This is a genomic window from Elusimicrobiota bacterium (assembly GCA_026388095.1).
Lineage (GTDB): Bacteria > Elusimicrobiota > Elusimicrobia > UBA1565 > UBA9628 > UBA9628.
Genome location: JAPLKL010000044.1, coordinates 168,929 through 215,647, shown reverse-complemented (window position 1 = coordinate 215,647; position 46,719 = coordinate 168,929). Strand labels below are relative to the sequence as shown.

The window sequence follows — 46,719 nt, the reverse complement described above, 5'->3', positions numbered from 1 at the left end:
GGTCACCTTCAACTCGCTGACCGGGAACTACAGCTCCAGCAACGCCAGCGCCATCAACGACTTGCTGCCGCAGTAGGCGAAGGCGGACGTCGGTCGCAGTCGGCGACGGAATCGCCAGGGGACACGGCTCCCCTGGCGATTCCATTGGTGCTGCAGTCAGGCAAGCCTAGGGGACCAGGCCGGTCAGGCGGACTTGCCGCCGAGCGCCGCCAGCGCCTGCTCGGCCGTCGCAGCGATGCGGAAGAGGGCCGTGAACCCGCTGACGTCCAGGACCTCCTTGACGTTCGGCTTCAGGCCGCACAGGGCCAGAGCCCCGGACTTCTGCTGCAAGCCTTTGTCGGCCATCAGCAGGACCCGCAGCCCAGCGCTGCTGATGTAGTCCAGTTCCGTCAAGTCCAGGATCAGCTTCTTGCCGGAGCCGCGCAGGAAGTCGGCCACCACCTGCTCGGCCTGCGCGGCGGAACTGGCATCCAGCCTGCCCCGGATCGCGAGGCTCACGACTTCCGCGGTCTCCTTCCTGATCAGTTCCATGGGTATTCCCCCCTCGCAAGATTCTCCATCTTTTTACCCGGCGCGTCAAACGGGTCCGATCCAGCGGATCAGCGCCATGACTCCTCCGCCCACCAGCGCGGCCGCGGGCATGGTGACGAACCAGGCGACCGCCATCCGGCCGCCGACTTCCCAGTGGACCGCCGAGAAGCGTTTGGCCGAGCCGACGCCCAGGACCGAGGCGGAGATGACCTGCGTCGTGCTGATCGGCGCCCCGGCCCAGGACGCGCTCAGGATCACCGCCGTGGTGGCCGTCTGCGCGGCGAAGCCGTGGACGGGCTCCAGCTTGAAGATCTTCTGGCCCATGGTCTTGATGATCTTCCAGCCGCCCGACATGGTCCCGGCGCTGATGGCCGCCGCGCAGGCGATCTTCACCCAGAAGGGCACCACGAGCGCCGGGATCTGATGGAAGATGACCAGCGCCAGGGTGATGACCCCCATGGTCTTCTGAGCATCGTTGAGGCCGTGGCTCAGCGCCATGAATCCGGCGGTGAGTATCTGCAGCCGCTTGAACAAGGTGTTGGTGGGGCGGTACCGGAACGGCCGCGCGGCGTGCGCCACGGCCCCCATCAAGACATAGCCGGCGAGGAAGCCGCTCAAGGGCGAGAGGAAGAGGGGCAGGACCACTTTCCTGAGGATCATGCCGACTTGCAGGCACTGCCAGCCGCTGCTGACGACGGCAGCCCCGGCCAGGCCGCCGACCAGCGCGTGCGAGGATGACGAAGGCAGCCCCAGCCACCAGGTCAGGGCGTTCCACATGATGGCCCCCAGCAGGGCCGCCAACAGCAAGGAGCGGCAGCCGGCGATCATCTCGATGTTGACGATGCCTTTGCCCATGGTCTCCGCCACGCTGGTGCCCAGGAAAGCACCGAGGAAGTTCAGGGCCACAGCCAGGAGCACGGCGGCTTTCGGGGAGAGCACGCGCGTCGAGATGACCGTGGCGATGGCATTGGCCGCGTCGTGGGCGCCGTTGGTGAAGTCGAACACCAGCGCGACCAGGACGGTGACGACGAGGAGCAGCGGCAGGTCAGACATACTTCACACTGATCCTCTCGATGACCTTGGCCAGGGCCTCGGCTTTCTCCAGCGCCTGCTCCAGGCGGTCGATGATCTGCGTCGACTTGACGATTCCCAGGACCGCCTCGGGGCTGGACACCGGCTGATCGTAGAGCTCCCCCACCGCCACCAGCAGGAACGCCGAGGAGCGCGCGCCGGCCTGGCGCATCGCCTGCAGGACCGCTTCCACCTGCCCAGGCCGGTCCAACACCGGCAACGCGGCGCCGAGGCTGGCCAGTTGGGAGCCCAGGTCGCGCGCCAGCTCCCGGGCGCTGGCCGGGGCGTGCTCGAAGGAATAGACCCCGACCCGGGTCGAGGCCAGGCGGATGGCGTTGATGACATCTTCCTGGGCCAGCACCAGCCCGTGGATGTCCTCGCGGTCCAAAGGGGTGATGAAGGCGCGGGACATCTGCAGGAAGATATCCCGCAGGAGGGCGTTGGCCTCCTCTTCCAGCCGGTTGATCTCGCGGCAGGCGCCGACGGCTTCCTCCCGCGGGCCGAAGACGGCCTCCAATCGCTTGGCCGCCTGCAGGATCAGCCCGTGCTGCTTCTGGAACAGCTCGAAGAACTTGACTTCCCTGGGAAACAGACTGAATGCCATGGGTGCCTACTCCCTGACGTCGCGGTATCCACGCGGCCTCGCCGTCACGCCGGGTATGATAGCATTCGGGCCCTGCGGAGGCAGCCTCAACGGGCTTTGAGCTCATCCAACCGGCGCTTGAGCTCCGCATCCTGCGGCAGCCGCGCGACGGCCATATCCCCGTAGCGCAAGGCCAGGTCCCTTTTGCCCTCGATAGCATAACCGTAGAATAGGTTGCGATAGCCCAATCCCAGCTCCGGATCGACCTCCACGGCCTTCTTGAGGAGCTTCAAGCCCTCATCGACTTTCCCTTTTTTGAAGAGCAAAGTGCCGCGGTTGTTGTAGAGCATCGCGGAGCCTGGGTGCACGGCGATCCCCACCTCGTAAAGCTCCAGGCTCTTGTCGATCTCCCCAAGCCGCTCCAGGGCAGAGGCGGCCCCGATGAACGCGGCCGTCTCGATGCTCGCCGGGTCCAGCTGAGACGCGCGCTGGAAGGCTTCGACGGCGAGCCGGGGCTCCTTGAGGTCGACGTAGATGGTCGCCAGCTGGCCCCATCCCTTGGCCTCGGCGGACCGCAGATCCGGCAGGGGAGTCGTCAAGCACAGGAAGACCAGGGGCGAGGCCGCGAGGCACGCCTTCCAGACGGGACGCCAGTCCTTTTGCCCGAGAGCCGCGGCCAGGCGCACAAGGGCCGCGGCCGCCAAGGGAATCAGAAAGACCAGGTCGGGAAGACGATAGCGGTCGCTCATCCAGAAAGGAAGGATCGACGCCAGGTAGCTCCAGAACAACAGGGCCAGCAACCCGGAGGGTTCCTCCAACCTCGAGAGAAAGAGCCCGACGGCGCCCAGGCTCCCTATCAGCGCAAAGGACGCGAGCGGCCATTTCAAGAGAGTGGAGAAGTGCTCCTGGATGAATTGCAGGTCGTAATTATCCGGGTTCTCATACCGGTTCCAGAAGAAGCGGAATTTGGTCCAGGTCAGCCGCAGCCACCGCCCGGGATTCCCCGCGATGAAATCCAAACCCTTCCGGAACCAGAATGAGGAGACCTCGGAAGGCTTCAAGGCCCGTCCGACGGTCTTCTCCGCGAGCCGGGTCGACTGGGCTTCCTCCAAGAGCGGATCCGAGTCGATCCCCAGCGGGTAATGCCCTAGCCCCGTGGCCTCGGGGTTGTTCCCGATGAAAAAAGTGAACCCCCCGGTGTAATTGACGAGCACCCAGTCGCGGCTGGCCATGAGATTATGGGCCGTGGCGGGAAGGATGGGAAGCATCAAACCGAAAAGAAAACCCAGGGCATTCCTAGCCCGGGGCGGCCGGCGTCGGCGCAGCCAAAGCCAAAGCAGCGCGGCGGGGACGAGCAGAAGGACGTTCGCGCGGGAGAGGACGGTCCAACCCAGCGCGGCTCCGCATAAGAAATAGTCTCGCCTGCGATCGCTGGCGTCGGCCCGGAGCAGCATGAGGGCGAAGAGCGCCAGGCCCAGCACGACGAAGGTCTCTTTCGTCATCAGGCCCGTGCTGAAGATCAAAGGCCGGTAGAAGGCGGCGAAGAGCCCCCCCACGATCCCCGCGCCCGCCCCGAGGCAAAGCTCCGAGAGGCTCATGATGACGACGCAGGAGCTCGCGTCCACGGCAGCTTGCAGCCAGAGCATGGCATGGGGACGGATGCCGAAAAGCTTGTAGCCCGCGGCCAACAGGTAGGGATAGAAGGGGGATTGGTAGAACGCCCGCTCTCGGATCAGCCGCCCATGCAGGATCTCAAGGGCCCAGTCGTGGTGCACCTGGGCGTCCACCCGGGGAGCATCGATGTAGGGCAGGCGCGACCACTGCGCGAGAAAAACGGCCCGCACCGCGAAGGCCAGAAGAAACAAGGCCAGAGCCCGCCGCCAGGAGAATCTCGCGGCCGATGGGTCCTTCCGCATCTTGGTCTATTTCTTCGCGGCTGGGCCAGCCGGAGGAGAGGGGGTCTGGCCGGAAGTCCCCGGCTGATACCAGATCCCGGAAGGACCCTGCTGGGGCCCCACCTTGATGGCGCCCTGCTGGACCCCTTGGTTCTTTATCATGAGTCCTCCGGATTCCCAGCAGGGCGATCCTGGCGCGGCCAGTTTCCAATCACAAGGGGCCGGGATCATTCTCGCAGGGTAGTTCGGGACCGCCGTCACAGCTCTCTGTCGCGTGGGGACGGCCTTCTCGAAGATTGAGTTGCGGAAACGGATGGGCCCCTGGGACTTCACGGGCAAGGCGGCCCGGACGACTACGGCCTGGGCCGGCGCCAGGGCGGCGGGCGCGACCCGCACGGCCGGCGCTCCTAGCTCCGAAGCATTGCCGTAGGGCACGAGTTCGTCGGCCGCGGCGACGCCGCCTTCTTCCCGGGCGGAGAACAAGGGCAAGGCCTCGACCGGCCGTCCTGCCGCGGGCACCGCTGCCGCTTGGGCCGCCGGCATGGGAGGCGGCGTGAAGGCCGGTACGGGAGGCAGCGCAGGGCTGGCTACGACCACGGAGCGGGGAGCCAGTCCCAGGTTGGAAAGCAGGCTTTGCCGGACCGCTTTGTCTGCCATGACCGTGGCCAGGCCAGCCAGGAAAAGTCCGACTGCCGCGACCTGTACCCACCGAACAGCGGTCTTGCCGAGAGCGGGAGCCTGCGCGGCCGGGGCGGGAGCGCGCCTCAGCGCGGGTATGGGCTGCGGATCCGGCCGCGATTCTTCGGGCTGGGGCTGGGCTTGCGGCACGGGACTATTATATCACTGCTAGTTGCCGGCTCCGGCCTGGCGCCGCATGCCCAAACCCGAGATCCCGCCGAAATTCAAGGTGAAATTATCGGTCTTGACTTTGCTCTTGATCGTCGTGGTCTCCCGGGGCCTCAGGTAGACCGACCAAGACTCGCCCCGGCTGCTCACGACCCGCATCAAGGTCTTGTTGGACAAATTGGTCACCTGAAAGAGGAACTGGCCGCCGCATTCACCGAGATAGCGCAGGAAAGGGGCTCTCGTATGGGCCCGCCCGGGCTGGTAAAGACCCATTTGCGAGGTCATGGCCCGGCCGTCGCAATTCGGGCAGGCCTGCGGCGCGACCGCGTTGGGCGCAGGCGCCGGCGTGGAAGCCTGGGCTTTCGCCGCCGCCTGCTGCAAAGCCTCCAGAGGCATGAGTCCGCCATCGTCGCGCGCGCCGGCCAAGCCGACCGTTTCCTCGCTGGCCGCCCCGCCTTCTCTGTAGAAAGGCAGAGGGCTCGCCTCCGCAGAGACGGGTTGGGCGGGCGGGATGGCGCGCACGGCAGGGGCCGGCGCTGGCGCTGGCTGGACAGCGGCCGTCTTGGGAGGCCCCGGCGCGATGGAAGCCGGGGCATGCCGCGCCCGCAGCATACCGACCGATGCCAGGCCGACGCAGAAGATGAGTACCGCCGCGGTCTTAAGAGGAGCGCCCGAGTCCTGCTGCGTCTGCGGCGGCGAGGACCGCGCCGGCACCGGCGCCAAGTCGGTCGGCTGGGGGCTCGGCTGAAAGACCGGACGGGGAGCCTCGGGCTCTATGCCGCTCATCGTGAGTGCCTGACGGTCTGTATTCTACCATAGCTGTCCCATCCAGACACTTGCCAAGGGCATCCTATCCGAGCATACTATGAAGGTTCCATGGTCCCAGAGCAGCAGCCAGGCGCCCCCCGACCTGAACCAAAGCCTGCCGGGCGGGCCCCCATCCCCCTCCCCGCCGGTCCGGACGAGGGGCCGCACGCCTCCGGACCGGACCACCGCCGCACCACGCTGGCGGCGCTGGCCCTGTTCGCCGCCGGCTTGGCCGCCGCCGCGGCTTTCAAGGGAACCTTCAGCCGCGCGCCGCAGGCCTCCGCCAACCCTCCGCCGACACCCATCGCAGCGCTGCAACCGCCGGCTGCCCCGCCGGTCCTCGTCAACGTCATGCCCGCGGTCCACAACGAGATACCCACGCCGGCCTCGATCCCCCTGCCTTTCCTTGCGGACGAGAACCCCGGCCGCGATGATGCCGCCGATGCCGCGGACGCGTCGCGGCTTGACCCGCAGGCAGGGCTCGACGAGCTCGTGCCCTACGAACCTCAGAAGCCCCAGCTCCACGCGGACGCGGCAGCGGCGCCATCCGGGCCCTGCCCCGGCTGCGCCTCGGCAGTCGCGCCCAAGGCGGAGATGGCCCCATCCGCCACCCCGGCGGACAAGGACCTGACCAGCCGCTACATCGGACCCTGCGAGGGTGGTTACCTCTACCAGATCGCCAATCTCTCCGACCGGACCTTCCATCGGCTGGAGAACAAGTACGGCGAGATATATGTCATCGACCTTCCTCCAGGGGCCGTGCGGTATCTGAAGACCGCACATGCGCCAAGCCGTCGTTGATGCCGGCACGATAAGCCGGCTATTGCAAAATCCGTATTATCCAAGCATACTATTGCCGAAACTATGGCCCCGGATCCGCAGAAGAAGAGCCCCCAGCCGAAGCCGCAGGCCGCGCCGGACGCGGTCCCCAAGGCGCCGGCCCGGCCGGCCAGCCCCTCCGCCTCAGGCTCCCCGCGCGGCCGCGGTCCCGGCTCGCGCACCCCGGGAGAAGCCTACACGCCCATGCCGGACTTCTCCGAGCCCAGGTCCGGCGGCTGGAGGTATCTGGCGGCCGCCGCGCTCCTGGCCTTGGCTTTGACCATAGGCTACCTCAAGTTGCACCCGCAGGCCCCGGCCTCCCCGCCCGCGGCGTCCCAGACCGTCACAGCGGGGGCCGTGAAATGATCTCCTCCGCGGGCGTGCACCCCATCTTCATGCTCATGGCGGTCATCGGGATCGTCACGGGGCTTTACACTCTCTACCTCAGCATCCCGATGCTCATGCCCTTCCTTTTCGTGGGCAGCGTGGTGGGGCTGCTGGCGCGGCTGGCGCAGTTGGCGCGGGAAGGCAAGCGCGAGGAGCATGCCGACGCGGTGATCCAATTCGAGGAGCTGCGCCGCATGGACATCGCCCGCTACGCGGACTGGCTCAAGGAGAATGTGCGCGGCCACGACGCGGCCGTGGACCGCGTGGTGGCCAAGCTGCAGCAGGGCCTGGCCGTGGCGGCCCCGCACCGGACCTTGGGCGCCTTCCTCTTGGTCGGGCCCACGGGCACGGGCAAGACCTTTTTGGGGGAGCTCGTGGCGCGGGCCCTGTATCCGGACAACGAGCCGGTCATCCTGCGCATGAACCAGTACAAGGACCACCAGGACGTCTTCACCTTGATCGGCCCGCCGCCCGGCTACCAGGGCTACGAGGTCGGCGGCGCCCTGACCCGGCCTTTGCTCGAAAACCCTTATCGCGTCGTGATCCTCGACGAGTTCGAGAAGTCTCATCCCGACGTGCGGCACTGCTTCTACGATATCCTGGACCGGGCCCAATGCAAGGAGAAAAGCTCGGGCAAGACCGTCCATTACGGCGCGGCCGCCTTCTTCGCCACCTGCAACTCCGGCGTCGAGCCCCTGCGCGCCATCTGGAGAGAATCCGAGGACCCCATCATCCGGACCGGCCGCGCGCGCGAAGTCCTGGCCCGCGAGGGATTCGAGAGGCCGCTGTTGGCCCGCTTCGACGAGATACTCCTGATGGACCAGCTCCGGTCGTTCGAGATCGCGGAGGTCGCCTGCCTGCAGATCGCCAAGCACTGGCGCCAGTACGGCATCGAGGTGGCCTACACCTCGCCGGAGGTCCTGGTCGAGGCGATCCGGCGCAACGTCGAATTCCAGGATTACGGGGTGCGCCAGTTGGCGCACCTGATCCAGGAGCTGACCACCCCATCGATAGAGACGGCGCGGCGCGACGGGGCGGTCCGCGTGCGCCTGGACCTCGACCGGATGACGGGAAAACTGACGGTGACCCGATGAGCCAGCCCTCGGCCTCCGAAGACGTCTGGATGCAGCTCTTCGCCCTTTTGGCCATCGTCTCCGGGATACTCTGCGCGCATCACTACTGGCAGCGCTCGCTGCCGGGCCCGGCGGCGCTGGCCGCGACGCCGCTGGTCGTGACCGCGGCGCCGTCCGAAGCCGCGGCCCCGTCCGCCCCGCCGCCCGCGGCGCCGGCCTCCGTGCCCCGGACCGCCGGGCGCTGGGTGGTGGACCCCAAGATGGGCGCCGACGCGGACTGCTCTTCCTTGGGCGCGGCCGTGGCGGGAGCCCGTGAAGGCGACGTCATCGTGCTCAAGCCCGGGACCTACAACGAGGGCGTCCAGATCTCGAAATCGCTCACGCTCTCCGGCGACGGGGTCTCTCCGGACCAGGTGGTGCTCACGCACTCCGGGCCGCAGACGATGGCCGTGAGCAACGGCCGCGTCACCTTGGACAACCTCTCCCTGACCAACACCGGCCTCAAGAGCTATTGGGTCATATCTTTGGCCATGGGACGCCTGACCCTGCGCAACGTCAGGTTCCGTTCGGCCGGCCAGGGGCTGCTCGTAGTCGACGGGACTCTGGACGCCTCGGATTGCGATTTCGACGGCCGCACCGCGCTCTCCGTCTCCGGCAAGTCGAAGGTCAGGCTCGTCCATGCCACGCTCACCGGCGAGGAGTCGGCGGTCTCGGCCGACGGCGGCGGGGTGGACCTCAGGATCGAGAGCTCCCGCATCCAGGACAGCCGGGGCACCGGCCTGGAGGCAAGCCGCTTCGCCTTGGTCCGGATGAACGACGTGACCCTCTCCGGCAACGTGTCCGCAGCCGTGGCCATCCGTTCCGGGGCCGAGGTGCGCATCACCCAGGCCAAGATCGTGGACAACAGGGACTGCGGGGTCCGCATCGAGGGCGGCGGCAAGGTGGTCTTGGAGCAGGTCCAACTCTCGCGCGACCGCTGCGGGGTGGGCTTCACCGGCCTGGGCTCGCTGGAAGCCCGCAACAGCCAGTTCTCGGAGCTGGCCCTGGGGGCCGTCGCGGTCAAGCCGGGCCTGGAGAAGAGCGTCACCATCCGTGGCTCCGGCAACGTCGGGCTCAAGATACCCGGCGAGCGCGGGAAATCCGAAGATTGACAGGAGACGACATGTCCGACCTCGACAAGATGACCGATTGGGACAAACTGCGCGGGCTGGTCGAAGACTCCAAGCTCGACAGCAAGAGCCACAGCGTGGACGAGGGCAAGCTGCTCAGCCATCTCCTGAGCCGCATCAAGGGCCAGGACGAGATCATGCGCGACGTGGCCCGGGTCATCCGGCTGAGCTGGGAGAAGCACGAGCGCACGCGCCCCATCTGCAGCCTCCTGCTGCTGGGCCCCACCGGCACGGGCAAGACCGAACTGGCCAAGGTCCTCACCGAGTTCCTCTACGGCAGCGAGAAGGATATGCTCCGGTTCGACTGCTCCGAGCTTTCCAGCCCGGACATGGCCAAGAGCCGGCTGACCGGGAGCTCGGTCGGCTTCGTGGGCTCCGAATCCGGCGGCCAGCTGACCCGCCCCATGATGGCCAATCCCCGCCGCCTAGTGCTCTTCGACGAGATCGAGAAGGCCCATTCCTTGGTCTTCGACCTCCTGCTGCAGGTGATGGGCGACGGCCGCCTGACCGAGCAGAGCACGGGCAAGACCGCGGACTTCACCCAGTCCATCATCGTCCTGACCAGCAACGCCATCGCCGACGAGGTGGCCAAGGCCACGCAGGGCATGACCGATTACCACGAGATCCTCAACGCCATCAAGCTGCTGCTCTCCGAGTCCAAGGTCTTCCGGCCGGAGATCCTCGGCCGCCTCGACAAGGTCTACCTGTTCAAGCCCCTGCAGGGCATCGTGGTGGCCGAGATCGCTCTGCTCAAGATCGCGCGCCTGGCCAAGGACTACGGCATGAGCGTGGAGTTCGTGGCGCCGGAGCTGCTGATGAAGGCCTTGGAGGCCAACCTCAAGGTCAGCAAGTTCGGCATCCGGGAGCTCGAACGCATCCTCTTCGACTTCTTCGCCCCGTCCTTGGTGGACATGCGGGACAAGAAGGTCAGGACGGTCGCCTTCGAGACCGGTCCGGACGGCAAGATCCTGTGCAAGGACCGCACGCCCAAGCCGCCATCGGCCCAGACCAAGGGCCAGGCGCAGGGCGGGGTCTGAATCCTCCCGGCCCAGGTGCCCGGCTCGTCCATCTTGTCTAGGCGTCCTGGATGGCTTCCCGCAGCCGCTCGAGGATGCCGACCACCCGCGTGCACGAAGCCACGTCGATGAGAGGACCTCTCTCATCGTGGCGCCGCAGCAGCCGCAGGCTCGTCCCGTCGCCGGCCAGCTCGACGAAGGTGGGGATCCTGGAGGCCTCGCGCAAGGAGTCGAGGAACGACGTCCGCTGCGCCAGACGAGCGAAGGCCGCGGGATCGGAGCTGCTGAACCGCAGGATCTCGTCCAGCTCCTTCTCCCCCGACTGAAGGTCCTGCACCAACTTGAGGCGCGAACCCAGGTTCGTCAGCCAATCCGCCCGCCCCGCGCGGAAAGAGATGGAGGACGGCGCCGCCACGCTGAGCTCGACGAGGTAGCCGTACATGCGGTAGCGGCTGTGGCCCCGCCGGTGCTTTGGGCCCTCGAGCCACAGCAGGAGCTCGCGGCCGCCGCGCATCCCGCCCATGACGCGCCGGTTCACCGCCATGGAGAAGAAGGCCGGGCCGCGATACTCCACCGTCCCCCGATCGAAGAGCCCGGCCAGAGGTTCGAGGTCCGCGTCGGCTTTCCGGTCTTGGAACGCGCGGAGCACGGACATGGCGATCAGGAACAACACCGCGATCGGCGCGAACATCCACAAGAACAGCTGCCCCATCGTCAGCTCCATCGGACCCCCGCGAGTCGCAGGAGGCCTCGCGCTTCTGTTTCCATCCCGGCTACTTGGCGAACTTCGCCGGGTTCTTCTTGAAGGAGGGCGCGCAGCTCGGGCAGCAGAAGTAGTACACCTTGCCCTTGTACTTCACGGCCTTGGTCTCGGCCGAGACCTTGAACTCCTCTCCTGTGACCGGGCACTTCGCCGCCTTGCCGTACTCGGAGGCCGCCGGAGTGTGATCCTCGACCACGGCTTTGCCCTTCTTATCCTTCTTGACGCTCTTGTCCGCCTTCTTGGCTGCCGGCGCCTTGGCCCCGTCCATCGTCGTCTCCGGCGCCTGCGCCGTCTTGTCGGCCTGCTGGGCCCGGACCACGAAAGCCGCCAGAGTCACGACCGCCACCGCCAGGAACAATCTCTTCATATCAATCCCTCCTCGTTCTACATCCCGACCAAGATCAGGTCCGGATCCGACAGATGGCGCATGACATCGTTCAAGAAATGCTGGGCATGCCCGCCGTCGACCAGGCGGTGGTCGAAGGTCAAGGACAAAGGCAGGACCTTCTTGATGCGGATGGCGCCCTGCTCGGCCACGGGCTTCTCCACCATCCGTCCCACTCCCAGTATTCCCGCCTCCGGGTAGTTGATGATGGGGGTGCCGAAGAGCCCGCCGATGGAGCCGTAGTTCGTGATGGTGAAGCACCCCCCCTTGAGATCCTTCACGTCCAGAGTCCGGCGCCGGGCCTTCTGCGCCAGGTCCTCCAGCTCGCGGGCGATCTGCAGGATGCTCTTGCGGTCCGCGTCCTTCAAGTTGGGCACGATCAGCCCGTCCTGCGTGTCCACCGCCACCCCGATGTGGTAGTAAGCCTTGAACACGATCTCGCCCTTGGCCTCGTCCAAGGTCGTGTTCATCTCCGGGACGCGCCTCAAAGCTCCCACCACCGCCTTGACCAAAAAGGGCAGCAAGGTCAGGTGCACGCCCTGCGCCTGGGCCTGAGCCTTCATCTTCTCGCGGATGCGCCAGAGCTCGTCGACGTCCGCCTCGTCGCTGGTCGTCACCTGGGCGGTCTTGGCCAAGGACTCGGTCATGGCCTGGGAGATGCGGCGGCGCAGCCCCCGCAAGGGCACGCGCTCCACCGGCCCGAAGCCGTCGGCGGCTTTGACCCCCTCGCAGACGTGCGCGCCTTTCTCGGGCGCGCCGAACTCCGCGGCTTTGCGGATGTCCTCTTCGCTGACCCGGCCCTTGGGGCCCGTGCCGTGGATCAGCTCGATGTCCACGCCCAGGCGCTTGGCCAGGTCCCGGTCCTTGGGCAGGGCTTCGACGCGCGGCCGGGTGATGGGCGGCGGAGCCTTGGGCTCGGGCGGCGACGGCGCGTCCTCCGGGGCCTCTTCCAGCGAGCCCACCACGCCCACGGACGGTCCCTGCACGGTGTAGGGCTCCGGCGGAGGGGCGACTGGTCTGGGCGGAGGAGGCGGCTCAGGCGCGGGTTTGGCGGCGGGCGGCTCTGAGACCCGGGCGGCCTTCGACTCCGCCTCGGTGCCGATGACCGCGATCACGTCACCCACCTTGATGATGTCGCCGGGCCCGCCCTTGAGGCTCAGGATGAAGCCCGCCTCCGGAGACGGGATCTCGACTACGGCCTTGTCCGTCTCCACTTCCAGGATGACCTGGTGGCTCTCAACCTTGTCCCCCGCCTTCACTTTCCACTGCACGACCTCGCCTTCGATGAGGCCTTCGCCCACGTCCGGGAACTTGAATTCAAAAGCCATCACACCCCCTAAGCGGCCAGAACCTTGCGCGCGCCGGCCAGCACGCGGCGATGGTCCGGCAGATAGTAGTCTTCCAATTGCGAGAGCGGCATCACCGTGTCGAAGCCCGTGACCCTCTCGATGGGCGCCAGCAGGCTGGTCAAGGCTTCTTCGCCCACCCGCGCCGCGATCTCCGCGCCCAGGCCCAAGGTCCGCGGCGCCTCGTGCGCGATGACCAGCCGGCCCGTCTTGCGCACGGACTCCACCACGGTCTCGGAGTCCATGGGCGAGAGCGTGCGCAGGTCTATGACCTCCGCGGAGGCTCCTTGGGCCTGCAACTCTTCCGCGGCCTCGAGGGCCTCGCGCATCATGGCGCCCCAGGCCACGATGGTCAAGTCCTTGCCCTGGCGCGCGACCGCGGCCTTGCCGATGGGCACCGTGTAGTCCCCCTCCGGCACTTCGGCCTTGATGGCCCGGTAGATGCGCTTGGGCTCGCAGAAGACCACGGGCTCGCCCAGGCGCAGGGCCGCGAGCAGCAGGCCCTTGGCGTCGGCAGGGTTCGAGGGCTGGACCACGGTCAGTCCCGGGGTGTGCGCGAGCAAGGCCTCGGGCGAGTCCGAGTGGTGCTCAGGCGCGTGGATGCCGCCGCCCCAGGGCACCCGGATGACCAGGCTCAGGCCGTAGCGGCCGCGGCTGCGGTTGCGGTAGCGGCCGATCTGGTTGCAGAGCTGGTCCATGGCCACGTGGATGAAGCCCTCGAACTGGATCTCGGCTACGGGCAGCATGCCCCCCGCGGCCAGGCCCAAAGCCGCGCCCAAGATGGCGGACTCGGCCAGCGGCGTGTCCACCACGCGCGCCGCTCCATACTTCTTCTGCAGCCCGTCGGTGACGCGGAACACCCCGCCTTCGCGGCCCACGTCCTCTCCCAGGATGAGCATGCGGTCGTTGCGCGCCATCTCCTGGTCCAGGGCCATATTGAGGGCTGAGACGAGATTGAGCTTAGCCATGGTGCGCCTCCACCGCCGCCTGCTCCTTGAGGAAGGCCCGCAGGTCTTCCTGCTGACGCTTGAGATAGGGCGGCAGCGTGCGGTAGGTATAGGCGAAGATGTCGTCCGGGACGGCCGGCGCGATGGCCTTGGCTTTCTTGGCCGCGTCTTCCACCTCGGCCTGGCCGCGCTGGACCAGATCCTTCTCCGCCGTTTCATCCCAGAGCTTCCGGCTCTCCAGATAGCGGCGCAGGCGCAGGAGCGGGTCGAAGGGCTTGTACTTCTCGATCTCCCCGCTGGCGCGGTACTTGGTGGGGTCGTCGGCCGTGGTGTGCGGCCCCAGCCGGTAGGTGAGCATCTCGATGAGGCGCGGGCCCTTGCCCGCGCGGACGTCGGCCAGGGCCTCGGTCATGGCCGCGGCCACGGCGAAGATATCGTTGCCGTCGATCAGCAGGCCCGGGAAGCCGTAGCTCGAGGCCCGCTGGGCGATGGTCGCGGCCGCGGTCTGCTGCTTGCGCGGCAAAGAGATGGCGAACTGGTTGTTCTGGCACAGGAAGACCGTGGGGGTCTGGAACACGCCCGCGAAATTCATGGCCTCGTGCACGTCGCCCTGCGAGCTGGCCCCGTCGCCGAAATAGGCCACGGCCGCGGCCTTCTCGCCTTTGAGCTTCATGGCCCAGGACAGGCCCACGGCGTGCAGGGGCTGGGAGCCGACCACGATGGCGATGGGCAATATGCGCAGCCCCTCGGGCATGAGCATGCCGCGCTCGTCGCCCATCCAATAGCGGTAGAGGTTGGCCAGGGGCACGCCGCGCAGGAAGAGCGCGCCGGTCTCGCGGTAGGAAGGGACCATCCAGTCCGCCGGCTGGAGGAAGGCGGCCGAAGCCTGAGCGGCCTCCTGGCCGTAGAAGGGCGCATAGGTGCCCATCCCCCCCTCGCGCTGCAGGCTCATGGCCATTTGGTCGGCCAGGCGCATGACGGACATGCGCTCGTAGAGTTGCTTGACGCGAGAGTCGGGCAGGTCGGGCCGCAGATCCTCTTGGACCTTGCCCATGGGGTCGAGGATCTGCAGGCATTGCCCCTGCAGCGGGTCGAATCGCTCGAAATACATGTCTCCTCCGGCCGGGCCTTAGCTTTGCCCCCGGCTGCCGCCGCCGGACAACAGGCGGCGGACGATGCGGGTCTGCAGGCTCCGGACGCGCTCCGGATCGGCCAGGTGCGCCCGCGAGAGCCGGGCCGCGTCGCCGATGAGCTCCAGCTGGCTGCGGTAGCGGCGGCAGTGGGCGCACCAAGCCAGGTGCGCGCGCGCCAGCCAGGCGGAGAGCCACGAAGCGTCCTCCGCCTCGCCGCGGCTGAGCCACAGACACACGCCATGGCAGTTGACCGGCAGGCTCATCTCTTACCCCAGCGCGCTTCCAAGCAGTCGCGCAGCTTGTTGCGGGCCCGGAACAACAGCACCCGCAGATGAGTGTCCTTCACCTCCAGGGCGTTACGGACGGACTCGCTGGGCTCGCGCTCCACCTCCTTGAGGAGGAAGGCGGCCCTTTCCAGGGGGCGCAGGCCCTTGAGGCAGGCTTCGATGAGCTCCCCCACCTCGTGCGCCAAGGTCTCCTCCTCGGGGCCGCGGGGAGGCTGGCTCCAGTGCCCGACGAGGTTGAAGCGCTGGTCGAAGGCCTCGTCGATGGGGTCGAAGGCCTGCTCGCGCGCGGACTTGCGGCCCCGCTCCATGGCCTTGCGGTAGAGGATGCCGAAGAGATAGGTCTTGACGGAAGAGCGGCCCTGGAAGCGAGGCGCGGCGTCGAGGAAGGCCGCGAAGGTCTCGGCCACCAACTCCTCGGCCGCGTTCTCGCGCAGCCCGAGGGCCAGGGCGCCGTTGAGGAGGTCCGCCGAGTGCCGGCGCACCACGTGCTCCACCGCGGCGGGATCGCGGCGGTGCAGGCGGTCCAGATATCCCGGTTCGAATCCCAGCTCCACGCACGCTGATTCTATCAAAGAAGCGCGTCCGCGTAGCGTGTAACGCGCGCCCTCCGGGAGTCACTCATATGCGAGAGGGATATGGACAGTCCGCGAGTCTGGTCCTGCGTTCTAGCCGCGGCCATCCTCTGCGCGTCTGCGGGAGCCTGGCCCGAAGGAGGTCCCATGCCCGGACCCAAGAAGCCGTCCTCCGATGAACTGCGTCGGAGATTGACCCCCGAGCAATACCGCGTGACCCAGGAGTGCGGCACGGAGCCCCCCTTCGCCAACGCCTATTGGGACAACCACGCCCCCGGCATCTACGTGGACGTGACCACGGGCGAGCCGCTTTTCTCATCCACGGACAAGTTCGACTCCGGCACGGGCTGGCCCAGCTTCACCAAGCCGATCGCCGATGCGGCGGTGTCCTCCAAGAGCGACCGCTCATCGGGGCTGGAGCGCATGGAGGTGCGCTCCAAGCAAAGCGACAGCCACCTCGGGCATGTGTTCCCGGACGGGCCGGGCCCGAAGGGCCTGCGCTACTGCATCAACTCCGCGGCCCTGCGTTTCATCCCGGCCGACCGGCTGGAGGCCGAGGGCTATGGGCCGTACCGGCGGCTCTTCCCGGCCGCCAAGCCCAAGACCAAGACCGCCATGTTCTCGGGAGGCTGTTTCTGGCACGTGGAAGAAGCCTTCAGCCAGCTGCCCGGGGTGCTGAGCACGGAGGTGGGCTTCGCGGGCGGGACGGCCAAGGACCCGACCTACAAGCTGGTCTGCACCGGGACCACCGGCCACGCCGAGACCCTGCGCCTGGAATACGACCCGTCCCGGATCAGCTACGACCAGCTCCTCAAGACCTTCTGGAGCATCCATGACCCGACCACCCTCGACCGCCAGGGACCGGACGTCGGAGACCAGTACCGCTCCGTGATCTTCTACGCGGACGAGGAGCAGAGGCAGGCGGCCCTGGCGTCCAAGGCGCTCCTGGAAGCCTCGCACCGCTATCACGGCCGCGTGGTCACTCAGATCGCGCCCGCCGGAGAGTTCTACCGGGCGGAGGAGTACCACCAACACTACTACGCCAAGCAGGGCGGCGGCTCCTGCGGCGTGAAGCGCTGAACCGGAGGCTTGCATACGGCAGCCGCTGGTCTTTAAGCCCAGCGGCCGCTGGGCCTTTGGGCACTGAAGCGGCGGCGGTTTCCCGACTATACTTTTGGCATGAGGAGATTGCGCGTCGCCGCCCTCGCGCTGCTCGCCTTAATCTGCGCATTCGGCCCAGCGGTCGCCGCAGGCTTGGGCCGGCCGCTCTTTGAGAAAGCGCCCGCGGCCTGGGTGGAGTCCTTCAAACCCTTCCAGGATTGGCTGCGCACCTCCGAAGGCCGCCAACTGACTGTCAGCCTGGCGCCGAAGCTCAGCTACCTGCAGACCATCAATCTGGCCCAGCCCTCCGGAGCCTCGGCCTTGGCCCCGCTGGCCGCCCATCTCCCCGAGAACGTCCAGGCCCTGCTCGCCGCCCCGGCCGGCCTCGGCGCCGAACAGCGCGCCGAGCTGTTCAGCGTGCTGGCGCACGCGCGCAGCGCCGCCGCCCCCGAGGTCGAGGCCAGGACCGCGCAGGCTTTCGCCGAGCTGACCGCGGCCGGTGACGATGCCTCTCCCGAAGAAGCCCTGGCGCTGCAGGAGCAGCTCAAAGGATTGGCCCTTTACGGCGCGTCGGTCGGCCAGCGCTACAAGGCGGTCCGCCGGATGGCCGCCGAGCGCGCGATGAGAAACGCCGATGCCGCGGCCGCCCGCCTGCTCAGCGATTGGCGCCCGCCCCAGCCCTTGGACTCGGCCGGCCCCGCCACCGCGCCCGACTGGACGGCCCCGCAAGACCCGCGCAAGATCCGGCTACCGCTGGCTCTGCCCCCCTCCCCCTTCTACGACAGCCGCAACTGGTCCCAGGCTCTGGTCCCCGATCGCGGCTACGCCGAGCGGCTGGATGCCGCCGCCCAGATCTTCTCCTCCGCGGACCAGGCCCCGTCGCCCCAGTCGGGCGCCGCGATGAACGCCAAGGACGAGCTCCTGGCCACGCTGAAGGCCAAGGACCCGAAGACCCACTCCCACATGATGCGCGTCGGGCTGCTGGCGGGCCTGATCGCCTGGAAGATGGGCCTGCCCATGGAGTTCGCGGTCAAGACCTCCTGGGGCGCGCGCCTGCACGACATGGGCAAGCGCGAGGAGGCGGTCCTGACGGTCATCAAGAAGGAGGGCCAGCTGACGGCCGAGGAGCGCGTGGTCATGGAGCGCCACACCTCGCTGGGCGCCGGGATCATCGCCGCCGCCCGGGGTCTGGACAGCGTCAGCCGCCGCGTCGGCCGCAAGGTCGCCTTGACCCACCATGAGACCGTCGACGGAAAGGGCTATCCCCAGGCCCTCTCCGCCCACGAGATCCCGCTCGAGTCGCGGATCACGAACCTCGCCGACTATTACGACGCCCTCATGGAGAACCGGCCCTACCGGGCGGGGATGACATCAACGGAAGCCTTGAAGATCATGGAAGTCCAGAAAGCGAAGTTCGACCCGGCGGCTTGGAAGGCCTTCCGCGCGATCCTCGACTAGGGCCTGGCCGGACCCGGCCGATGAGCGTGAGCCGCTTGCTGGGACCGCGGCCAGAATGTTAGCTTCTACCCTAGTCGGATCCAGGAAGGAGGCCCACTCATGATCTTATTCGGCGGATTGCTCTTGGCCACGGCCGTTTCCGCGGCCCCGGCCAAAGCGCCGGCCGTGCTCGCCACGGTCAACGGCGTCGCGATCAGGCGGACCGAGATGATGGATCGGGCTTGGCGGGAATACGGAAGAGCCGTTCTCAATGAGAGGGTGGATGAGATATTGACCACCCAAGCCGCCGCCGGCCTGGGGGTCAAGCCGGATGCCCAGGAAGTGGAGGCGCGGCTCAAGCGCATCCAGAGCCAGTTCCCGGATGAAGCCGCCTTCAGCGCGCGTTTGGCCGCCGACGGGACGAATCTCCAGGGTCTGCGTTCTCAGATCGAGACCCAGAACCTGCGGGAGAATCTGGTGGCCAAGGCCAAGAACATCCAAGTGACGGACGCCGAGGTCAAGGGATTCTTCGATGCCAACAAGGAGAGATTGGCCAGTCCGGAGGCCGTGCATCTTCGGAATGTCCAGGTGAACACGGAAAAAGAAGCCAACGACTTCCTGGCCGCCATCAAGACCGGAGCGGATTTCGCCAAGCTGGCCTCCCAGGTCTCTCTAGACAACACCACCAAGGGGCGCGGCGGCGACGTGGGCTTCGTGCCCCGGGGCACTCTTCTTCCGGAGATCGAGAAAGCCGCTTTTGCGCTCAAGCCCGGCGAAGTGGCCGGCCCCGTGAAGACGAAGTTCGGCTATCATGTGCTCAAAGCCGAGGAATCCAGGCCGGCCAAGCCCGCCGTCTTCGAAGAGATCAAGGTCGACTTGCGCAGGACGATGACGGCCGACAAGATCACCAAGGCTTGGCCTGACTACCTCCAAGAGCTGAGAGCCAAGGCGACGATCGTCCTAGGGAAATAGACGCAGGCGCCCGGACCAGGGCGCTAATTCCTGTGTTCAGGGCCGTCCGGCTGGGCGGGCAAGCCGGCGGCGGGAGTGGCCGGGTTGAACCGGGCGATGGACCGCAAAGGCACGGCACGGCGGGGATTGAGCGCCGGCCTCTCGGGAGCGCTTGCGGGCGGAGGCTGGGCCGCGGCCGGCGCGCTGGGAGGCGCGGCTTTAGCCTGGCTGACGATCTGGTCGGCGATGGCGGGCAGGCCCTGGGCCCGCACGACCAGGCCGTGAATCTCCGCGAACAAGTAGCCCATATCAGATTTGTACTCGGCCCCGCGGAGGTGCTGGCTCGCCAGTTGGCCCTGGTCCTCCAGAGCCAGCATGTTGTCGTGGATCTGCTGGGAGAGCTGGCTTATGGCCTGGGCCGGCGCCCCGGCGCCTGGATCGAGCCGGGCTGACTGAGCGACGCCTGCCAGAGCGTTCGGCAGCACGCCCAGCTCAGTGCCGAAATTGCGGATATCCAGCCGGAATTCCTTCAGGTCGCGGGCGAACATGGAATCGGGGACCGAAGTCCCGTTCTTGAGAGCGCGGGCGATGCGCTGGGCGCGGAAGACCAAGTCCTCGAGCTTGCGCGAGAGAGCGCGGCCGTGCTCCGAGGCGCGGGACAGGGCGTCTTGCGCTTCCTTGATGGGCATTGGGTTTCCGGCTGCGGGCTTTGACCATGATACCAAACACGGAGCTGGGGCGCGACCCCTGAAAAGCTATCATAACCGCAGCGATGCGCGACATCCTCGCCTGGCTCGACCCGGAAGGCAAGGCCTTCTGGCGCCTGCGCTTCGGCCCGCTGCAGCTGGCCGCGCTCGGCGCCGCCGCCGCCGCGCTCTACTCGGCGCGGGAGCCCCTGGGCCGCGCCCTTTTCATCATGACCTGGTTCGACCTCGTCGTCCATGAGGCCGGCCATCCGGTCTTCGGCCTCCTGGGCAGCCGCTGGCTGGGCTTTGCGGGCGGGACCTTGCTGCAACTGCTCATGCCCCTGCTGTTCTACTTCTCCTTCCTGCGCCAGCGGCAGCCCAAGTCGGCGGATTTCTGCATCTTCTGGTTCGCCACCAACTTCCTCGGCATCGGGCCCTATATGGCGGACGCGCGCGCGCAAGTCCTGCCCCTGATCGGCGGAGGCGAGCACGACTGGACCTATCTGCTCGGCTCGCTGGGTCTGCTGCGCTGCGACGCTCGACTCGGGGCGGCCGCGGTCTTCGTGGGCTGCCTGTGCTTCGCGCTCAGCGGCTACAGTCTCTACGACCACATCCGGGACAGCCGCGCCCGGGACGAGGGATTGTAGATGCCGGGCTGGCTGCAGAAAGCCGTCGTCTTCCTATTGGGGCTGGCCGCCGCCGCGCTCCTGCTGGAAGCCGGATTCTGGGCCGCGGGCGCTCTGCGGGCCCAGACCCGCGCCGCCAAGATCAGGAGGGGCCTGCAGGCCGGCGGCGCCGTCCGCGTCCTCTGCATCGGGGATTCCATGACCGCCGGGGGCTATCCCTCCGACTTGGAGGACGAGCTCAACCGCCGCAGCAAGAAGGCCCGCTTCACCGTCATCGACCGCGGCCAGGCCGGAGTGGGCACCGTCTTCCTCGCCGGGAGGCTGGCCTCGGACCTCTCGACCTATGCCCCGAACATCGTCATCCTCATGGCGGGAGTCGAGTACCCCAGCATACAGCGCGGCCTGGACCAGCGGCGTTGGTACGGCCTGCGCTTGGGGCGCTTCGCCGCGACGGTCAACGAACAGCTCCTTGAGAAAAAGAGTCCCCCGGACGAGGCGCCGGCCCCCGGCCTTTCCTCTCCTCCGCAGGGAAGCGGCCGCAGCGACGATGCGGGGCAAGGCGACCTCCTTTTCGCCCAGGCGGCATCAGGACCACGAGGCCATGGCCGTGCTCGCCGCCGGCGTGGCCAGATTCCCCCATGACCTGCGCCTTCTGAAGAGCGCCTCCTGGTATGCCCTGTCCCGAGGCGACCTGGCCGCGGCCCAACGCCTGCTCCGGCAGGCCGTCACCGGCCCCGCCCCGGATTGGGAGAGCCTGGCCATGCTCTCCTACCTCACCCTGCGCCATGACCAGCCCGTCGAGACCGCGACTCTGAGAGCTTTGCTGCGCAGGCTGGCGGTGACCGACGAGCGGATGCTGCGCTGCTATGCCATCCTCTCTTCTTCCGCGGGCGACGAAGCCCAAGCCCGGGCCTTTCTGGCCAAGGCCGACGAGATCTTCATCCAACAGCAGAACCCCGCCATCCGGGACAACTACCGGAACATGGCGCAGGCCGTCCTGTCCCGCAAGGCCGCGCTGTTCTGCATGCAGTATCCCATGAGGAAGGTCCAGCATCTCGAACGCCTGGTCGGAGGGCTGGCAGGCGTCAGATTCGTCGACAACGAGGCGTTGTTCAAGCAGGCCTTGAAGCAGGGGCGCTATGCGGACTACTTCATCGACCAGTATGGCGGGGATTTCGGCCACCTGACGCCGAAAGGCAACGCGCTGCTGGCCAGGCACCTGGCCGAACGGATCCTCCAAGCGACAGGGTTGTGACGGGTGATGAGGAACCGCCCCGATCTATATGGAAAGCAGCTTGCCCCAGACGATCGTCTCTAGATATTCCAAATTGAGAGGCTTGATCATATAGTCAAAGGCGCCCAGCCGCATGCATTCGCGCACCGTCTCCAAGTCATCCTGGCCCGTGATCATCAAGATCGGGACTTGCGTATTGATCCGCCGGATCGCCTGCAGGGCTTCGACGCCGTTCATCTTCGGCATCTTCACGTCCAATAGGATCATCCGAGGCCGGCTGCTCCTCATGATGCGCAGAGCGTCTTCTCCGTCCTTGGCCGTGCTGACTTCATAGCCCTTGCCTTCCAGGAATGGCTTCAGCGTGTCCCTGACGTTGACATCATCATCGATGACCAGGACCTCCGATTTGCCTATCTGGTCGGAACCGTCGTAGCCGCTCGCTCCTGATCCCAGCTTCAGGCTGCGCTTGACCACATGGAGCAGGGTGTCGATACCGACGGCTTTGGACAAGAAGATGCGGGCTCCTATGCGCCGGTATTCGACCTCGCTCTCGGGATCGATGTCCCTGTAGAGCATGAGGACGTTGGCCTGCGGGTCGATACCTTTAAGAGAACGCAGGACTCTGGAGCCCAGCAGCTCCGGCATGTCCCGGTCCAAGAGCACGACATCCGGACGGTCGTGTTTGTAAGCCTCGACCGCGGCCATCCCGTCCGTCGTGGCCGCCACCTCGTGCCCGGCCTGGGACAGGGCGGCCTTCAAGACGTCGCCCAGAGGCCCCTCCGCGTCAATGATCATTATCTTGCTCATGGCATGCTGAAGGCGCAGTCCCCGAGCCGGATCCTTCCTGAGCTTACGCCTCACCGCCACTATAGCCCTTGCGTCCTACTCCCGTCAAGCTCCCGACAAATAGGCCTTGCGGCCCTTCCGGCCCAAGGATGAAACAAGTAGAATGGGAACGCACCATGCCCGACCCAAAGGCCGCAGCGCCCCTGAAGCTGATCTCCCGCCGCGCGATCAAGGCCTGGGGCGAGGAGCTCTGGCTCAACTCGACCCGGCCCGAGTTCCCGGCCGGGGTCTCCAAGAAGCGGACTCTGGCTCAGGTCCTGCGCCGCAGGCCGCAGCTGCTGGGCGCCTGGTCGCGCCGCCTCTTCGGCCCCGACCTGCCCGTCTTCGCCAAATTCATCCGCACGGATTTCCCCCCCATCGCCCACATCGGCTTCTCCACCTTGGTGCGGCCCCAGGAGTTCCTGTCCTGGATCTGCCGTGAGCAGGACCTGCTCGCGGCCCTGCGCCGCGGCCTGCGCCTCCCCGACGAGCGGGCCTTCCACGGCTTCGAGAGGGTCTACGAAGCCTGGGCCTCGGACCGGGCCTTGGCCGGCTGGGAGGCGGCGCCCGCCCGCGACCGCTCCTTCACCCGGGCCATGGGCCGCTACTGCCGGATGGACCGGGAGGAGCTCGCCCAGTTGGCCGAGGACCTGCGCCGCAGCCACCACCGCATGGTCCGGGTGCTCAACGAGGTGGACCTGCGCCAGGAGACGGGCAATCTCCTCATGATCAAGGCCGGCCTCATCCACGCTCTCTTCGGCCTTTCCCTGCAGTTCCATCCCCAGGACCCCACTCAGGAGGCGCTCCAGGAATTCATCCTGGCCGGAGGCGGCCGCGCGGTCAAGAAGCTGAGCCAAGCGCGCCAGGGCCTCTGCGCCGCCGCGGCCCCCAAGAGCGAGGTCTGGATGCCCCTGCCGGAGGGCAAGCACCTGCGCCTGGCCGAGGTCCAGCAGAGCTCGGACTGCACTTACAGCGTGGCCGACTTCTTCACTCCCTTCGTCTGGCTGAAGGGCGCGCGCTTCCGCAAGGGGCATCCCGCTCTCGGCCTGACCGACGCCGCCCTGCGGCGCCGCATGGAAGGCATCGACTTCTCGGTCACCACGGTGTCCGGCATCCGCTGCCGGCCCCAAGCCCTGGACCCCGGCGCGGGAGCCAGGCGCTGCCGGCTCTGGAAGCTCCTGGACCGGCCGGCCCTGTGGCCCTTCTTCACGGTCCGCCGCTTGGACCTGGCGGAAGGGGGCCGCTGGACCGTCCCCGCGGCCCGGACCTTCCAGCATCTCGTGGTCCTCTCGGGCCGGGCCCGGCTGGACTACCGCGGCCGCGCCTGGCGGCTGGCACCCTCGGCCCCGGCCTTCGTGCCGGCGGACCTGCAGGAAAGCTGCGCCTTGGCCGCGGACGGACCGGCCTCGCTGCTGCTGGTGGGCATACCGGCTCCGCGCGGGGACTGAGCCCCGGGCATGGACCGTTCCGACGCCGCCATCCTCATCCTTCTCCTGGCGGGCGCCCTGCTCCTGAGCCTGCTGACCTTCGAACGCTGCGCGGCGCCGCCCAAGCCCCTGGGCCCCGCTCCCGAGGCAGGGATACCCGTCCTGCTCCAGGCGCCGGCCGCGGCGCTGGGCTCCTTGAGCGAGCTGCGCGGACGCGCGGTGGTCCTGGAGTTCTGGGCCACCTGGTGCCCCACCTGCCGCGAGACCATCCCGCACATGAACAAGATGCGCGCCAAGTTCCAGGAGCGCCCCGTGGTGTTCATCTCCGTGACCAACGAGCCGCGCGAGAAAGTCGAGCGCTTCCTCAAGGACCACCCCATCACCGGCTGGGTCGGCATCGACGAGGCCTCCGGCCTCCAGCACGCCTTGAAAGTCACCGGCATCCCCGAGGTCTTCATCATAGACCCGCAGGGCCAGATCAGGCTCAAGATCAGCCCGAGCTTCATCTATGATACGGACATCGAGCGGGCGCTCAAGGCCGCGCCGCAGAAGCAGGCGGTCCGCCAATAGCGGCGCTCGATTGATTTGCTAGGATAGCCCGATGCTGGCCAGGCCCGCCCCTTACCGGAAGTTCGTCTGCGTGTGCACCAACGCGCGCACGGACGGCCGCCAGGCCTGCGCCAATCCCGGCCGGGGCGGCGACGAAGTCTGGACCAAGCTCAAGGAAGGCGTGGCCCTAGCCGGGCTCAAGGGAAATGTCCGAGTGACGCGCTCCGGCTGCCTGGGCCTCTGCGCGCACGGGCCCAACGTGCTCATCTATCCGGAAGGGGAGTGGCGCTCCGGCGTCGGCGCCGCCGACGTCCCCGAGATTCTGAAGGGGCTCGGGGCATGAACCGCTGGCGCGGGCTGCGGCGTATCAAGTCCATCGACGCCATCATCCACGAGTCCGAGGTCCGCGGCCACAAGCTGGCGCGCGTGCTGGGCCCGTTGGACGTGACCATGGTGGGCATCGGCGCGGTCATCGGCGCCGGCATCTTCGCCATGGTGGGCGAGGCCGCGGTCGGGGCCTCCAGCGGCTACCCGGCCGGGCCGGCGCTCATCATCTCCTTCATCATCACCGCCATCGCCTGCGGGTTCACGGCCCTGTGCTACGCGGAACTGGCGGCCATGGTCCCCATATCGGGAAGCGCCTACACCTACTCCTACGCCACCATGGGCGAGCTGGTGGCCTGGATCATCGGCTGGGACCTCATCCTGGAATACGCCATCGGCAACGTGGCCGTGGCCATCTCCTGGGCCGGCTACTTCTGCGACTTCGTCAAGTCCGCCTTCGGCTGGGACATCCCCATCTGGCTGCGCATCGACTACCGCACCTTCGTGCAGAAGGGCCTGGACCTGGCTGCGGTGCCGCACGTGCTGGGCCTGCCCGTGGTCTTCAACCTGCCCGCCCTATGCATCGTCTTGGCCCTGACGGTCCTGCTGGTCATCGGCATCAAGGAGAGCACAGCCTTCAACAACGTGATGGTGGGCCTCAAGCTGGTGGTGTTGGCCATCTTCATCGGGGTGGGAATCCATTACTTCCACCCCGAGTACTGGAGGCCCTTCGCACCCGGCGGCTGGAAGGGCATCCAGGTGGGCGCGGCCACGGTATTCTTCGCCTACATCGGCTTCGACGCTGTCTCCACCGTGGCCGAGGAGACCAAGGACCCCAAGCGCGACATGCCCTTAGGGATCATCGGCTCTCTGGCCATCTGCACCGTGGTCTATATCCTGGTGACCGTGGCCCTGACCGGGATGATACCGGTCATGGAACTCAAGAGCAAGATCGCCGAGCCTCTGGTCGCGGCCCTGGAGTACAACCGCTCCCCGGTCTGGCTCATCGGCATCATCTCCCTGGGCTCGGTCATCGCGCACACCGCGGTCCTGCTGGTCTTCCAGATGGGCCAGCCCCGAATCTTCTTCGCCATGAGCCGCGACGGCCTGCTGCCCCAATACTTCGCCAAAGTCCACCCGCGCTTCAAGACCCCTTACGTCACCACCATCTGGACCGGCGTGATCGTGGGCCTGCTCTCCGCGGTGTGCAACATAGACGAGATGGCCAACCTCTGCAACATCGGCACCCTCTTCGCCTTCGTGCTGGTCTGCATCGGGGTCATCATCCTGCGCTACAAGGAACCCCACCGCCACCGGCCCTTCCGCGTGCCCGGCGGCGCGACCATGCCCGTTCTGGGCATCGCCTTCTGCCTCTACCTCATGCTGGGCCTGGGCTGGATGAACTGGGTCCGCTTCGGGGGCTGGCTGGTGGTCGGCCTGGTCATCTACTTCCTCTACGGCTCCAAGAAATCCGTGCTGCGCCAGGCGCACCTGCCGCACCTCGGCTGACCCGCCATGGGCCATCTCGCGGCCAAAGACGCGTATCGGGAACTGGGCGCCAAGCTCGACAGCCTGAGCTGCCGCGTGCCTTACAACGAGTCCTTCCGAGCCATCCTCAAGGAGCTCTACACCGAAGAGGAAGCCGAGCTCGTCAGCCGCATGCCCGCTGGGCTCTCCGATCTGGAGCGCCTGGAGAAGGCCACCGGCATCCCCCGGGAGAGGCTCAAGGCCCTGCTGGAGTCGGCGACCGGTAAGGGCCTGGTCCTGGACCTGCGCCTCAAAGGCGCCTACCGCTACTCGCCCTCGCCCTTCGTCATCGGCATCTTCGAGTTCACCATGATGCGCACCCGCGGCCAGCTGAACACCAAGGATTGGGCTCGGCTCTTCCACGAGTACATGGACGCGAGCCCCTTCTGGGATGCGAACTTCGGCCACGGCGAGAAGGTCTCCATCATGCGCGCCGTGGCCCGGGAAGAGGCCCTCCCGGCTGAAGGGCATCTCGAGATCCTGGACTACGAGAAGGCCTCCACGTTCATAGAGAAGGCCAAGCGCTGCGCCGTGGGCATCTGCGCCTGCCGCCATGAGAAGCAGCACCTGGGCGCCAAGATCTGCGAGGTGCCCCTGGAAACCTGCACCTCCTTCGGCTCGGCGGCGGACTACCTCATCCGCCACGGCCTGGCCCGGGAGCTCGGCAAGCCCGAGATGCGCGAGCTCTTCGCCGCCTCCCGCGAGTACGGCCTGGTGCTCTGCGCGGACAATGTGCAGCGCCGGGTCTCCTTCGTCTGCCACTGCTGCAAATGCTGCTGCTCGGCCCTCTCCGGCATCACCAGGCACGGCTACCCGAATGCGGTGGTGACGTCGGGGTTCCTGGCCCAGACAGCGGGCGAGCTCTGCATCGGCTGCGGGATGTGCGCCAAGGTCTGCCCGGTCAACGCCATCCGGCTGGAGGACAAGCGCGCCCGCATTGACGCGGAGGCCTGCCTGGGTTGCGGGGTCTGCGTGATCAAGTGCGGACGCAAGGCCATCCGCATGGAGCGCCGGCCCCAGAGGGTCATCCCGCCGGAGAACACGTTCGAGAAAGTCATCCTGCAGGGCCTGGAGAAGGGGACGCTGGCCAACACGCTCTTCGACGACCCGAAGAGCGCTACGCACCGGTTCCTGCGGGCCTTCGTGGGCGGCTTCCTGCGGCTCGACCCGGTCAGGAGGGCCATGGCCTCGGGCGCGCTGAGTTCGGTCTTCCTGGATGCGCTGAAGGCCGGGATGCGGCGGCGGGGGATGAAGGAACTGCTCGAGTTGTAGACGGGAGGCCGCGGGCCATGGGCAAGAACAAGGATGATCATTTCGGATGCATCCTAGTCTTCATAGTCATCGCGGTAATCTTGATGATGGCTGTCTGTTCGTCCCTCGCTCCCGATACCGGCATGTACCGCGAGGGGAATCTGCGTCTGAAGGTCTACACTGCCAAGGTCGACGAACGGCAAGCCCTCAAGCTCCTCGCTGCGGGAAAGCGGCAGGAGGCGGAGGAGTATCTCAGCCGTGCGGAGGAGAAGCTCTCCCGCGGACAAGAGGAGAAGGCCGACGCGACCTTTCTCACCGATCTCCAGGCCGCAGTGGGCCAGATCAAGTCGGAACATGCCGCCGATATCAATCCCATCCGCAAGCGCCGGGCCAAGGAGCGGCTGCGCTGGAAGGCTGAACAGACCCGCTCGGCCCTGCGCGCCCTGGAATACCGTAACCAGGCCTGGGGCGAGGTCCTCAAAATCGTCCAGGACCGGCTGGGCCGCCAGGCGGCGGGCGCCGAATCCTACGTGGAGAGCCCGTTCCGGGTGGACTCGACAGCCCTGCGCGGCGCATTGTCGCGCAGGTACGGGGAAAGCTACGTCCGGGAAATGGAGCGTCTGGCCCCTGGAGTCTGCGAGTCTGCGGTCAAGGACGCCGAGGCGCTGGCCGAACAGGCCGGGGCTCAGTCAGCCCGTTAAATATATCGGCTAGTGAGGCGAAGCCTTCGGGGGGACCTTGACCTCGCCCATCACCAAGCGAAGAGCGTCGAGCACCTCGGGGCTCTTCGGGAACGCGCCGGGATCCTTTCCATAAGCGCGAGCCAATGCATTCGCCATCGCGATAGGATCCTTGGCATCCACGGTGTCTTTCCAAGCCGCTGCTTTTTTTGCGTCGGCCGCGACCCCCTCGCCATACTCGTATCTTTCGGCGACCTCTCGCTGGGCTTCAGCGTTGCCCTGCATAGCGGCCATGAGCATCCAGCCGAAAGCTGCATGGAGGTCGCGTCCCACCCCGTTGCCGGCGTTATAGGCCCAGGCCAAACGGACCTGCGCCACGGCAAAGCCCTGCACAGCGGCGCGACGGAACCATTCCACCGACTTACCAGGATCCTTCTCACAACCCTCACCTGATTCGTACATCTCTCCGAGGAATTCCTCCGCAAAGGCTATTCCTTGTTCGGCAGCTTTCGAGTCCCATTTGAAAGCCTCTTCCGGGTCGGCCGAGACTCCTTTGCCATAATGATAGATGAGGGCGAGATTATGCTGCGCTGGCCCGTAACCATGCTCGGCCGCCTTGGTGTACCATTGCGCCGCCAGCCCCACATCCGGCGGAGTGGATTCCCCATCGGCATAAAGATGACCTAGAGAATATTCTGCCTCGGCCGAGCCTGCCTTCGATGCCGACTGCAGGAGTTGCACAGCAGTCGCGACGTCCTTGGTTACGCCTGTTCCATTCAAATGGTGCATGGCCAGGCTTTGCATCGCGCTGAGGTCGCCATGATCTGCGGCCCGCCTATACCACTCGCATGCCTTCCCATAATCCTGTTGGACCCCATTCCCGTTCGCGTACATCGAGCCCAAGTTTCTCTCCGCATCAGGATTCCCTTGCGATGCTGCCTTCTGCGACCAAGCGATGGACTGGTTGAAATCTTGCTCGACACCGACACCTTTAAAATAGAGAACACCCATTTGATTCTGAGCGGCATCGTCGCCTTTCTCCGCCAGGGCGCGGAACATCCTAACGGCCTGGGGCACATCCGGTGCTACGCCGCCGCCCGTGAGATATAATTCCGCCAAGCCATACTCGGCCCGAGGGCAGCCGCGCTCAGCGGCTTTCCGATACCATGCGAATGCCTTCGAGTCATCGCGGGCAACCCCCCATCCCCTATGGAAATAGACTCCCAGATCGGAAGCGGCGAACACGTAGCCCTTGCTTTCCGCGCTAAGGGCCCACTTGAAAGCTTGACGATCGTCGCGTGGCACCCCGGATCCGTAATGAAGATAACGCGACAAGCGGACCTGGGCGCGGGCATCCCCGCCCTCTGCCAACGGACGGATGAGCCGGACGGCCGTGGGATAAGTCTTCAAATTGTCGGCCTTCTCCGCGGCCAGGAAATCAGCGCTGGCCTGCCAGGAAAACAGGACCCTCCCGTCCGGCTCCTGGAATCGGAGCCAATCACCCGGCCGAAGTTTGGCAGTGGCTTCTTTAAGCGCCTTATCGTTCCAAGGAATCGTGAACGTCTGTTGGGCGCTGGCTGCCGCTGAGCTGGCGGCGAAGAATAGCAAACAAATCACGATGCTATTCGGTCGCGGTATCCTCAAAATAGGGCCTCCGGCGGACCGACTCCGGATAAAGGTTATAATACACAAAAGCGCATTCAAGCTCCTAGGAGGCAGCTCTGACCAAGGGATCGGAGACCCTGATTCTCACGTTCGCGGCCTTGACGATGGCAGCAGCCGAGGCTGGCGCGGCTCAACCCATTCCCCGCATTGCCGATTTTGCCAAGGCAGAATACCACCTGGGCACGCAGAGCAAGTGCGGAGAATCGGAAGAGCATTATCGCAAAGCCATCGCCACCAAAAGGCTGGGATTCCTGGAGAAAAATGCGCGCGAGTATATCGCCCGCTGCCTTAGCGAAGAGGGCGAGCGCGACGAAGCGATCGCGGCCTATGAGTCCCTGCTCGCGGAAGGCAAGCTGCCGGGAGCCAACGAACTCGGCTATTTGTACGAAAGGAGAGGTGACATGGCTCGGGCCCTGAGGATGTATCGCCGCGGGCCGCCATACGCGCAGGTCCTGGGGATGCCCGTATCTGACCGGATCCGCATGCTCGAAAGTGCCGCAAGACTGCCGAAGGGGCTCTTGGAGGAATTCCAGCAGGCCGAGAGCCTGCAGTCAAGCGCCGAAGGTAAACGCCTCTTGGAAGCCTTCGCCGACAAGCACCCGAAAAGCCCCCTGGCCAGCCAAGCCATCAAGGTTCTCCTCCATTCGGTCGCTGAGCCATGCGGCCTGGGCAAACTTGACCTGGAGACTTGCCGGAACGCGTTCCGGCCGCTGCTCTTGCGCCGGACCGACCCCGAGCTGCATCATCAAATCATTGCGAGCTTCCGTTCTAACATGCCTTATTACCTGGCCTCTAATCAACGAAAGGAAAATCAAATAGACAACCAATTCCTGGTCGATAACTTGCCTGCAGATGACGTCGAGAGAGCGCTGCCCTTGTTCGAGCTCGCAGACGATGCATACACTCTGGATTCGGCGCTTGCACTACGCCTTCTGTCCGAATTCCATGAACTATCCACCGGATCCGAGGATCCAGAGATAGTCAAGGCTCGGTCCAAGGCACTGGAGATCCAAGAACTTATCGACTCCCCCCAATGGCAGCTGCGGCTCAAAGCCAGAGCTTCCCACTCAGCAGTGATCGGGAACGCGCCTACGAATGACCCGCTCCCATTGGGCTGGGTCCAGGGCATGAACCAATTGAGATCCTCTGATGCCGCGACACGACGTTTTGCCTCTAAAAACATGCTGACTGCCGTTCGCAGGCAATTGCGTAGTCTGCAGCGCTTCCAGCGGGTCGTCGATTCTCCCGACACAGTTTTCCTAGACGAGAATGACGGACTTCGCACTCCGCAGTACCGTATGCAAACGGCGAGCGCGAAGATCGGGGTGTACGTCTCCGCGGCGCTCGAAAGCGACGATCCGGACGTCCATGCCGATGGGCTTGAGGCCTGCAGGCTCCTCGGAGCGTTCGCTCCAAACTCCTGCGGAGACGTTGAAAGCCGCTAAAGGTAGTCCGCCTTGGGCTTCGCCTTGGCCGCGGCCTTGGCGTAGCGGAACTGCGGGTAGCCCACGACCATGCTGGTGTGGACCTTATGCCCGGCCGGCAAGCGGACCAATCTCTTCAGGCTCTGGTCTTCGTTGACGGGGTTGGTGATGAAGCCGATGACGCAGGTGCCCAGGCCCAAGGTTTCGGCCGCGTACTGGATGTTGGCCGCGGCGTAGACCGCATCCTCGGGGCCGCACAGGTCCGCTTCCGAGGTATGCACGAGGACGGCGCAGGGCGCGCCGTAGCAGACCAGGTCCCGGCCCTGAAACTCACCTGCCGAGAGCAGCTCCAACAGGGGCAGGAAGAACTCCAACTCGTGGAACACCTTGGGCTTGAGGATCCGGAAGAAGAACCGGCCGACCGGGTTGCGCAGCAGCGCGGCGAGCCTCTTGGTCCCGGCCGTCACACGGGCGCTGAGCTCCTGGAGCACGGCGCGGTCCGTGATCACCGTGTAATGGACGTTGTGCCGGTTGAGGCCGTTGGGAGCCTGGGCGCCCGCGTCGAGGAGCTTCTCGACGAGCTCGCGCGGGACGGGCTGGCCCTTGAACTCGCGCCGGGAGCGGCGCATCTTCAGGAATCCCAGGTACTGCTCGTAGCTCGGCCGGTCGGCCTCGCGCAGGGGCTCGCAGCCGGGGCCGGGCAGACGGGGATGGGTTATGGCCCCGGCCGGGCACACCGCCAGGCAGTGCCCGCAGGCCGCGCAGACCAGAGGCCGCCGCGTCCGGACCTTGCCGTCTGGGCCCGCCTCGTAGTCGAGAAAACAGACCTTGGCGCACAAGCCGCAGTCTGTGCACTTCGCGGCGTCGATCGTTATCCTCTCGTCGCTCATCGGCCCTCGCTTTGATAAAATGATAGCACCTATCACCCACGATCCGCCGCCTCCCGCCGATTCCCGCGCCGCCTTCCGCTACCCGGATTTCCGGCTCTACCAGGCCTCGCGCTTCCTGGGCGTCGTCGCCATCGAGATGCAGTCCGTGGCCATCGGCTGGCAGGTCTACGAGCTCACCCGCCGCCCCCTCGACCTGGGCCTGGTAGGCCTGGTGCAGTTCCTGCCCGGCATCCTGCTCTTCCTCCTCTCCGGCCACGCCGCCGACCGCTTCCCCCGCCGCCAGATCATCCTCTGCTGCCTGGCCGGCTTCGCCCTCTGCTCCATGCTGCTCTTCGGCCTGACCCTGCACGGCCCGGCCTCGGTCCGGCCCATCTACCTCGTCCTGGTCCTCTTCGGCATCGTGCGCGCCTTCTACGGGCCGGCTGGGCAGGCTTTCCTGCCCCTGCTCGTGCCGCAGGAGCATTTCCCCAACGCCGTGGCCTGGAGCTCGTCGGTGTTCCAGGCCGCCACCATCCTCGGGCCAACTATGGGCGGACTGATCTACGGCTGGACCGGAGGGGCCCATGCGGTCTACGCGGCCTCGGCCGCGGCCCTGATCGCCGCGGCCCTGTTCATCCTGGCCATGCGCCTGAGGAGCTCCCAGGCCCGCCAGGAGCCGCCGACTCTGGACTCTTTGCTCGCCGGCTTCACCTACGTCTGGAAGACCAAGATCCTGCTGGGGGCGGTGTCCTTGGACCTCTTCGCGGTCCTGCTCGGCGGCGCGGTGGCGCTGCTGCCCATCTACGCCCGCGAGATCCTCCATACCGGGCCCTGGGGCTTGGGCCTGCTGCGCAGCGCCCCCGGCATCGGCGCCATCCTGACCGCCGTGGCCCTGGCGCACCGGCCCCTGGGACGCCGGGCCGGCGCGGCCATGCTCGGCTGCGTGGGCGGTTTCGGCGTCTTCACCATTGTCTTCGGCCTCTCGCGCTCCTTGCCCCTCTCTATGGCGGCCCTGTTCCTGGCCGGGGCCTGCGACATGGTCAGCGTGGTGGTGCGCGGCACGGTGGTCCAGCTCGAGACCCCGGACCGCATGCGCGGCCGGGTCAGCGCCATCAACATGGTCTTCATCGGCGCCTCCAACGAACTGGGACAATTCGAGTCCGGCCTGACCGCGCAGGCGTTCGGTACCGTGCCCGCCGTGGTGCTGGGCGGGCTGGGGACGCTCGCGGTGGTGGCGGCCTGGACCCGGCTCTTCCCCGCGCTGCGCCGGGTGAGCCTGGCCCCGGCGCCGGTCAAGGCCGTGCCCGAGGAGCCTGGCCTGACCGCGGACCCGGCCGGCTGAGCGCCCGAAACCTACTTCGCGGCGGTGAAAGCGGACGAGGCCCGATGCGGGTCGTCCGAGTACTCGACCATGTAGAGGGCGGCCTGGATCTGGCCCGGGGCCTCCGTCGCGATCTCGGCCGCGCCCGGGTAGAAGCTGCCGCCGCCCAGCTCCGTGGTGAAGGCGAATATCTTGTGCTTGTCGTAGGCCCAGTCCGCGCAGTCGCCCGTGGCCACGTACATCTCGTTGGACTGCTCGACCCCGAAGCCCATCATCTTGCCCATGGCCCCGGCCATGGCCTGGAAGGCCTTGAGGTCCGCGGCGTCATCCACCGGCCCGTCCTTGCCTCCCCAGGGATACATGATCAGGTCGCTGTAGCTGTGGAAGGTGTTGAGCGTGCGCACGTTGGGCCGGCTGTCCAGGAAGTCCCGCAGGGCCTTGGTCTCCGGCTCGGAGAAGGCGCTGGGGCCGTGGTAGGTGTCGCTGTAGGTGGAGCCCGAGGAGCCCGCGCCCCCGAAGATGAAGTCGCAGTTGCGGTTGAGGTCCACCCCGATCTCCTTGTCGGAGTTGACCCGCATGTTCTTGCGGTGCCACTTGTACTGTCCCGTGGAGATGTCGTACTCGGCCCCGTCCGGGTTGAGCATGGGGACCACGTAGACGTCGCGGGAGTCGAGCAGTTTCTTGACCGCCGCGTCCGACTGGTGCGCCGCGAGGTACTCGGCGATCTTGATGGGCATCTCCACGCTGAGGTGCTCGCGGGCGTGGTGGTCGCCCACGAAGAGCGCGCCGGGCTTCTTGCTGGGCTTGGTCCCGGACTCGGTGGTGTTGAAGCGCAGGGCCCAGATGTCGCGGCCCTGCCAGCCCTTGCCGATGGAGAAGACCGAGGCCAGCTTGGGGCTGGACTTGGCCACGGCGTCGAGCGCCGCCTTCATGCGGTCGTAATTGTGGTAGGCCTTGTCCTGCGCGGGGAAGTCCTTCGACCACTGGACCAAAGACTGTTGGAACATGATCACGTAGCCGGCCGCCTGCAGGGCCTGGATGGTCTTGATGTGCGCGGTGCCGGCCACTCGGTCGGGCCGGATCTCCTCGATGGCCATGCCGGCGGTGGCGACGGCCGTGCGGTCCGAGCGCGAGGCGACCTTCACCACCACCCAGTAGCGCTGCTCCACGGCCGCGCCGGAGGGCTCCTGAACGGCGGGGAGCTCATCGACTTGGGCCTGCCCCTTGAGCTCGGTCAAGGACTTGTTGGATTCGTCGGATCGGATGCCGGGGTCGGCAAAGGCGGGCTGGGCGGCGCAGAGGGCGAAAGCCACGGCGAGGAGCAGTCTCGGCATCGGGGTCTCCTTATGGGTCAGAAGCGGACCATTGGATTATACCACAGAGTAGCCCAGAGTACCCAGCGCGCGCCTGGGCCTTAAGGCCCAGGCTGGGAGAGCAGGATCAGGAAGCCGTGCGCCGGGACCTCGACGCGCAGACGCCCCTTGGCCGAGGCCAAGGTCTTGTTGCCGAGCGCATCGCGGTAGCCGGCATGGGCGACGGGCAGGGACAGGCGGTGGACTTGGTCCGCGCGGTTGAAGAGGGCCAGAGCCTCGGACTCCCCGGCGCGGCGGGAGAATCCCACCGTGCTCTGGGACAGGGCGGCCTTCAAGAAGCGCAGGTCGCCGCCGGAGAGCGCCGGGCTTTCGTGGCGCACGCGCATCAGGCTCCGATAGAAGCCCCACAAGCCGGTGTCGAAACGCACCGGGTCCGCGGGCCGGGGCTTTCCCAACGGATGGCGAGATTCGGGCGCGTAGACCAGCTCCGGCCAGAGCATGGGCTTGCGGTCATCCGGGTCGGTCGCTCCCCACATGCCGGCCTCGTCGCCGTAGTAGACCATGGGCGCGCCCAGGAAGGCCATCTGGAAGGCGGCGACCTGCTTCTGGACCTGCAGGGCCTCGGCGCCGGGCTTGCGCACGTCGTAGTCCGGGTTGGAGCGGGGGCTGTGGCGCTGGCCGTAGGGGCGGTCGGGATTGACGATCATGCTGGCCAGGCGGTCCGTGTCATGGGAGTCCATGAGGTTCAAGAGCAGCTGGGCCTTCTGCGGGGCGTAGGAATCCAGGAGCGTCTTGAGGCGCGCCGCGAAGGCGCTGCCCGAGACCGCGGTCTTGCGGTCCACGAAGAAGCCGACCGCGGCCTGGGCGAACTGATAGTTCATGGTGGAGTCGATGCGGCCGTCCTTGACCCAGCCCGAAGCGTCGCCCCAGATCTCGCCCACGGTCAGGGCCTGGGGCTTGATGGAGCGCACGTGCGCGCGCCATTCCTTCCAGAACGGCGCGGGGACCTCCTCGATGACGTCGAGGCGGAAGCCGTCCACGCCGTCCTTGGCGCTGCCGTTGGGGGCCAGCCACCTCTTGGTGATGGCGAAGACGTATTTCCTGGGCCCGGGCAGGAGGCCCTGGCTGTCCCGGGCGAGGATGGGCAGGGATCTGACGTCCCACCAAGCCTTGTACTCGAACTCGTCGCCGGGCTTCTCCCCCCACTTGGTCACCATGTACCAGTCGGCGTAGCGCGACTTCTTGCCCTTCTTGAGCAGGTCCCGGAAGGCGAAGAACTGCCGGCCCGTGTGGTTGAAGACGCCGTCTATGACGACCCTGATGCCCCGGCCGTGCGCTTCCCTGATGAGCCGGAGGAAGAGGATGTCCGACTTGGTCCAGATCCAGGTGTCCGGGTCTTCGGTCTCGCGGGCTTCGGCCAGGAGCTGCCTGTCGCCGGCGGGGTCGGGGCCGAAATGGAGGTCCACGTGGTGGAGGCTGGAGGCGTCGTATTTGTGCAGGCTGGGGGCCTCGAAGACGGGGGTGAGGTAGATGACATCCACGCCGAGGTCCTTGAGGTAGTCGAGCTTGTCGATGACACCCTGGATGTCGCCGCCGTAGCGCCGGGCGAAGACCACGCCCATGTGGTAGAAGTCGGTGGAGCGCTTGACCTCCCAGGGCTGTTCTTCGTACCAGTCGCTGGTCCAAGGCGAAAGATGCCATCTGTGCTTGCCGTCGGTCTCCGGCACGTCAGCCACTGTAGGGTCGTTGGATGGGTCGCCGTTGCGGAAACGCTCAGGGAAGACCTGATACCAGATCTTGCCGCGGGCCCAGGCGAGGCCGTCGTCGGCGGTCTCGGCGGGCGGCACGGCGCTCCGGGGAGACGGGGCCGCGCAGGCGGCCAGGGCGACGGCGGCGACAAGGATCAGCGCGGCCTGGCGGCGCATATCGCTTATGATACATAAACTGCCGCCCAACGAGGTATAATGAGAACATGCAGCGCCTATCCCGCCGTCTGCGGGCTTTGACGCGCCGTCTTTCGGCTTTGCCAGCCAACCGGCCCGGCGCGGATAAGACCCGTCTGCACCTGGCGGCTCAGTCGTTCATCCTGCACATGCGCGCCATCGCCCGGTGACGCTCAGAGCCCCGCATCTCGAGTTCCTGCGCCGTCTCAGGGCGGAGAAAATCGATTTCCTGCTGGTGGGCGCCCTCGCGGTCGGGCACTACGCCCCTGAGCTCTCCCAGACCTATTCGACCTACGACTGTGATGTCCTAGTAAGGCCGGATTTGGAGCATTTCCGCAAAGCGGTCAGGACCTTGGCGCGCTGCGGTTTCCAGCTCCAGGTCGGAGGCGAGCCGCTGGTGAAGCCCGACGCTTTGGTCTTCAAGCGGCTGCTGGGATTCAGGACGACCGTGTGCGGCGAGCGGCCCGACGCCCTGTCCGTGGAGCTGCTGCTGGAGGCGAAGGGATTCTCGTTCGCGGAGTGGTGGCAGACGCGGCGGGAGTTCCGCGTGGCGGGTTTCCGGATCGCTTGCGGGGCCTTGGAGAACCTCGTCGCGTCTAAGAAGGCCTCGGCTCGCCCGAAGGACAAGGCTTTCCTGAAGCTCTACGAGGCGGCGTTCACGGCTCTGCCGCGCAAGCGGGCGCGGCGGGCCAAGCGGTAGCAGACGCCGACAAGAAAACCCGGCGGTTCCGCGTTGCGGAGCCGCCGGGTTCTTGCTTTCTAGTCGAGCTTAGGCTTTGCCGCCCGCCCCCACGGCCTTGGCGCCGGAATCCTTGAGCAGGCCGGTCCGCTCGTTGAACTCCGTTATCAGCTTGTCGTATTCGCCCACCTGCGCGAAGGTCCGGTCCCAGAACTCGGGGGCCCAGAGCGCGTTGAGGTCCTCCACGGTCCGGCCCTGCTGCTCCACCCAGGTGAAGTACTTGAGGTTGTGCAGGGCCTTGCGGTCGTAGTAGCCCAGCTCGCGCAGATGGTCGATGCCCACCCCGCGCAGCCTGCGCTCCAGATCCCCGGCCGCCTGGGTCTCGGTGTAGACGCCGTGCTCCTGGTGCATCTCCTTGAGCCGCGAGCCGTAGAGCTCGACCGAGTCCGTGAAGATGGTGAACACGACGTCATCCTTGCCCAGCTCATAGTGCTTGGCCATCTTCACCGCGGCCAGCATGTTGCAGATGCCGGAGAAGCCCAAGAGCGGCAAGGATTCGATGAAGGACTCCTTGAGCCCCTGGCTCTTGAGCATCTTCTTGCCGGCGGGCTCGTTGAAGAGCCGCAGCAGGCGCACCACGTCTTCGTCATCGACGGCCAGCACCATGTCCGTGTTGCGCACGTTGTGTATCCAGGGCACGTGCTTGTCGCCGATGCCCTCGATGCGGTGCCCGCCGAAGCCGTTCAAGAGCAAAGTCGGGCACTGCAGAGCCTCGACCGCCCCGACCTTGGCGAGCGGGAAGTCCTTCTTCAGCCGGTCACCCGCCGCGATGGTCCCGGCCGAGCCCGTGGCCGAGGCGTAGCCCGCCAGGCGTCCCTTCTTGCCCCTGACCTTCGCGAACACTTCCTCTATGGCCGGCCCCGTGACGTGGTAGTGCCACAGCGAGTTGCCGAACTCCTCGAACTGGTTGAAGATCACGCAGTCCTTGCGGTTCTTGCGGATGTCCCAGCACTTGTCGTAGATCTCCTTGACGTTGCTCTCGCAGCCGGGCGTGGCGATGACCTCGGCGCCGATGGACTTGAGCCAAGCGAAGCGCTCCTGGCTCATCTCCTCGGGCAATATGGCCACGGCCGTGCAGGCCAGCACCGCGCAGTCGAAAGCCCCGCCGCGGCAGAAGTTGCCGGTGGAGGGCCAGACCGCCTTCTGGGAGCTCGGGTCGAATTCGCCGGTCACCAGGCGCGGCGCCAGGCAGCCGAAGGCGGCGCCCACCTTGTGCGCGCCGGTCGGGAAGTACTTGCCGACGAGCCCGATGACGCGGGCCGGCACCCCGGTCAGTTCGCTGGGGATCTCCAGGTAGTTCACGTCGCCGAAGAGGCCGGTCTTGACGTCGTTCTTCCAGGTGATGCGGAAGAGGTTCGCCGGGTCCACGTCCCAGAGGCCGACGGATTTGAGCCTCTTCTTGACGCTGTCCGGCACCGAGGCGGGATTGGCCAGCTGCGCGAAAGTCGGGATGACGATGCCGCGCTCGCGGCAGCGGGCCACGGTCTTCTTCAGGACTGCGTCGTTCTTGGACATGGGATTCTCCTATTGGATGTTCTGCGATCGGACCAGCTTCTTGAGTTCTCCGGCGTCGGGCGCGATGAGGTAGGGCTTGCCCACGGCCTTCATGGCGCTGGCCACGTCCTTGAGGCCATTGCCGGTGATGAGGGCCACGACCCGCTCGTCGCGCTTCACGAGACCCAGACCCGCGGCCTTGCGCAAGCCCGCCACCGAGGTCACGCCCGCGGGCTCGCCGAACACGCTCTCGCGGCGGGCCGTGTCGCGCAGCGCGGCCAGGATCTCGTCGTCCGTGACCGAGACCGCGAAGCCCTTGGATTCCCGCAAGGCCTTGACCGCGGCTTCCCCGTCGCGCGGCACGCTCACGGAGATGCTGTCCGCGAGCGTGTCGCCGCTCACCGGCCGGATGACCCCGTCGGATTCGAAGGCGCGCTTGACCGCGTCGCTGCCCGCGGCCTGCACCGCCACCAGCTGCGGCAGGCGGTCGATGAGGCCGAGCGCGTGGAAGTCCTTGAAGCCCTTCCAGATGCCGCTGATGATGTTGCCGTCGCCCACGGGGACGAAGACCTTGTCCGGGCACTGCCAGCCCAGCTGCTCGACGAGTTCGAAGGAGCAGGTCTTCTTGCCCTCGCGGGTGAAAGGGTTATGGCCCGTATTGCGGTTGTACCACCCGAACTCCTCGGTGGCCTTGAGGCACAGGTCGAAGGCCTGGTCGTAGGTGCCCTTGACCGCGATGACCGTGGCCCCGAAGACCAGGAGCTGGGCGATCTTGGCGACGGGAGCCTTCTCAGGCAGGAATATGATGGTCTTCAAGCCCAGCCCGGCCGTGAGGCAGGCCATGGATGAGGCCGCGTTGCCGGTGGAGGCGCCGGTGATGGTCCTCTCGCCCAGCTCCAGGGCCTTGGCCACGGCCACGGCTCCGGCCCGGTCCTTGAAGGAGGCGCTGGGGTTGCGGCCGTCGTCCTTGAGATAGAGGTTCGCCAGCCCCAGGTCGCGGCCCAGGCGCTCGGCCTTGTAGAGCGGGGTCCAGCCGATGTGGACGATAGGCACGCCCTGGTACCGGGCGATGGGCAGGATGTCCTTGTAGCGCCAGACGCTCCGGTCGGGGTTCTGCTCCAGGCTCTTGCGGGTGAGCCTCTCCTTCACGGCCTTATAGTCATAGACCACGTCCAGGTTGCCCGAGCAGGCCGGGCAGACGTAGCCCTTGGCGTCCGGGGCATCTTTGCCGCATCGGACGCATCTGAATCCCACCACGCTGCCGGTCTCCACCTTCATCAGAGCCCTCCTCGCAAAAGGAAGCCCCCGCGCCGTCCCGCCCACAGGGCCGGGCCGACGCGGGGGGCTTTCATCGCCGTTACGGGACTATCGTCGTGCCCGCGGTCCCGACCAAGGTCTTGTCGAAGAGCTCGGTCTTGCTGATGTAGGCCGCCTGCCCGCCCTCCTCGATGAACTTGATGGCGGCCTTGATCTTCGGCCCCATGCTTCCGGCCGGGAAAGGGCACGGCTTGCGGTTGTAGATCTCCTGGGCTTCCTTGAGGGTCAGCTTGCGCAGGTCCACCTGGTCCGGCTTCTGGTAGTTGAGCTTGGCGCCGTCCTCACCCGTGAAGATGGTGAGCGTCACCAGGTATTCCTCGCCGCGCGCCTTGGCCCTTCTCAGCAGCATGTTGCCCAAGAGCGCCGAGGCCAGGTCCTTGTCGATGACGGCCTCCACGCCGGAATAGATCTTCGCCGGCTTGCCCTTGGCCTTCTTGAACTTGATGTCGTAGTTGCAGGTGTAGACGTCCTGGCTCCCTTCCGTCGTCGGAGCGACCACGGATACCGGGATCCCCCCTCCGCCGACCGTCACGGGGATGATGCCGGCCTTGATGAGGGCCTCCACCGCGTCGATCTCCACGATGTCGGTCGGGACCGGGGACGGGACCACGCGGCGCCAGAGCTCCTGGCCCGAGGCGTCCTTCTTGTAGAGCTTGACGGCCCAGCCGTCCTTGGCCTTGCGGTCCAGGGCCTCTTCCTTGCTGTAGGTCGGCCCCACGTACTTGGACGGGGTCTGGAAGTCCGGGTCGTTGCGGTCCACCACCACCTGGGTCACCAAGGCGGCGACCTGCTTGTTTATGCCACGCGTCTGCAGTTCGCTGGCGAGCAGGCCCAGCATGTAGCCCATGGCGCCCTGGCTGTCCGCGCCGCAGACGTCGAGCGGCAAGGACGGCAGGATGGAGCGGGAGTGCTCGGCGCGCAGGAGGATGTTGCCCACCTGCGGCCCGTTGCCGTGGGTCATGACGTAGAGGTCGTCGGGGTGCCTCTCGATGATGTCCGCCACCAGCTTGCAGGTCTGCGCCGTCTTCTGCCACTGCAGGGCGACGTCCGGGATGAGGTCCTTGCCGGTCTTGGCGTCCTTCAAGCCCACCGGCGAGACCTCGTTGCCGCCGAACGCGAATATCCTCAGGTTCTTCTTAGCCATAAGCCCCCCTATGCCGCCACGCGCTGCTTGCCGGCGGGCTTGCCCGACGGCTTGTAGTCGAACTTGCTCATGGTCAAGGCCATGATGGCCTTCTGAGCGTGCAGGCGGTTCTCGGCCACGTCGTAGATGATGGAGCGCGGGCCGCTGCAGACCTCGTCCGAAACCTCATGGCCGCGGTCCACCGGCATGGGGTGCGTGTAGAGGGCGTTGTTGGTGAGCGCCATCTTCTTGGAGTCGGTGATCCAGTCCGTGTACTTGAGCGCGGCCTCGATCTCCGGCTGCTTCTGGAAGCCCTTCTCCGGATCGTAGGCGTGGGGGCTCATCCAGTTGCGGGAGTAGACGATGTCCGCGCCGCGGTAGCACTCCACGGGCTCGTTGGTCATCTCGAACTTGGTGCCGGCGGCCTGGCAGTTCTTCTTGACGTTGGCGATGACCTCGGGGTCGAGGTCGTAGCCCTTGGGATTGGCCAAGGTCACGTTCATGCCCAGGCGCGAGTTGATGAGGATGCTCTCCTGCACGCTGCACCAGGAGCGGGCCAGGGCGCCGTGGCCCCAGACCATGAGGAGCTTCTTGCCCTTGATGCTGCCCAGATGCTCGCGCGCGCCCTGCACGTCGGCCAGGCCCTGGCAGGGGTGGAACTTGTCGTGGGCCATGCTGACGATCGGGATGGAGCCGTGCTGGCAGTACTCCCGCAGCAACTTGTCCCCGTCGCCGTATTGCTGGACCTTGTCTTCCAGGATGCGGATGCCCAGGCCGCAGGCGTAGCGGCTCATGACCTTGGCCGCGTCCTCGATGGTCTCGCCGGCGGACTTGCTGGTCTTCAGGCGCATGGCGGAAGGTTCCAGGAACTGGGCATGGGCGCCGAGCTCGGTGGCCGCGCACTCGAACGATTGGCGGGTGCGCACCGAGGGGTTGTAGAAGAACATGAAGAAAGTCTTGTGCTGCAGGATCGATGTGTACTTGGACGAGAAGCGGTCCTTCTTCATCTCGGCCGCCAGTCCCAGCACGGCCTCCAGCTCTTCCACGCTCCACTCCTGCGTGCAGACGAGGTGCTTTCCAAATAGATTCATGGGGTTCCTCTCCTTAGATATTTGCGCCTGTTCCGGCTCTTCGGATTATAGAGCATTTCCGGTGGGAAAGTCCATGGGCGGGACCGGCCCTATTTGGAGGCCTGGTACGCCCCAGGATACAGGGCGTAGAACCTGGCCGCCTTGACCAGGTCCGCTATGGCGATGCGGTCCTCATAGTTGTGCAGGAACCGCTTCTCCCCCGGGCCGAATCCCACGCTCGGGATGCCCAGCAAGCCGCAGGAGGAGACACCGTTGGAGCTCACCGTCCACTTGTCCACCACGGGCGGGGCGCCCAGAGCCGCCGCCGCGGCCCGCTTGGCCGCCCGGACGACCCGGCAGTCCTCGGGCATGGACCAGCCGGGGAAGTACTTCTCAGTCTTCTGCACCAGCCCCGTCGAGGCCGGTTTCTCGTAGAACAGCGTCTCCACCTTGGCGCCTTTCGCGCCCGGCAAAGCGCGGATCTGGCGCAGCGCGAGCTCCTTGGTCTCCCCGGCCGTCAGCCGACGGTCGATGGACAGCCGCACCTCGTGCCCCAGCCGGTTGAAGCCCGGGCTCTTGACGCTGATCTGCGTGACCGCGATGGTGCCCTTGCCCAAGAACGCGTCTCTCTTGAGCCTCGGATCCAGCTTCTCGATGCCCGCGATGAGCGGCAGGGCCGCGTAGATGGGATTGACCCCTTCTTGCGGGGTGGAGGCGTGGCAGGATCTCCCCGGCACCGTGGCCTGGATCTCCATGCGGCCGCGCTGGCCGCGCATGACCTTGAGCTCCGTGAATTTCCCTATCACCACCGCCTCGGGCTTCAAGCCCGTCTTGGCCAAAGCGTACCACAAGCCCAGGCCGTCGCAGTCCTCCTCGAGCGTGCTGCCCGTGACGATCACGGTCCCGGCCAGCAGACCGGCCTCGCGCATGGCCTTGGCGCCGTAGATGATGGAGGCCAGCGCGCCCTTGTTCTCGGCCGCGCCGCGTCCGTACACGTACTTGGCGTCGACCTTCCCCTTATAGGGGTCGCACTTCCACAGGCTCCGGTCGTGGATGCCGACCGTGTCCATGTGCGCATCGAAGAGGATCACGGGCTTGCCCGAGCCCATCACGCCCACCGCGTTGCCGATCTTGTCCACGAAGGCCTTGGCGAAGCCGCACGCCTTCATCTCTTGGACGGTCCTCCGCGCCACCTTGCCTTCGCCCCCGCTGGGGCTGGGCAAAGCGATGATGTCGCGCAGGAACTCGACCATCCGGCCGCGGTCGCGCTCCAATATCCGGCCTAAAGCCTTGGTTCGGTCCATTTTGCGCCTCCTGGATTTGTATTATACCCTTATGTCCACGCGACCCGGAATGATCGGAGGCGCTCCCATGAAACTGCTGTCCGCCCTGAAGGACCATGACTTCTCCAGCGTCGTGAGCTTCGCGCAGAAGCTCATCCAGCAGAAAAGCCTCTCCGACCAGGAAAAATCCGTGGTCGAGCTCTGCATCAGGGAAGCCACGAAGCTGGGCTTCGACGAGGCCTACAGCGACCGGATGGGCAATTTCATCGGCAAGGTGGTCATAGGCGACGGCAAAGGCAAGAAGGTGGTGCTCACCGGCCACCTCGACACGGTCAACGCCGAGCCCTCCAAATGGGACGCCGAGACCAGCACCCATTCTGCGACCATCAAGGACCAGAAGCTCTACGGCCGGGGCGCCTCGGACATGAAGGGCGCCTTCGCCACCATGTTCGGCGCGGCCGCGTTCCTCAAGAGCCTCGCCCCCAAGGGCTGCGCCGGGGAGATCTACCTGGTCGGCACCGTCGTGGAGGAGCTCTTCGAGGGCGTCTGCTTCCTGGAGGCCTTGAAGAAGCTCCAGCCGGACTACGTCATCGTCGGCGAGGCCTCCGAATGCCGGCTGAACATCGCCCAGAGAGGCCGGGGCGAGATCTTGATCAGCGTGTTCGGCCACGGCAAGCATGCCTCCGTGGGCCGGAGCACGGTCAACCCCCTGGAGCAGGTCGCCTTCATCATCGAGGCCTTCCACGTCTGGTACCGCTCCGAGGCGGTCGGCCTGCTGGGCAAGCGCAACATCGTGCCCACCGACATCAAGATCCCGGTGGGCGGCGGCGGCGGCATCGACGGACGGGGCGGCAACTCCACCGTCCCCAACGAGGTGGAGCTCACCTATGACGTCAGGACCTTACCCGGAGACACGGAGGAGTCCATCCTCAAGCTGGTCCGGGACAACATGGAGCCGGTGGTCTCGCACGGCAAGCGGCTCTATCCGTCCTTCAAGGACCCCATCATAGAGTACGCGCAGGACGAGTGCACGACCTATACGGGAGTGCGCATCAAGCAGACCAAATTCGCCCCCGCCTGGCAGGCCGGCGAGGCCGATGAGATCGTGGCGCGGGCCAAGCTGGGCTTGCAGAAGATGGGGCTCCCGGTCGAGATCGGGGCCTACAGCTTCTGCACCGACGGCAGCGCCGTGGTGAAATACCGGGGGCTGTTCCCCGACCGGGACTGCCAGGTCGTCGGCTTCGGCCCCTCGTTGGAATCCCTGGCTCACACCACCAACGAATACATAGAGATCGAGCAGATGAAGAAGGCCTTCCAGGGCTATGTCGGCATCGTCTCCGAGCTCCTGAAGAAGTAGCCTCGCTGTTGCGCAAAATCGCGCAGAAATGTTAAGGTACGGCTCTGCCGCGCATCATAACAGGGAGGAGATAAGGGAATGATCACCAACATGAAGGGCAAGGATTTCATCAGCGTCATGGATTTCAGCAAGGAAGAGCTGGAGACCATCTTCGACGTGGCCTTCGACCTCAAGCGCCGCGTCGCCATCGGCGAGGACCACAGCCACATCCTGCGCGGCAAGAGCCTGGGGATGCTCTTCGCCTCGCCTTCCACCCGCACCCGCATCTCTTTCGAGACCGGCATCACCCAGCTCGGCGGCCACGGCCAGTACTACACCCCGGAGCAGCTCCAGCTCAAGAACAAGGAATCCTGGAAGGACACCGGGGCGATGATCAGCCGGTTCCTGGCCGGCTTCTCCATCCGCCTCTACAACCTCAAGGCCCAGATGGGCGCGGAGAGCTACAAGTACGGCGACGCCCGCGAGGTCCTGCGCGCCATCGCCAAGGACGCCAGCATCCCGGTCATCAACATGCTCGACGACAAGGAGCACCCCTGCCAGATCATGGCCGACATCATGACCATGATGGAGAAGTTCGGCAAGGAGGACTACAAGAAGAAGAAAATCGTCATGTCCTGGGCCTACGACGACCGGGCCAAGTCCGCGGGCGTGCCGCAGACCATGATCGCGGCCGGCGCCGTGCTGGGCATGAACATCGTCCTGGCCTATCCCAAGGAGCCCGGCGTATACGACGTGGACCCCGAATACGTCGAGTTCGCCAAGAAGGCCGCCAAGGTCTCCGGCGGCAAGCTCACCATCGAGCACGACATCTGGAAGGCGGCCAAGGGCGCCGACGTCATCTACGCCAAGTCCTGGGCCCGCGACCCCGAGAAGCACGCGGCCTGCGGCCCCAAGTACGCCAAGGACTGGTGCATCAGCCACGAGCACTTCAAGAAGGCCAACCCGCGCGCCAACTACATGCACTGCCTGCCGGCCAAGCGCGGCAAGGAAGTCACCAACGAGCTCATCGACGATCCCGCGATCTCCATCGTCAACGACGAGGCCGAGAACCGGATCCACGTGCAGAAGGCGATCATGTCGCTGACCATGCGCTGAGGGCTCCCGGACGGGCTGTCGCGTCATCCGCCGCTTCCCAAAGGAAGCGGCGGAGCTTTTTTCCCCGCGCATAAAATCGTAGAATCATAGCGCCGCAAAAAAACGCAGGAGGGCTGATGAAAAGGACCGCGCTCATGACCGAGGTCGGCCGCAACTGGGACGAGTTCCACGCCAGCGACGTGTCGCAGAAGCTGCCGTTCTTCTCGCGGGAAGGCCGGCTCTACGACTGCCTCTTCTCCCAGCAGTTCGACCGGGCGCTGCTGGACCACCTCTTCGCCGTGGCCGACCGCTTGCGCGCGACCACCCAGGCCAAGGCCGGGGCCGACGCCGTGTCCCGGCTGCTGGCCCACAAGCGCGCCATGCTCTACTTCGTCCAGCCTTCGACGCGCACATTCCTCTCTTTCCTCAACGCCTGCCACATCATGGGCCTCAAGACCTCGGAGATCCGCGACACCTCC

Annotated in this window: 48 protein-coding genes (1 of these 48 running past the window's edge); 24 read left to right on the top strand and 24 right to left on the bottom strand. The window is 66.4% G+C overall.

The genetic code is table 11. The features are described from left to right. Positions 1–183 precede the first annotated feature (183 nt). The 6 genes from NTY77_11360 to NTY77_11335 form a co-directional block, all read right to left on the bottom strand. Positions 184–531, bottom strand: coding sequence for an STAS domain-containing protein (locus NTY77_11360; GenBank protein ID MCX5796083.1), 348 nt, complete (start codon positions 529–531; stop codon positions 184–186). 45 nt (positions 532–576) lie between these two features. Beyond that, entirely contained in the window at positions 577–1,584 is a 1,008-nt protein-coding gene (locus NTY77_11355) for an inorganic phosphate transporter (protein MCX5796082.1), read from the bottom strand. After that, positions 1,577–2,206 carry a DUF47 family protein gene (locus NTY77_11350; protein MCX5796081.1) on the bottom strand — a complete coding sequence of 210 codons (630 nt, stop codon included), beginning with the start codon at positions 2,204–2,206 and terminating at the stop codon, positions 1,577–1,579. Before NTY77_11350 ends, NTY77_11355 begins: the two co-directional genes overlap by 8 nt. A gap of 86 nt (positions 2,207–2,292) precedes the next feature. Further along, complete coding sequence (locus tag NTY77_11345; protein ID MCX5796080.1) at positions 2,293–4,101, bottom strand: glycosyltransferase family 39 protein; 1,809 nt, start codon at positions 4,099–4,101, stop codon at positions 2,293–2,295. A 6-nt stretch (positions 4,102–4,107) separates the two neighbouring features. Continuing rightward, positions 4,108–4,908, bottom strand: coding sequence for a hypothetical protein (locus NTY77_11340; protein ID MCX5796079.1), 801 nt, complete (start codon positions 4,906–4,908; stop codon positions 4,108–4,110). A gap of 18 nt (positions 4,909–4,926) precedes the next feature. Further along, positions 4,927–5,712: a hypothetical protein gene (locus NTY77_11335; protein ID MCX5796078.1), complete on the bottom strand. Its 786-nt coding sequence runs from the start codon at positions 5,710–5,712 to the stop codon at positions 4,927–4,929. A 90-nt stretch (positions 5,713–5,802) separates the two neighbouring features. Between NTY77_11335 and NTY77_11330 the strand changes: the two genes are divergently transcribed. The 5 genes from NTY77_11330 to NTY77_11310 all read left to right on the top strand — a co-directional run bounded on the left by NTY77_11330 (position 5,803) and on the right by NTY77_11310 (position 10,218). Then, positions 5,803–6,534 (top strand): hypothetical protein, encoded by a 732-nt coding sequence (locus tag NTY77_11330; GenBank protein ID MCX5796077.1) that lies wholly within the window; start codon positions 5,803–5,805, stop codon positions 6,532–6,534. A gap of 63 nt (positions 6,535–6,597) precedes the next feature. After that, complete coding sequence (locus tag NTY77_11325) at positions 6,598–6,918, top strand: hypothetical protein (GenBank protein ID MCX5796076.1); 321 nt, start codon at positions 6,598–6,600, stop codon at positions 6,916–6,918. Then, a complete protein-coding gene (locus NTY77_11320) occupies positions 6,915–8,033 on the top strand; it encodes an AAA family ATPase (GenBank protein ID MCX5796075.1) in 1,119 nt (372 codons plus the stop codon). Before NTY77_11325 ends, NTY77_11320 begins: the two co-directional genes overlap by 4 nt. Beyond that, positions 8,030–9,163, top strand: a complete 1,134-nt coding sequence (locus NTY77_11315; protein ID MCX5796074.1) for a right-handed parallel beta-helix repeat-containing protein — start codon at positions 8,030–8,032, stop codon at positions 9,161–9,163. The genes NTY77_11320 and NTY77_11315 overlap by 4 nt, the downstream gene beginning before the upstream one ends. 11 nt (positions 9,164–9,174) lie before the next feature. Then, positions 9,175–10,218: an AAA family ATPase gene (locus tag NTY77_11310; GenBank protein ID MCX5796073.1), complete on the top strand. Its 1,044-nt coding sequence runs from the start codon at positions 9,175–9,177 to the stop codon at positions 10,216–10,218. 37 nt (positions 10,219–10,255) lie between these two features. On the opposite strand, the gene NTY77_11305 is transcribed toward NTY77_11310, so the two are convergent. From NTY77_11305 to NTY77_11275, 7 genes are read right to left on the bottom strand one after another with little or no spacing between them, the layout of a single operon-like run. After that, entirely contained in the window at positions 10,256–10,921 is a 666-nt protein-coding gene (locus NTY77_11305; GenBank protein ID MCX5796072.1) for a hypothetical protein, read from the bottom strand. A 49-nt stretch (positions 10,922–10,970) separates the two neighbouring features. Beyond that, positions 10,971–11,327 carry a YHS domain-containing protein gene (locus NTY77_11300; protein MCX5796071.1) on the bottom strand — a complete coding sequence of 119 codons (357 nt, stop codon included), beginning with the start codon at positions 11,325–11,327 and terminating at the stop codon, positions 10,971–10,973. Positions 11,328–11,344: 17 nt separating this feature from the next. Further along, positions 11,345–12,673 carry a dihydrolipoamide acetyltransferase family protein gene (locus tag NTY77_11295; protein MCX5796070.1) on the bottom strand — a complete coding sequence of 443 codons (1,329 nt, stop codon included), beginning with the start codon at positions 12,671–12,673 and terminating at the stop codon, positions 11,345–11,347. Between the two features lie 8 nt (positions 12,674–12,681). Next, positions 12,682–13,659, bottom strand: a complete 978-nt coding sequence (locus NTY77_11290) for an alpha-ketoacid dehydrogenase subunit beta (protein ID MCX5796069.1) — start codon at positions 13,657–13,659, stop codon at positions 12,682–12,684. Continuing rightward, positions 13,652–14,749 carry a pyruvate dehydrogenase (acetyl-transferring) E1 component subunit alpha gene (pdhA, locus tag NTY77_11285; GenBank protein MCX5796068.1) on the bottom strand — a complete coding sequence of 366 codons (1,098 nt, stop codon included), beginning with the start codon at positions 14,747–14,749 and terminating at the stop codon, positions 13,652–13,654. Before pdhA ends, NTY77_11290 begins: the two co-directional genes overlap by 8 nt. 18 nt (positions 14,750–14,767) lie before the next feature. Further along, positions 14,768–15,034, bottom strand: coding sequence for a hypothetical protein (locus NTY77_11280; protein ID MCX5796067.1), 267 nt, complete (start codon positions 15,032–15,034; stop codon positions 14,768–14,770). Continuing rightward, complete coding sequence (locus NTY77_11275; GenBank protein MCX5796066.1) at positions 15,031–15,612, bottom strand: sigma-70 family RNA polymerase sigma factor; 582 nt, start codon at positions 15,610–15,612, stop codon at positions 15,031–15,033. The genes NTY77_11280 and NTY77_11275 overlap by 4 nt, the downstream gene beginning before the upstream one ends. Positions 15,613–15,777: 165 nt before the next feature. On the opposite strand from NTY77_11275, the gene NTY77_11270 reads away from it, so the two are divergent. The 3 genes from NTY77_11270 (at position 15,778) to NTY77_11260 (ending at position 19,140) form a co-directional block, all read left to right on the top strand. Then, the gene (locus tag NTY77_11270; GenBank protein ID MCX5796065.1) at positions 15,778–16,710 is read left to right on the top strand and encodes a bifunctional methionine sulfoxide reductase B/A protein; all 933 of its coding nucleotides are present in this window, start codon (positions 15,778–15,780) and stop codon (positions 16,708–16,710) included. Between the two features lie 99 nt (positions 16,711–16,809). After that, complete coding sequence (locus NTY77_11265) at positions 16,810–18,189, top strand: HD domain-containing protein (protein MCX5796064.1); 1,380 nt, start codon at positions 16,810–16,812, stop codon at positions 18,187–18,189. Between the two features lie 99 nt (positions 18,190–18,288). Next, positions 18,289–19,140 carry a peptidyl-prolyl cis-trans isomerase gene (locus NTY77_11260; protein MCX5796063.1) on the top strand — a complete coding sequence of 284 codons (852 nt, stop codon included), beginning with the start codon at positions 18,289–18,291 and terminating at the stop codon, positions 19,138–19,140. Positions 19,141–19,163: 23 nt separating this feature from the next. On the opposite strand, the gene NTY77_11255 is transcribed toward NTY77_11260, so the two are convergent. Continuing rightward, on the bottom strand, positions 19,164–19,808 hold the full coding sequence (locus NTY77_11255; GenBank protein ID MCX5796062.1) for a hypothetical protein: 645 nt from the start codon (positions 19,806–19,808) through the stop codon (positions 19,164–19,166). Between the two features lie 83 nt (positions 19,809–19,891). Between NTY77_11255 and NTY77_11250 the strand changes: the two genes are divergently transcribed. The 3 genes from NTY77_11250 to NTY77_11240 are packed head-to-tail and all read left to right on the top strand — an operon-like array spanning position 19,892 to position 21,686. After that, positions 19,892–20,452: a hypothetical protein gene (locus tag NTY77_11250; GenBank protein ID MCX5796061.1), complete on the top strand. Its 561-nt coding sequence runs from the start codon at positions 19,892–19,894 to the stop codon at positions 20,450–20,452. After that, positions 20,453–21,073 (top strand): hypothetical protein, encoded by a 621-nt coding sequence (locus NTY77_11245; GenBank protein ID MCX5796060.1) that lies wholly within the window; start codon positions 20,453–20,455, stop codon positions 21,071–21,073. After that, positions 21,033–21,686: a hypothetical protein gene (locus NTY77_11240; GenBank protein ID MCX5796059.1), complete on the top strand. Its 654-nt coding sequence runs from the start codon at positions 21,033–21,035 to the stop codon at positions 21,684–21,686. Before NTY77_11245 ends, NTY77_11240 begins: the two co-directional genes overlap by 41 nt. 24 nt (positions 21,687–21,710) lie before the next feature. On the opposite strand, the gene NTY77_11235 is transcribed toward NTY77_11240, so the two are convergent. After that, complete coding sequence (locus tag NTY77_11235) at positions 21,711–22,460, bottom strand: response regulator (GenBank protein ID MCX5796058.1); 750 nt, start codon at positions 22,458–22,460, stop codon at positions 21,711–21,713. A gap of 167 nt (positions 22,461–22,627) precedes the next feature. On the opposite strand from NTY77_11235, the gene NTY77_11230 reads away from it, so the two are divergent. From NTY77_11230 to NTY77_11205, 6 genes are all read left to right on the top strand, one after another. Then, positions 22,628–23,938, top strand: a complete 1,311-nt coding sequence (locus NTY77_11230; GenBank protein MCX5796057.1) for a hypothetical protein — start codon at positions 22,628–22,630, stop codon at positions 23,936–23,938. 9 nt (positions 23,939–23,947) lie between these two features. Further along, on the top strand, positions 23,948–24,487 hold the full coding sequence (locus tag NTY77_11225; GenBank protein ID MCX5796056.1) for a TlpA disulfide reductase family protein: 540 nt from the start codon (positions 23,948–23,950) through the stop codon (positions 24,485–24,487). A gap of 31 nt (positions 24,488–24,518) precedes the next feature. Beyond that, complete coding sequence (locus NTY77_11220) at positions 24,519–24,809, top strand: (2Fe-2S) ferredoxin domain-containing protein (GenBank protein MCX5796055.1); 291 nt, start codon at positions 24,519–24,521, stop codon at positions 24,807–24,809. Then, positions 24,806–26,299 (top strand): amino acid permease, encoded by a 1,494-nt coding sequence (locus NTY77_11215; protein ID MCX5796054.1) that lies wholly within the window; start codon positions 24,806–24,808, stop codon positions 26,297–26,299. Before NTY77_11220 ends, NTY77_11215 begins: the two co-directional genes overlap by 4 nt. Before the next feature lie 6 nt (positions 26,300–26,305). Then, positions 26,306–27,589, top strand: coding sequence for a 4Fe-4S binding protein (locus NTY77_11210; GenBank protein ID MCX5796053.1), 1,284 nt, complete (start codon positions 26,306–26,308; stop codon positions 27,587–27,589). An 86-nt stretch (positions 27,590–27,675) separates the two neighbouring features. Beyond that, positions 27,676–28,269 (top strand): hypothetical protein, encoded by a 594-nt coding sequence (locus tag NTY77_11205; GenBank protein MCX5796052.1) that lies wholly within the window; start codon positions 27,676–27,678, stop codon positions 28,267–28,269. Positions 28,270–28,278: 9 nt separating this feature from the next. Here NTY77_11205 and NTY77_11200 read toward each other — a convergent pair whose 3' ends face one another. Next, positions 28,279–29,865 (bottom strand): hypothetical protein, encoded by a 1,587-nt coding sequence (locus NTY77_11200; GenBank protein ID MCX5796051.1) that lies wholly within the window; start codon positions 29,863–29,865, stop codon positions 28,279–28,281. A 152-nt stretch (positions 29,866–30,017) separates the two neighbouring features. Here NTY77_11200 and NTY77_11195 point away from each other — a divergent pair, with 152 nt between their 5' ends. Continuing rightward, entirely contained in the window at positions 30,018–31,358 is a 1,341-nt protein-coding gene (locus NTY77_11195; GenBank protein ID MCX5796050.1) for a hypothetical protein, read from the top strand. Here NTY77_11195 and NTY77_11190 read toward each other — a convergent pair. Continuing rightward, the gene (locus tag NTY77_11190) at positions 31,355–32,227 is read right to left on the bottom strand and encodes a nitroreductase family protein (protein ID MCX5796049.1); all 873 of its coding nucleotides are present in this window, start codon (positions 32,225–32,227) and stop codon (positions 31,355–31,357) included. The two genes, NTY77_11195 and NTY77_11190, sit on opposite strands and share 4 nt — an antisense overlap. A gap of 19 nt (positions 32,228–32,246) precedes the next feature. Between NTY77_11190 and NTY77_11185 the strand changes: the two genes are divergently transcribed. Next, complete coding sequence (locus tag NTY77_11185) at positions 32,247–33,548, top strand: MFS transporter (GenBank protein ID MCX5796048.1); 1,302 nt, start codon at positions 32,247–32,249, stop codon at positions 33,546–33,548. An 11-nt stretch (positions 33,549–33,559) separates the two neighbouring features. Here the strand turns inward: NTY77_11185 and NTY77_11180 are convergent, their stop codons facing one another. Beyond that, positions 33,560–34,861, bottom strand: a complete 1,302-nt coding sequence (locus NTY77_11180) for a M14 family metallopeptidase (GenBank protein MCX5796047.1) — start codon at positions 34,859–34,861, stop codon at positions 33,560–33,562. Between the two features lie 80 nt (positions 34,862–34,941). Continuing rightward, entirely contained in the window at positions 34,942–36,765 is a 1,824-nt protein-coding gene (locus NTY77_11175; GenBank protein ID MCX5796046.1) for a glycoside hydrolase family 13 protein, read from the bottom strand. A gap of 47 nt (positions 36,766–36,812) precedes the next feature. Here NTY77_11175 and NTY77_11170 point away from each other — a divergent pair, with 47 nt between their 5' ends. Beyond that, entirely contained in the window at positions 36,813–36,953 is a 141-nt protein-coding gene (locus NTY77_11170) for a hypothetical protein (protein MCX5796045.1), read from the top strand. Further along, entirely contained in the window at positions 36,950–37,483 is a 534-nt protein-coding gene (locus NTY77_11165) for a hypothetical protein (GenBank protein MCX5796044.1), read from the top strand. Before NTY77_11170 ends, NTY77_11165 begins: the two co-directional genes overlap by 4 nt. A gap of 69 nt (positions 37,484–37,552) precedes the next feature. Here NTY77_11165 and NTY77_11160 read toward each other — a convergent pair whose 3' ends face one another. The 5 genes from NTY77_11160 to NTY77_11140 all read right to left on the bottom strand — a co-directional run bounded on the left by NTY77_11160 (position 37,553) and on the right by NTY77_11140 (position 43,830). Continuing rightward, positions 37,553–39,037: a pyridoxal-phosphate dependent enzyme gene (locus NTY77_11160; protein MCX5796043.1), complete on the bottom strand. Its 1,485-nt coding sequence runs from the start codon at positions 39,035–39,037 to the stop codon at positions 37,553–37,555. Positions 39,038–39,046: 9 nt separating this feature from the next. Then, positions 39,047–40,294, bottom strand: a complete 1,248-nt coding sequence (thrC, locus tag NTY77_11155; GenBank protein ID MCX5796042.1) for a threonine synthase — start codon at positions 40,292–40,294, stop codon at positions 39,047–39,049. Positions 40,295–40,373: 79 nt separating this feature from the next. Further along, positions 40,374–41,477 carry a carbamate kinase gene (locus tag NTY77_11150; protein ID MCX5796041.1) on the bottom strand — a complete coding sequence of 368 codons (1,104 nt, stop codon included), beginning with the start codon at positions 41,475–41,477 and terminating at the stop codon, positions 40,374–40,376. Between the two features lie 8 nt (positions 41,478–41,485). Then, complete coding sequence (locus NTY77_11145; GenBank protein ID MCX5796040.1) at positions 41,486–42,547, bottom strand: ornithine carbamoyltransferase; 1,062 nt, start codon at positions 42,545–42,547, stop codon at positions 41,486–41,488. 89 nt (positions 42,548–42,636) lie between these two features. Then, on the bottom strand, positions 42,637–43,830 hold the full coding sequence (locus NTY77_11140; protein MCX5796039.1) for a YgeY family selenium metabolism-linked hydrolase: 1,194 nt from the start codon (positions 43,828–43,830) through the stop codon (positions 42,637–42,639). Between the two features lie 67 nt (positions 43,831–43,897). On the opposite strand from NTY77_11140, the gene NTY77_11135 reads away from it, so the two are divergent. The 3 genes from NTY77_11135 to pyrB all read left to right on the top strand — a co-directional run. Beyond that, positions 43,898–45,166, top strand: a complete 1,269-nt coding sequence (locus tag NTY77_11135) for a M20/M25/M40 family metallo-hydrolase (protein MCX5796038.1) — start codon at positions 43,898–43,900, stop codon at positions 45,164–45,166. A 78-nt stretch (positions 45,167–45,244) separates the two neighbouring features. Further along, on the top strand, positions 45,245–46,261 hold the full coding sequence (locus NTY77_11130; protein ID MCX5796037.1) for an ornithine carbamoyltransferase: 1,017 nt from the start codon (positions 45,245–45,247) through the stop codon (positions 46,259–46,261). 116 nt (positions 46,262–46,377) lie between these two features. Further along, a protein-coding gene (gene pyrB, locus NTY77_11125; protein MCX5796036.1) for an aspartate carbamoyltransferase crosses the window boundary here: on the top strand, positions 46,378–46,719 show its start. Its footprint extends 735 nt past the window's final position; 342 of the gene's 1,077 nt are visible here — the first part of the coding sequence; it begins with the start codon at positions 46,378–46,380; the stop codon falls past the right edge of the window.

Excerpts from the sequence above, each read along its gene's own strand:
- NTY77_11360 (MCX5796083.1), bottom strand. The coding sequence starts at position 531 with ATGGAACTGATCAGGAAGGAGACCGCGGAAGTCGTGAGCCTCGCGATC.
- NTY77_11355 (MCX5796082.1), bottom strand. The coding sequence starts at position 1,584 with ATGTCTGACCTGCCGCTGCTCCTCGTCGTCACCGTCCTGGTCGCGCTG.
- NTY77_11350 (MCX5796081.1), bottom strand. The coding sequence starts at position 2,206 with ATGGCATTCAGTCTGTTTCCCAGGGAAGTCAAGTTCTTCGAGCTGTTC.
- NTY77_11345 (MCX5796080.1), bottom strand. The coding sequence starts at position 4,101 with ATGCGGAAGGACCCATCGGCCGCGAGATTCTCCTGGCGGCGGGCTCTG.
- NTY77_11335 (MCX5796078.1), bottom strand. The coding sequence starts at position 5,712 with ATGAGCGGCATAGAGCCCGAGGCTCCCCGTCCGGTCTTTCAGCCGAGC.
- NTY77_11330 (MCX5796077.1), top strand. The coding sequence starts at position 5,803 with ATGGTCCCAGAGCAGCAGCCAGGCGCCCCCCGACCTGAACCAAAGCCT.
- NTY77_11325 (MCX5796076.1), top strand. The coding sequence starts at position 6,598 with ATGGCCCCGGATCCGCAGAAGAAGAGCCCCCAGCCGAAGCCGCAGGCC.
- NTY77_11320 (MCX5796075.1), top strand. The coding sequence starts at position 6,915 with ATGATCTCCTCCGCGGGCGTGCACCCCATCTTCATGCTCATGGCGGTC.
- NTY77_11315 (MCX5796074.1), top strand. The coding sequence starts at position 8,030 with ATGAGCCAGCCCTCGGCCTCCGAAGACGTCTGGATGCAGCTCTTCGCC.
- NTY77_11310 (MCX5796073.1), top strand. The coding sequence starts at position 9,175 with ATGTCCGACCTCGACAAGATGACCGATTGGGACAAACTGCGCGGGCTG.
- NTY77_11305 (MCX5796072.1), bottom strand. The coding sequence starts at position 10,921 with ATGGAGCTGACGATGGGGCAGCTGTTCTTGTGGATGTTCGCGCCGATC.
- NTY77_11300 (MCX5796071.1), bottom strand. The coding sequence starts at position 11,327 with ATGAAGAGATTGTTCCTGGCGGTGGCGGTCGTGACTCTGGCGGCTTTC.
- NTY77_11295 (MCX5796070.1), bottom strand. The coding sequence starts at position 12,673 with ATGGCTTTTGAATTCAAGTTCCCGGACGTGGGCGAAGGCCTCATCGAA.
- NTY77_11290 (MCX5796069.1), bottom strand. The coding sequence starts at position 13,659 with ATGGCTAAGCTCAATCTCGTCTCAGCCCTCAATATGGCCCTGGACCAG.
- pdhA (MCX5796068.1), bottom strand. The coding sequence starts at position 14,749 with ATGTATTTCGAGCGATTCGACCCGCTGCAGGGGCAATGCCTGCAGATC.
- NTY77_11280 (MCX5796067.1), bottom strand. The coding sequence starts at position 15,034 with ATGAGCCTGCCGGTCAACTGCCATGGCGTGTGTCTGTGGCTCAGCCGC.
- NTY77_11270 (MCX5796065.1), top strand. The coding sequence starts at position 15,778 with ATGCCCGGACCCAAGAAGCCGTCCTCCGATGAACTGCGTCGGAGATTG.
- NTY77_11265 (MCX5796064.1), top strand. The coding sequence starts at position 16,810 with ATGAGGAGATTGCGCGTCGCCGCCCTCGCGCTGCTCGCCTTAATCTGC.
- NTY77_11260 (MCX5796063.1), top strand. The coding sequence starts at position 18,289 with ATGATCTTATTCGGCGGATTGCTCTTGGCCACGGCCGTTTCCGCGGCC.
- NTY77_11255 (MCX5796062.1), bottom strand. The coding sequence starts at position 19,808 with ATGCCCATCAAGGAAGCGCAAGACGCCCTGTCCCGCGCCTCGGAGCAC.
- NTY77_11250 (MCX5796061.1), top strand. The coding sequence starts at position 19,892 with ATGCGCGACATCCTCGCCTGGCTCGACCCGGAAGGCAAGGCCTTCTGG.
- NTY77_11245 (MCX5796060.1), top strand. The coding sequence starts at position 20,453 with ATGCCGGGCTGGCTGCAGAAAGCCGTCGTCTTCCTATTGGGGCTGGCC.
- NTY77_11240 (MCX5796059.1), top strand. The coding sequence starts at position 21,033 with ATGGCCGTGCTCGCCGCCGGCGTGGCCAGATTCCCCCATGACCTGCGC.
- NTY77_11235 (MCX5796058.1), bottom strand. The coding sequence starts at position 22,460 with ATGATCATTGACGCGGAGGGGCCTCTGGGCGACGTCTTGAAGGCCGCC.
- NTY77_11230 (MCX5796057.1), top strand. The coding sequence starts at position 22,628 with ATGCCCGACCCAAAGGCCGCAGCGCCCCTGAAGCTGATCTCCCGCCGC.
- NTY77_11225 (MCX5796056.1), top strand. The coding sequence starts at position 23,948 with ATGGACCGTTCCGACGCCGCCATCCTCATCCTTCTCCTGGCGGGCGCC.
- NTY77_11220 (MCX5796055.1), top strand. The coding sequence starts at position 24,519 with ATGCTGGCCAGGCCCGCCCCTTACCGGAAGTTCGTCTGCGTGTGCACC.
- NTY77_11215 (MCX5796054.1), top strand. The coding sequence starts at position 24,806 with ATGAACCGCTGGCGCGGGCTGCGGCGTATCAAGTCCATCGACGCCATC.
- NTY77_11210 (MCX5796053.1), top strand. The coding sequence starts at position 26,306 with ATGGGCCATCTCGCGGCCAAAGACGCGTATCGGGAACTGGGCGCCAAG.
- NTY77_11205 (MCX5796052.1), top strand. The coding sequence starts at position 27,676 with ATGGCTGTCTGTTCGTCCCTCGCTCCCGATACCGGCATGTACCGCGAG.
- NTY77_11195 (MCX5796050.1), top strand. The coding sequence starts at position 30,018 with ATGGCAGCAGCCGAGGCTGGCGCGGCTCAACCCATTCCCCGCATTGCC.
- NTY77_11190 (MCX5796049.1), bottom strand. The coding sequence starts at position 32,227 with ATGAGCGACGAGAGGATAACGATCGACGCCGCGAAGTGCACAGACTGC.
- NTY77_11185 (MCX5796048.1), top strand. The coding sequence starts at position 32,247 with ATGATAGCACCTATCACCCACGATCCGCCGCCTCCCGCCGATTCCCGC.
- NTY77_11180 (MCX5796047.1), bottom strand. The coding sequence starts at position 34,861 with ATGCCGAGACTGCTCCTCGCCGTGGCTTTCGCCCTCTGCGCCGCCCAG.
- NTY77_11175 (MCX5796046.1), bottom strand. The coding sequence starts at position 36,765 with ATGCGCCGCCAGGCCGCGCTGATCCTTGTCGCCGCCGTCGCCCTGGCC.
- NTY77_11170 (MCX5796045.1), top strand. The coding sequence starts at position 36,813 with ATGCAGCGCCTATCCCGCCGTCTGCGGGCTTTGACGCGCCGTCTTTCG.
- NTY77_11160 (MCX5796043.1), bottom strand. The coding sequence starts at position 39,037 with ATGTCCAAGAACGACGCAGTCCTGAAGAAGACCGTGGCCCGCTGCCGC.
- thrC (MCX5796042.1), bottom strand. The coding sequence starts at position 40,294 with ATGAAGGTGGAGACCGGCAGCGTGGTGGGATTCAGATGCGTCCGATGC.
- NTY77_11150 (MCX5796041.1), bottom strand. The coding sequence starts at position 41,477 with ATGGCTAAGAAGAACCTGAGGATATTCGCGTTCGGCGGCAACGAGGTC.
- NTY77_11145 (MCX5796040.1), bottom strand. The coding sequence starts at position 42,547 with ATGAATCTATTTGGAAAGCACCTCGTCTGCACGCAGGAGTGGAGCGTG.
- NTY77_11140 (MCX5796039.1), bottom strand. The coding sequence starts at position 43,830 with ATGGACCGAACCAAGGCTTTAGGCCGGATATTGGAGCGCGACCGCGGC.
- NTY77_11135 (MCX5796038.1), top strand. The coding sequence starts at position 43,898 with ATGAAACTGCTGTCCGCCCTGAAGGACCATGACTTCTCCAGCGTCGTG.
- NTY77_11130 (MCX5796037.1), top strand. The coding sequence starts at position 45,245 with ATGATCACCAACATGAAGGGCAAGGATTTCATCAGCGTCATGGATTTC.